The sequence below is a fragment of the Leptospira jelokensis genome, assembly GCF_004769635.1.
Taxonomy (GTDB): Bacteria; Spirochaetota; Leptospiria; order Leptospirales; family Leptospiraceae; genus Leptospira_A; species Leptospira_A jelokensis.
In genome coordinates this window covers 173015-230685 of sequence record NZ_RQGH01000026.1, presented here as the reverse complement: position 1 = coordinate 230685, position 57671 = coordinate 173015, and the positions used below count along the sequence as shown (strand labels likewise).

Annotated in this window: 51 protein-coding genes and 3 tRNA genes (2 of these 54 running past the window's edge); 24 read left to right on the top strand and 30 right to left on the bottom strand. The window is 38.2% G+C overall.

Translation table 11 applies throughout. From position 1 onward, the window contains the following. Both EHQ62_RS11005 and EHQ62_RS11000 read right to left on the bottom strand, forming a co-directional pair. Positions 1-321, bottom strand: partial view of a hypothetical protein gene (locus EHQ62_RS11005; protein ID WP_135642768.1) — the 5' end (the start) only. Its footprint begins 762 nt before the window's first position; 321 of the gene's 1083 nt are visible here — the first part of the coding sequence; its start codon is at positions 319-321; the stop codon falls past the left edge of the window. Next, positions 318-2924: an FAD-binding protein gene (locus EHQ62_RS11000; protein WP_135642766.1), complete on the bottom strand. Its 2607-nt coding sequence runs from the start codon at positions 2922-2924 to the stop codon at positions 318-320. The genes EHQ62_RS11005 and EHQ62_RS11000 overlap by 4 nt, the downstream gene beginning before the upstream one ends. Before the next feature lie 244 nt (positions 2925-3168). Here EHQ62_RS11000 and EHQ62_RS10995 point away from each other — a divergent pair, with 244 nt between their 5' ends. Next, a complete protein-coding gene (locus tag EHQ62_RS10995; RefSeq protein WP_135642764.1) occupies positions 3169-3570 on the top strand; it encodes a hypothetical protein in 402 nt (133 codons plus the stop codon). A 32-nt stretch (positions 3571-3602) separates the two neighbouring features. Here EHQ62_RS10995 and EHQ62_RS10990 read toward each other — a convergent pair whose 3' ends face one another. The 10 genes from EHQ62_RS10990 to EHQ62_RS10945 all read right to left on the bottom strand — a co-directional run bounded on the left by EHQ62_RS10990 (position 3603) and on the right by EHQ62_RS10945 (position 14144). Beyond that, positions 3603-5756, bottom strand: a complete 2154-nt coding sequence (locus EHQ62_RS10990; protein ID WP_135642762.1) for an ATP-binding protein — start codon at positions 5754-5756, stop codon at positions 3603-3605. Positions 5757-5986: 230 nt separating this feature from the next. Then, positions 5987-6445, bottom strand: coding sequence for a PaaI family thioesterase (locus EHQ62_RS10985; protein WP_167482870.1), 459 nt, complete (start codon positions 6443-6445; stop codon positions 5987-5989). Positions 6446-6550: 105 nt separating this feature from the next. Next, positions 6551-7075, bottom strand: coding sequence for a DUF1772 domain-containing protein (locus tag EHQ62_RS10980; RefSeq protein WP_135642758.1), 525 nt, complete (start codon positions 7073-7075; stop codon positions 6551-6553). A gap of 122 nt (positions 7076-7197) precedes the next feature. Then, positions 7198-8289, bottom strand: a complete 1092-nt coding sequence (locus EHQ62_RS10975; RefSeq protein WP_135642756.1) for an AraC family transcriptional regulator — start codon at positions 8287-8289, stop codon at positions 7198-7200. A 137-nt stretch (positions 8290-8426) separates the two neighbouring features. Continuing rightward, on the bottom strand, positions 8427-9281 hold the full coding sequence (locus EHQ62_RS10970) for a sterol desaturase family protein (protein ID WP_135642753.1): 855 nt from the start codon (positions 9279-9281) through the stop codon (positions 8427-8429). Between the two features lie 59 nt (positions 9282-9340). Next, positions 9341-10126, bottom strand: a complete 786-nt coding sequence (locus tag EHQ62_RS10965) for a helix-turn-helix transcriptional regulator (RefSeq protein ID WP_135642751.1) — start codon at positions 10124-10126, stop codon at positions 9341-9343. A gap of 7 nt (positions 10127-10133) precedes the next feature. Beyond that, complete coding sequence (locus EHQ62_RS10960) at positions 10134-10592, bottom strand: DoxX family protein (RefSeq protein WP_208720667.1); 459 nt, start codon at positions 10590-10592, stop codon at positions 10134-10136. A 105-nt stretch (positions 10593-10697) separates the two neighbouring features. Further along, a complete protein-coding gene (locus EHQ62_RS10955; protein ID WP_135642749.1) occupies positions 10698-11582 on the bottom strand; it encodes an alpha/beta hydrolase in 885 nt (294 codons plus the stop codon). A 69-nt stretch (positions 11583-11651) separates the two neighbouring features. After that, positions 11652-13172: an HD domain-containing phosphohydrolase gene (locus EHQ62_RS10950; protein ID WP_135642747.1), complete on the bottom strand. Its 1521-nt coding sequence runs from the start codon at positions 13170-13172 to the stop codon at positions 11652-11654. A 90-nt stretch (positions 13173-13262) separates the two neighbouring features. Continuing rightward, a complete protein-coding gene (locus EHQ62_RS10945; RefSeq protein WP_135642745.1) occupies positions 13263-14144 on the bottom strand; it encodes a hypothetical protein in 882 nt (293 codons plus the stop codon). 354 nt (positions 14145-14498) lie between these two features. Here EHQ62_RS10945 and EHQ62_RS10940 point away from each other — a divergent pair, with 354 nt between their 5' ends. The 4 genes from EHQ62_RS10940 (at position 14499) to EHQ62_RS10925 (ending at position 17024) form a co-directional block, all read left to right on the top strand. Further along, positions 14499-14909, top strand: a complete 411-nt coding sequence (locus EHQ62_RS10940) for a hypothetical protein (protein WP_135642743.1) — start codon at positions 14499-14501, stop codon at positions 14907-14909. A 314-nt stretch (positions 14910-15223) separates the two neighbouring features. Further along, on the top strand, positions 15224-15562 hold the full coding sequence (locus EHQ62_RS10935; RefSeq protein ID WP_208720666.1) for an ArsR/SmtB family transcription factor: 339 nt from the start codon (positions 15224-15226) through the stop codon (positions 15560-15562). Next, positions 15559-16062: an SRPBCC family protein gene (locus EHQ62_RS10930; protein WP_135642741.1), complete on the top strand. Its 504-nt coding sequence runs from the start codon at positions 15559-15561 to the stop codon at positions 16060-16062. The genes EHQ62_RS10935 and EHQ62_RS10930 overlap by 4 nt, the downstream gene beginning before the upstream one ends. 470 nt (positions 16063-16532) lie before the next feature. After that, positions 16533-17024: a DUF6933 domain-containing protein gene (locus EHQ62_RS10925; protein ID WP_135642739.1), complete on the top strand. Its 492-nt coding sequence runs from the start codon at positions 16533-16535 to the stop codon at positions 17022-17024. Between the two features lie 82 nt (positions 17025-17106). Here the strand turns inward: EHQ62_RS10925 and EHQ62_RS10920 are convergent, their stop codons facing one another. Next, positions 17107-17418: a GIY-YIG nuclease family protein gene (locus EHQ62_RS10920; RefSeq protein WP_135642737.1), complete on the bottom strand. Its 312-nt coding sequence runs from the start codon at positions 17416-17418 to the stop codon at positions 17107-17109. A 257-nt stretch (positions 17419-17675) separates the two neighbouring features. Beyond that, on the bottom strand, positions 17676-18698 hold the full coding sequence (locus tag EHQ62_RS10915; protein WP_002972591.1) for a rod shape-determining protein: 1023 nt from the start codon (positions 18696-18698) through the stop codon (positions 17676-17678). Between the two features lie 144 nt (positions 18699-18842). Here EHQ62_RS10915 and EHQ62_RS10910 point away from each other — a divergent pair, with 144 nt between their 5' ends. The 5 genes from EHQ62_RS10910 (at position 18843) to EHQ62_RS10890 (ending at position 27453) form a co-directional block, all read left to right on the top strand. Next, a complete protein-coding gene (locus tag EHQ62_RS10910; protein ID WP_135642735.1) occupies positions 18843-20444 on the top strand; it encodes a Ppx/GppA phosphatase family protein in 1602 nt (533 codons plus the stop codon). After that, on the top strand, positions 20441-23008 hold the full coding sequence (locus tag EHQ62_RS10905; protein WP_135642733.1) for a SpoIIE family protein phosphatase: 2568 nt from the start codon (positions 20441-20443) through the stop codon (positions 23006-23008). Before EHQ62_RS10910 ends, EHQ62_RS10905 begins: the two co-directional genes overlap by 4 nt. A 146-nt stretch (positions 23009-23154) precedes the next feature. Further along, positions 23155-25242 carry a Kelch repeat-containing protein gene (locus tag EHQ62_RS10900; RefSeq protein WP_135642731.1) on the top strand — a complete coding sequence of 696 codons (2088 nt, stop codon included), beginning with the start codon at positions 23155-23157 and terminating at the stop codon, positions 25240-25242. Positions 25243-25494: 252 nt separating this feature from the next. After that, on the top strand, positions 25495-26706 hold the full coding sequence (locus EHQ62_RS10895; RefSeq protein WP_135642729.1) for an MFS transporter: 1212 nt from the start codon (positions 25495-25497) through the stop codon (positions 26704-26706). Between the two features lie 141 nt (positions 26707-26847). Then, on the top strand, positions 26848-27453 hold the full coding sequence (locus EHQ62_RS10890; protein ID WP_244241743.1) for a chemotaxis protein CheD: 606 nt from the start codon (positions 26848-26850) through the stop codon (positions 27451-27453). Here EHQ62_RS10890 and EHQ62_RS10885 read toward each other — a convergent pair. The 8 genes from EHQ62_RS10885 to bcp form a co-directional block, all read right to left on the bottom strand. Then, a complete protein-coding gene (locus EHQ62_RS10885) occupies positions 27443-27811 on the bottom strand; it encodes a response regulator (RefSeq protein ID WP_135642727.1) in 369 nt (122 codons plus the stop codon). The two genes, EHQ62_RS10890 and EHQ62_RS10885, sit on opposite strands and share 11 nt — an antisense overlap. A 12-nt stretch (positions 27812-27823) precedes the next feature. Next, on the bottom strand, positions 27824-28855 hold the full coding sequence (locus tag EHQ62_RS10880; RefSeq protein ID WP_135642725.1) for a protein-glutamate methylesterase/protein-glutamine glutaminase: 1032 nt from the start codon (positions 28853-28855) through the stop codon (positions 27824-27826). Next, the gene (locus EHQ62_RS10875; RefSeq protein ID WP_135642723.1) at positions 28852-30714 is read right to left on the bottom strand and encodes a chemotaxis protein CheA; all 1863 of its coding nucleotides are present in this window, start codon (positions 30712-30714) and stop codon (positions 28852-28854) included. The genes EHQ62_RS10880 and EHQ62_RS10875 overlap by 4 nt, the downstream gene beginning before the upstream one ends. Further along, positions 30714-32249: a HAMP domain-containing methyl-accepting chemotaxis protein gene (locus tag EHQ62_RS18820; protein ID WP_135642721.1), complete on the bottom strand. Its 1536-nt coding sequence runs from the start codon at positions 32247-32249 to the stop codon at positions 30714-30716. Before EHQ62_RS18820 ends, EHQ62_RS10875 begins: the two co-directional genes overlap by 1 nt. A gap of 12 nt (positions 32250-32261) precedes the next feature. Further along, the gene (locus EHQ62_RS10865; RefSeq protein WP_135642719.1) at positions 32262-32792 is read right to left on the bottom strand and encodes a chemotaxis protein CheW; all 531 of its coding nucleotides are present in this window, start codon (positions 32790-32792) and stop codon (positions 32262-32264) included. Positions 32793-32842: 50 nt separating this feature from the next. Beyond that, complete coding sequence (locus EHQ62_RS10860; protein WP_135642717.1) at positions 32843-34084, bottom strand: sensor histidine kinase; 1242 nt, start codon at positions 34082-34084, stop codon at positions 32843-32845. 437 nt (positions 34085-34521) lie between these two features. Continuing rightward, positions 34522-36006 carry a leucyl aminopeptidase gene (locus EHQ62_RS10855; RefSeq protein WP_135642715.1) on the bottom strand — a complete coding sequence of 495 codons (1485 nt, stop codon included), beginning with the start codon at positions 36004-36006 and terminating at the stop codon, positions 34522-34524. Further along, complete coding sequence (gene bcp, locus EHQ62_RS10850) at positions 36003-36476, bottom strand: thioredoxin-dependent thiol peroxidase (RefSeq protein ID WP_135642713.1); 474 nt, start codon at positions 36474-36476, stop codon at positions 36003-36005. The genes EHQ62_RS10855 and bcp overlap by 4 nt, the downstream gene beginning before the upstream one ends. A 78-nt stretch (positions 36477-36554) precedes the next feature. On the opposite strand from bcp, the gene EHQ62_RS10845 reads away from it, so the two are divergent. Both EHQ62_RS10845 and EHQ62_RS10840 read left to right on the top strand, forming a co-directional pair. Beyond that, entirely contained in the window at positions 36555-36959 is a 405-nt protein-coding gene (locus EHQ62_RS10845) for a hypothetical protein (protein WP_135642711.1), read from the top strand. Between the two features lie 28 nt (positions 36960-36987). Further along, the gene (locus EHQ62_RS10840) at positions 36988-38460 is read left to right on the top strand and encodes a potassium/proton antiporter (RefSeq protein WP_135642709.1); all 1473 of its coding nucleotides are present in this window, start codon (positions 36988-36990) and stop codon (positions 38458-38460) included. A 27-nt stretch (positions 38461-38487) separates the two neighbouring features. On the opposite strand, the gene EHQ62_RS10835 is transcribed toward EHQ62_RS10840, so the two are convergent. From EHQ62_RS10835 to EHQ62_RS10825, 3 genes are all read right to left on the bottom strand, one after another. Further along, positions 38488-39303: a hypothetical protein gene (locus EHQ62_RS10835; RefSeq protein ID WP_135642708.1), complete on the bottom strand. Its 816-nt coding sequence runs from the start codon at positions 39301-39303 to the stop codon at positions 38488-38490. A gap of 71 nt (positions 39304-39374) precedes the next feature. Beyond that, entirely contained in the window at positions 39375-40745 is a 1371-nt protein-coding gene (locus EHQ62_RS10830; protein ID WP_135642706.1) for an APC family permease, read from the bottom strand. After that, complete coding sequence (locus tag EHQ62_RS10825; RefSeq protein WP_135642704.1) at positions 40746-41261, bottom strand: LIC10415 family protein; 516 nt, start codon at positions 41259-41261, stop codon at positions 40746-40748. It abuts the gene before it with no gap. Between the two features lie 174 nt (positions 41262-41435). Here EHQ62_RS10825 and sppA point away from each other — a divergent pair, with 174 nt between their 5' ends. The 10 genes from sppA to EHQ62_RS10775 all read left to right on the top strand — a co-directional run bounded on the left by sppA (position 41436) and on the right by EHQ62_RS10775 (position 50291). Beyond that, positions 41436-42401, top strand: a complete 966-nt coding sequence (gene sppA, locus EHQ62_RS10820) for a signal peptide peptidase SppA (protein WP_135642702.1) — start codon at positions 41436-41438, stop codon at positions 42399-42401. Continuing rightward, complete coding sequence (locus tag EHQ62_RS10815; RefSeq protein WP_135642700.1) at positions 42398-43006, top strand: hypothetical protein; 609 nt, start codon at positions 42398-42400, stop codon at positions 43004-43006. The genes sppA and EHQ62_RS10815 overlap by 4 nt, the downstream gene beginning before the upstream one ends. Continuing rightward, positions 43007-43747 carry a 5'/3'-nucleotidase SurE gene (gene surE, locus EHQ62_RS10810; RefSeq protein ID WP_135642698.1) on the top strand — a complete coding sequence of 247 codons (741 nt, stop codon included), beginning with the start codon at positions 43007-43009 and terminating at the stop codon, positions 43745-43747. 5 nt (positions 43748-43752) lie between these two features. After that, positions 43753-44424 (top strand): tetratricopeptide repeat protein, encoded by a 672-nt coding sequence (locus EHQ62_RS10805; protein WP_135642696.1) that lies wholly within the window; start codon positions 43753-43755, stop codon positions 44422-44424. Positions 44425-44483: 59 nt separating this feature from the next. Further along, positions 44484-44555: transfer RNA gene (locus EHQ62_RS10800), tRNA-Pro, on the top strand. Positions 44556-44572: 17 nt separating this feature from the next. Then, positions 44573-44646, top strand: a tRNA-Arg gene (locus EHQ62_RS10795). Between the two features lie 18 nt (positions 44647-44664). Further along, a tRNA-His gene (locus EHQ62_RS10790) sits at positions 44665-44736 on the top strand. Positions 44737-45648: 912 nt separating this feature from the next. Beyond that, positions 45649-47691, top strand: coding sequence for a methyl-accepting chemotaxis protein (locus EHQ62_RS10785; RefSeq protein WP_135642694.1), 2043 nt, complete (start codon positions 45649-45651; stop codon positions 47689-47691). A 121-nt stretch (positions 47692-47812) separates the two neighbouring features. Further along, positions 47813-48448, top strand: coding sequence for a DUF2306 domain-containing protein (locus EHQ62_RS10780; RefSeq protein WP_135642692.1), 636 nt, complete (start codon positions 47813-47815; stop codon positions 48446-48448). A 118-nt stretch (positions 48449-48566) separates the two neighbouring features. Then, entirely contained in the window at positions 48567-50291 is a 1725-nt protein-coding gene (locus EHQ62_RS10775) for an ABC transporter substrate-binding protein (RefSeq protein ID WP_135642690.1), read from the top strand. A gap of 51 nt (positions 50292-50342) precedes the next feature. On the opposite strand, the gene EHQ62_RS10770 is transcribed toward EHQ62_RS10775, so the two are convergent. Both EHQ62_RS10770 and EHQ62_RS10765 read right to left on the bottom strand, forming a co-directional pair. Next, positions 50343-50780: a DUF1801 domain-containing protein gene (locus EHQ62_RS10770; RefSeq protein ID WP_135642688.1), complete on the bottom strand. Its 438-nt coding sequence runs from the start codon at positions 50778-50780 to the stop codon at positions 50343-50345. Positions 50781-51013: 233 nt separating this feature from the next. After that, positions 51014-52120 carry a tyrosine-type recombinase/integrase gene (locus EHQ62_RS10765; RefSeq protein ID WP_135642687.1) on the bottom strand — a complete coding sequence of 369 codons (1107 nt, stop codon included), beginning with the start codon at positions 52118-52120 and terminating at the stop codon, positions 51014-51016. A gap of 148 nt (positions 52121-52268) precedes the next feature. On the opposite strand from EHQ62_RS10765, the gene EHQ62_RS10760 reads away from it, so the two are divergent. Beyond that, positions 52269-52484 carry a hypothetical protein gene (locus EHQ62_RS10760; protein WP_135642685.1) on the top strand — a complete coding sequence of 72 codons (216 nt, stop codon included), beginning with the start codon at positions 52269-52271 and terminating at the stop codon, positions 52482-52484. A 145-nt stretch (positions 52485-52629) separates the two neighbouring features. Here the strand turns inward: EHQ62_RS10760 and nadB are convergent, their stop codons facing one another. Continuing rightward, entirely contained in the window at positions 52630-54231 is a 1602-nt protein-coding gene (nadB, locus tag EHQ62_RS10755; RefSeq protein ID WP_135642683.1) for an L-aspartate oxidase, read from the bottom strand. 49 nt (positions 54232-54280) lie between these two features. Beyond that, positions 54281-56122: a S41 family peptidase gene (locus tag EHQ62_RS10750; RefSeq protein WP_135642681.1), complete on the bottom strand. Its 1842-nt coding sequence runs from the start codon at positions 56120-56122 to the stop codon at positions 54281-54283. Between the two features lie 112 nt (positions 56123-56234). Here EHQ62_RS10750 and EHQ62_RS10745 point away from each other — a divergent pair, with 112 nt between their 5' ends. Further along, entirely contained in the window at positions 56235-57242 is a 1008-nt protein-coding gene (locus tag EHQ62_RS10745) for a hypothetical protein (RefSeq protein WP_135642679.1), read from the top strand. Here the strand turns inward: EHQ62_RS10745 and EHQ62_RS10740 are convergent. Further along, positions 57211-57671, bottom strand: the 3' portion of a protein-coding gene (locus EHQ62_RS10740; RefSeq protein WP_135642677.1) for a pyridoxine 5'-phosphate synthase. It continues 319 nt past the right edge of the window; the window shows 461 of its 780 coding nt (coding positions 320-780); its start codon lies beyond the right edge, outside the window; its stop codon occupies positions 57211-57213. The two genes, EHQ62_RS10745 and EHQ62_RS10740, sit on opposite strands and share 32 nt — an antisense overlap.

The window sequence follows — 57671 nt, the reverse complement described above, 5'->3', positions numbered from 1 at the left end:
GGTTTCTAAAATTTGATCCGAAACAATCATATATGATTTCCAAAGTTGCAATACATGTTCCCAATATGGAAAGGTACTGGATGTTTTGTTTTTAAAATATGTAGCTTGTTCGTTTGGACTATGGACTAAATACCATTCAGGAAAGGTTAAAAAGGTTTGGTCTCCTGGACGGATATGTTCCTTGGGAGTAAAAATATTTGAATCACTTAGCATCCATTCCGTTGGAACTTTTTCTATGTATTCCGTTTTAGATTGTTTGGATGTCCAAATGCCAATGCTAAGCGAAAAAGAAATGATAGTTGTGAAGATCAATCGACTCATTTTGATACCTTTGTAAAAATCATTAAAACATTATCAGATGGGTCATCCTTCTGGAGTAACCTAGCTTGCCCTGCTTCGAAATGAAACTTTTTTAGGATCTCCACCCATTCATCAATCGATCGGAATTTTTTAAATTCAGCAGATTCAAATTCCCAAGTTTCCTTTAAGCCAGCGTTGAATACTGTATGGATAAGAGATACAAATCGAAACATCTCAAGATCTTTTACATCATGATCTCTTAAGATAAATTTGCCACCTACGCGTAGGACACGGTGGATCGATTGGATGAATGAATCCAATTTATCCAATTTAATATGGTGTAGTCCAATCAAACAAGTGACAAGGTCTAAACTTTCTGAGGGAATACTTTCGTTAATCGGATCATAATCATTGAGTGGGATAAATTTTCCTATTTTTTTGATTCCACCTCTTTCTAAAATATCAGCTGGTGTGTATTTCGGACTAACTGAATTGATGAGATAAATTTTTTGATTCATCTTTAGTTTCTTTTTTAATGTCGATACATACCTACCTGTAGTCCCAATTTCCAAATAACCATTAATTGTTGTTTGATTTCCCAAAAGTTCCAATATCTGCGATGACAATTCCTTTTTCTGTTTGAATAGAGCAGGTAAGGCATAGGTCAAATCAGCATGAAAGGGTTTTACTGAACTCAGTTTATCCACTATTTGCAAATAAATATCCTTATCGGTTTTGAATTGTTTTGTGATATCATAAATTAACTGGAAAAACTTTTCTTCTGGATATAGATTGAAGATCACTTGTAAGAATCGATAAAGGGCATCACTCCACTTAACATCAGAAAAAACTCGATGGAATTCAGAATTTGGTATCTCAGGATTTGGTTTTTCTTTGTAGTACGTATCCCAAAAAATATTCCTGAACCTGAATTTGGGATCAAGTTTCTCTTTGAGAGCAAATATTTCTTTATATTTTGGATAGGCTCTCTGAAACATTTCACTAGATGCATGAGTTTGGTATGGTAGGTAATAAGTTCCTCCCGCATCGATACTGGCATTCATCAGTTCTCTAGTCCATACCGCTACTTTTAACTTATCTGTTTCATTCACTTTTTGTTTGTAGTACAAGACAAACGCAAAACATTCCTTAGGTGCCCATGATAAATATGTTTCTTCATCAGCTTTCGCATGACGAACCGAAATGTTTACCATATTGACTTGATGGCGTTTTAAAATATCACACAATCGATCCGAAAAAACATTAAATTTTTCAATGGGAACAAAGTATTCCTGTAATACATAGGTTGATTTTTCACGTGCTGATGGTTCCAATTCTAAAACATCATAACCTGCTTCGTAATTCCGCCAGTGTACCTTTTTGGCCAAAAAGAGAAGGGGATCAACAATGTATTCACGCCTCCATTTTCCAAATGGTGATTCTGTAAAGTCCCAGAAAAAATACCGGTGTATTGGATACGATGCTTGTAAGGGCATAAATCTAGATTTTACCGTTGGTTTGTCTAGGGTAAATTCCCAGCTAACAGATCGTATGTTTTCGTATTTAGGTGGGTAAATATCAGCATTGTGGAAAATTACTTTTTTATCTTCTCGAATGCTATACTTAAAAAACTGGAAGTATTGGTTTTTTTTCATTTTTTTGCTGACTTGTTTGACTTTGACATTGTCATCCAAATCAAACTCAACGGCTGTTATGATACCAACAGAGTTATAACCGCCAATCATTCCTGCGAATATATCTGAATTTTCAGTCCGACTTGCCCTGACAAGGTTACCATCAGCTAACACAACATCAATGGATCGAACTGACAATACAACAGGTCCAAGTCCCATATAACGACCATGGCAATTGACACTGAGAGCTCCCCCAACGGTGAAGTTTGCATAGGTTTGCATGATTTTGACAGAAAGGTCATCTTTATCAATATAATGTTGGATATCACACCAACGAATTCCTGCTTGGACTTTGATTCGTTTTTCTGATGGATTGTATTCCAAAACTTGATTGAGTTTTCTCATATCAATATGGGTAGAACTTGGGCTTGCCGTTTGCCCTCCCATACTAAATCGTCCCCCGCCTACGGAGATTGGTCCTGAAGAATTTTTGACAAAACCAATCAGTTCTTCCACTGACTCAGGCCGAATGACTTCCGACACGATCACTGGATTAAGCCTGGTCACATCATTGATGATCATTTCTTTTGATTTTAGATGGGGGATTGTTGTCCCATCATCGTTTTTATAGTAATCAATCTCTGATCCTGGAACGCTTCCATACTGGTTGTCCTTTGGATCACCCTTTTTGAATGCTAAAAAGTAGATTACGACTAACGGCCCAATAATGGGAACCAACGTAAGTAAGATAGTATTTCCGGATTTTCCTATATCATGGAATCGTTTTGCTGAAACGGCAAGGATTCCCCAAAGCATAAGTGGGTAAATGATCCAAGTTGCACTTTCTCCTAGGAAATAATCTAAAGTTTGGTAGAATACATAAAAATTGGACCACATAAATAATGAGGCAATCCAATATACCTTTCTATCAATTCGGCCTTTATAATTTAAGAGTAAGTATGTGACTGGTAGAAGTTGTTTGATTTTCAAAAAATCTCTCCTAGAGGGTTCATCTCTAAATGGATCGAATTAAATTGCAATAAAAAATGATTCAATTTTTTTCGTGATCCTGGTGTGGGCTTCCATTTGAGACATTAGACTCAAAGGAAAGTCAGATGTTCAAATTGACCGAAGATAGGGGGGGGATTGTCATCATTGTCAGGACAAATATTGCCAGCTAATCGAGAATTGTTCGAATTTCATTTAACATTCATCATTTGATGGGAAGAATGGATTGGAACATTTTTATACCAAGGATGCACCAAATTACTCTCTTCAGATCATGAAATTAAATCATGAAACTGAATTTAGTTCCTTATTTCTTTCCTCTATGGAATCAACTTTGATTTCCAAAGGGTTTCAACTCTTTGAAGTTGACGAATCTAATTCAGGTCAAACAAAAATTGATCGTAGGATCTCGATCGAAAATCTGAGTTATGAAAGGAAAGGCTATGGAAAAAACGAAATCAATGTTATCAACTATGATGCTATTTGTAAGGATATAAAATCCAGTAAGATTTATTGGAAGCAGACAGTTACTTACAAACCTACTCAAAAAGTTTTAATCGATGTGGATACCATACAAAATTCCGTGCAGGAACTTTTTAATCTTTTAAGTCAAAACGGTGATATTTAAATTTTAGAGAAATTTCTGTCTTAACGTATCGATCATTCGTTTAAAGGTTTTTCTGGTAACCATTTGACAAGAGTTTCTCTTAGATTTGCCAATCGAGCAGGTTTGATCAAAAGCTCATCCATCCCAATGGACAAACAATATTCCCTCTCTTCCAACAATGCATTTGCAGTGTAACCAATAATAGGGATCCGTTTCGCATAATTATTTTTTTCGATATTTCGGATCTCTTGGGTTAACATATAACCATCTTTAATCGGCATATGGCAGTCTGTTATTATAAGATGGTAATTATTTTTTAACCACAACTGCAATGCTTTTTCCCCATCATCAGCTACATCAACATGTAGACCAAAAACTTTCAATTGACGTAATATGATTTCCAAATTCACAGAATTGTCATCTACAGCTAAAATGCGTGGAGTAAAGGATTTGGAAAAAAGTATTGGTTCAATTCTATTAAGGATGTTTTCTTTCGAAGTTTCATTCTGCGTATCCATTTTTGCCGTGGGAAGTGACAAGGTAAAGTTAAACGTGGAACCAACGCCTGGTGTACTATCAATCGTAATATTCCCGTCCATCAGATCGGACAACCTCATACAAATTGCTAGCCCAAGGCCAGTGCCACCATATAATCTAGCTGTGTCAGCTGTGGCTTGTGTATAAGACTGGAATAATTTTGAACGATCACTTTTGCTCAGACCTATCCCTGTATCGGTGACGGAAAACTGGATTTGTTGTAGTGTATCAATATTATTAATAAATTTAGCAGAAATGTTAATGCTTCCCTTGGATGTAAATTTAATTGCATTGCTAACAAAATTATTAATAATCTGGGACAAACGTAGGGGATCCATGATATGTGCCTTTGCAATTTTTTCATCCACAGAATAACTCAAAGTTAATCCTTTTGAACTCGCAATTTGTAAATAGGTTGTTACAACTTCGGAAAGTAGTCGACTGATCGATGTTGGTTGTAGTGACAACTCCAATTTACCTTCTTCTATTTTGGAAAAATCAAGAATATCGCTGAGAATACGAATTAAGCTGTTACCTGAAACTAGAGCATTGTTCACTAAATTTTTTTGGTCATCACTGAGCGAAGTTTGGTAAAGTAACTCTAACATACCGATTAGGCCACTTAGTGGCGTCCGGATTTCATGGCTCATGGTCGCGAGGAAAGAATCTTTTGCTTTGTTGGCAAGTTCTGCGTCTTCTTTTGCTTTTTCCAAAAATGTTTTTGCGGCAAATTCTTCCGTTATATCACGAAAAACTAATATTGATCCAATGATCTTTCCGTTTTTATCACGAATGGGTGAGCAAGTATCAGAAATATTTATTTTTCTTCCATAGCGGTGGATTAAAATTCCATCTTGGCTATTTCCTTTGACAGTTCCGTGAGAAATGACTTCGAAAATGGGAATACTTTTGGGTAATCCAGACAGAGCGAAAACCAACTGCAGAACTTCGCTTACGTTTTTACCGATCGCTTCTCTTTCAGTCCAACCTGTTAATAATTCAGCTACCGGATTCAAACGATTGATGATTCCATGCTTATCGGTTGTTAGAACAGCATCTCCGATAGAACTGAGTGTGATGGATAGATTTTGTTCGCTATTCAGTAGAGCTTCATTTTTTTCAATTACTTCTTTTGCACGAGTAATTACTTCCGATTCCATTTTTGAAATGCGATCTGCCATTTCATCGGTTAGTTCCGATTGTTTTACTCGTTGTTGTTTTAAATTAACGAATTCCGTAACATCTTCTGCTGTGTGAACAATACATACTAAATCACCATTGGAATCTAAAACAGGAGAATTTCTAGGACTCCAATATCGAACTTCAAATCCGCTTCCATCTGGTTTTGTGATATCATATTTTTGTAATGCCATTGTACTAGTTTGTTTGAAGTTGATAACTTGTGTGAGGGAAAAACGAAGTTGTTTAACCCCATCCGCCGTTTTATCATCTGGATTGTCAGGAAAGACTTCAAAAAGATTTTTGCCGATGACGTTTTCTCTTTCGATTAGAGTCGCTTTTGCATATGCATCGCTGATATCGATGATGCAAAAATCTAAATCCAAAAGCATGTAGAGTTCTGGAAGAGATCGAAATATATTTTGAAAATCAAAGTTTGGAAATTTATTGTTTTGGGAAGTCGATTCTGGCTTTTGTTTTTTGCGATTCATGGAAGTTTCCCTAACAAAGTTTAAAAAAACAAATTAGAATCTGATAACATACAAAGTCGGAATGATCAATCAATAATTGGTTTTTCACTGATACCAATTGAAAATAATTAGAAACTATAGGATAGTTACTAGTCATTTAAATAAGGTTAGTTCAGTCAAATAGGAACGGGGCTTAGGGATATCATCTTTAAATAAAATTCACTCAAGTGTTAAATATCGCAAAGTGCAGCTTAACTTTTTGTTTCAGTTTTCGTCATCAAGATGCCGTTGGCCGATGCTGCTATTTGGTTGTTTTGCTCAAATACCCAAACATCTGAATCAATTAGATTTTTTTTAGTCTGATTGACTTTTGCATACACAATGATTCCTTTTGTGATCAATGGTTTTTTAAATCTAATTTTTAAACTCGCAGTCACTGATGTTTGTATTTTGGGATCTCGAATGAGATACGCAGTGAGTCCTAAAGCCAAATCGAAAAGATAAGATATCACTGCTCCATTCACTGATTCTACACCCATTCCTCCTTTGTGTAATTCGTTGGGATGAGAAACAGTTACTGTAAGCAAATTATCAGTAACAAACTTAATCTCTGCTCCAAAATTTTGAAGTTGAAGACTACGATTATAATATTCTTCAACTTTTGGAAAAGGATCGTTGAAAGCTGGTCTTTGGAATAAGTGTTTATCCATACACCGAAATTCCATCATCATCATTCATTTGGATTCCATTTTTTATTGATGTACACGAACTTTCCGAACAAAATTCAATCGATTTACTATCATTGAGTTTGAATCTTATTTAGGATTGTTTGAAAGTGCATAAATAGTAGCACAAAATGCTCCCATTTGAAGGGCGATGCGAATCCATTGCCATTGACCCCACGTTTTTATGGCAATCTTTAATTGTTCGGCGTCCATTACTCCCGCAAGGAACGCTGTATTTGCATTTTTGAAATAAATAAAAAATGTACCGAGTACAGCCAAGGAACAAATTGTTGCAACCAACATCATCCAAGGATTACTTTCTCGCTTAACGATAAGTAGTACAAATGCAAATAAAACAATCACTGCACTCCAAATTTGTAACGGACCGTAAAACGCCACGAGTTTTGACTCATGTTCCTCATACCATTTGTAAAAATCGGTAGGACTCATGCTCTCCCAGAATGGCACAAGCAAAACTTCCTCTGCAAGGCTCGCACCAGCAGAAATACCAAGTAAAATCACCGCAAAAAAAATGATCCAACGTGACAAAGAATTCAACACAATATCCATAATTGTTCTCTCCTGTTTTATATAAAAACATATCATGGTTTCCATTGGTGAGCGACCTGATTGATCAATCCGAACTTAAAATATGTTTCGATCCAGATGGAATGGAGATTTATTTATGATGTTTGCAAAACAGGTCCATATGGATGCCTCAGGCGATAGAGATTCTTCTAATGATCATGACTAAATATTCTATTTTGCGTCCGAAAAGCAGATGGTGAGAGCCCTTTTTCTCGTAAGAATGTCGTATTGAATACGCTTTTAGAATTAAATCCTACCTCGTAAGCAATACTGAGAACAGTTTTTTCAGGATATTGTAAAAGTAGATCACACGCTGCTTCAATGCGGTGGTGATTGATATAACGCGAAAAATTTTCGTTCAACTGAACGTTAAAATATTCTGACAACTGGTGTTTGCTCAATTGTAACTTGTTAGCCAAAGCCGCCAGAGTCAGCCCATCATCTCGATACAAATGTTCTCCTTTCATAAGTGTTTCCAATTGTTGTTTGATGGAATCAAAATCTTTCCCTTTTAATTGAGTATTTTTGTATTTCCCCTTATTTATGACAATTTGCAGATCTTCAAAGAATCCAGGAAACCGCCTTACAAAAAGATATAACGCTAACAGAAACAATATACAAAGCACCGCACCAAATGATACTAGAATTGCATTATGAAGAATAAACCCAATGAACAAAAGTAAAGAGATCACACCCAAAGTAAACATTAGGAAAAACAGTATCCGTATCAATACTTCGCTCTGGAATCTCCTTTCTTGCGATGTTCTGATTAAAAACAATATTCCGTAGATCGCATAACCGATTGGATGTAAACTGGTTATGGCTGTGAACCAATCGTATGGATTTGGCAACACACCCTTTTTTAGATTCGAAATCAAAGCAATTTTTTCATGCGTTCCAATATTGAAAACTAGAAGGAGACCAATGATTGAAACGAATGAAGGTGTTAGATGTATTTTCCATTTCCAAGTATCATTGGTCAGATGCATTCTCATTTGAACGTAGCGCAAAAGCACTGGACCAATAAACAACATTCCAGGTAGGTACCAACCGAGAATTTGCGGAATTCTGTAACTAACATCATCAAGTAACAAGAGAGCTGCATGGACCAACATCAAAGCTATCGATAGGAGTAGATACACAATCAGCCTTGATTCAGAGCTGCGCTTTGATACAAGTTCACCGGCTGCATACAAAACTGCAAGCAGACCACCAAACAATAAAATATTGGCTAATATCAAATTTATCCTCTAATCAAAAGCATACATTTATAATTTAATTTCAAAAATTTGTAACCATCGTTTTTCGCTAGATTCTAAATCGATAAATGGGAATTGCATTTTCTTCCAAATCTAAGGTACCTAAAGGTGATTCGAATTTAAATGATTTTTTTTAGACCTCGGAAAAATTGCCCCGAATAAGTTTTTGGGTAATGGGGTTCTTCTGCAATTCCAACACCTCCAAGCGCTTCACGGGAATCGGGTGCATCAAAGGAAGACTTAAAGATTTGGTCCCAAATTCGTAACCAAGCTCCATAATTTACTTGGGCATCTTTGTAGTCTTGTCTATGGTGCCACCGATGAACCTCTGCTGTACAAATCATTCGTTTCCAAAAACTAGAGTTATAATTCCAATTTGTATGTTGGAAGAACATATTGATAGCAAGAATTCCGAATGCTTTCGATATGAGGGATACATCAGCTCCCATAAAATAAACGAGGGTCAATCCAGGCATGCCTTCCAATAATTGGTGAAGGGCATGTCGTTTTTCCCCATTTAAAAAATAAAGACGATTTGAACTATGGTGAATGGAATGTAAATCCCATAAAATTGGATAAACATGACTTAGTCGATGTACCCAATATACAAAAAAATCAATGATAAGTAAAATTAATAAAACTTGAAAGATAATGGGAATTTGGTTCGGAAAAATGTTAAATCGAGGTAGAAAATCTGAAATCAAATGCAATAAATAAAGAGCACCAATCTTAATCGAATAATTGATAAAATAATAGAACCGATCTAATGAATCATCCCCTCCATTCACCCAAAGAGGATCATAGGGATACATAATTTCAAACTGTCGAATTAAAACTCCGTATATGAATAAAATTCCCATGATCGTTAATGATATATAATCATTTGGCAAATTGACAATGATGAGAATAGAACTTAACATCAAAATGGAATAAATAAGAGAAAAATGTTTCTCTACTGTTGGAAATCTTTTCATTCCTTTAGCATATTGTAAAAAATGATTTCTTTCTTGAATGATCTTGCTATACAATCAAATTATAGAATAAAAAAAGTTTCAAATTTGGAAGGATCTTGAAAGATTTCGGAAGGATTGATTCCAAACATTCTTTTGAATGACCGACTGAAATGAGACTGGTCGGAAAAGTAAGCCAGATAACTTGAATCAAGCATTGATTCTTTTGACATCAAAAATGAGATGGCGTTTCTCATTTTACACCACAGAGCATAAGTCCGTATGGGAATCCCAACATTTTCAGAAAATAAATGTACCAATCGAAACATAGACAGATTGCATGATTTTGCCAATTGAGAAGGTTTGATCGGTTCACCCTGGTATGAATATCTTTCGATTAAATCCAAACAAATGGAAACTCTCTCATCCATAATATTTTTATTTGTGCCAAAACAATTTTGTGAATTTGATTCGTTAAGTAAATCTAGTAATACTTCTTCGAGTCGTTTCGGTATATTTTTAGGTGAAATTTGTTTTGAAGAAATATCTTTATAAAACTTTAAAAATTTTGAGAGTTTGAGATTGAAATCAATCCTAGCCGCAGCATAATTTAGGATTTTATTCGCCACTATTGATTTCGGATCCAAATAGATGCTTAAATAAGGATTTTTAATTGAAAACTTATGAATGGAATTATGGGGAATTACAATCAGCTGTTTATGAATTTCAAAAATATGATTTGATGTAATTTTGAATGACTCGTTAGGTGAAAATAAAATTTGAACCGCATGGTGAGAATGTGTGCCATATTGAAGATTGCGCTTCTCATATTGTAAAACAAATGATGGGTGGATCCAAAATATACTCATTCGGTAATCAAGTAGACTTTTGTTTGCGAATTGAAAAATAATAAATCCAGAAGATGAGAACGAATTGAAACGGTAGGCGTAGCCATTGGTAGAGAGAGTGACTCATATATCCACCGAGTTGGATGTTGTGGATTGCTACGTTTACATTTGCTGGAAACACAGCCAGTAACAGAATAATGAGACCCCACGCTGCGATACGTGAGATTGAAGGAAACAACAATCCAATTCCTCCAAAGATTTCAGCTGCACCGGAAATCAGGATCAGTTCATAAGGCCATGGTAACCACACAGGCATCATTTTTAGAAAGATATCTGGTTTTACAAAATGCATTATGCCCGCGAAGGCAAACATGATGGCAGTGGCGATCCTCCCTCTCAGTTGTAAATTCGAGAGAGTGGAGATGCCTAGGTGTGCCATCAGCGTGAGTAGGCCAAAGGTAATGATAAGTAATGCAAAAACAGTCATCAAGTTCCTCCCAAATTGTGTATGTTGACAGAGTAAACACGTATGTTTGCAGTGTCAACATTTTTTGCAAATGAATCCATTTTATCAAAAAAAATTAGGTTTCAGTTAGCGATTTGCCTCGATCCAAGTGAAACAATCATTTGCAATGTTTTCCCATCCTTTTTGCCTGTGGAGAAGGTGGCCTTTCCCTTTGTATTCAATATAATCTGTAAGCCCAGCAGATCCTGAGTAAGCTTTGTGGTTATCTTGCACAAGTGTGTTTGGAATAATGTGATCTTCGTCGGCTGCGATGAGAAGTAAAGGTCCTCGTTCTTTGTCAAAATTTATTTCACCTTGTTCCGTTAAGATGGAACGAGGAAGCCTTCGTGATTCTGGTACAACAAATTGTTGATAAGAATTTTTTGCTTCTATGTATTCCAATCCATTTGCAAATTTTTCAATGAAATGTTCTTCGTCTAAAAAAATAAGGGAATCATCAGAAACAAAAGGATTGATCACAGGCCATGACGAGGCAACAAAAGAAATTCCATGTTTGATTGCTGTCAATTTTGAAACGACTCCTTTCGGAGGAGCAGGACTTAGTGCGATTGCAGAAGATCCAATCCTTTCATTTAACAATGATTGAACGACAAGCCCACCCATTGAATGGCCAATTAAAATTGGTTTTTCATCTAAACTTAGGATAAATTGTTTATAATGCTCTTTGACTTGGGCAAATGTAAGTTTTGATAGTTCTGGATTTGGGTATTTTTTTCTAAGTATTTCTGGATCGAGGTCATGAAGTGGATAAGCAGGAGCATAAACTTTGAATCCTTTCAGCTTAAAAAAAGTAATCCAAGTTTCCCATGATTTAGGTGTCATATACATGCCATGAACAAAAACGATTGTTTTAGATGTTCCGATCGTAATTGATTTGTATGTTGTTAGATTTTCTTTTGCCGGTGAACTGCAAAAAGTGAATAATAAAAGAAAAGTCAGTAAAAATTTCATAAATGCCTCATTTTGAAAGTTTTACTAAAAAATACCAGAAAGGAATCTATATCACAAGGGCCAAATGGCCTATATCTGTAAAATTTTTTCTTTGTATCCAATCATGACTGCGGCCGATCTCGTTTTGACACCCATCTTTTCATAGATATGAATGGTATGGTGTTGAACGGTTCTCGCAGATAATTTCAAAATCAATCCGATTTGTTTATTCGTATTTCCATCAGCAAGGAGTTCTAACACTTGAATTTCTCTTTCCGTTAATGAATATTTGTTTTCCTTCCTTACGATTTTTTTCTTTTTGAAACCAAGATATTCTTCTACAAAGGGAAAGATGTTTTTATCGAGATAACCTTCTCGTACTTCGTTTTTTACGATTGAAAGTATATCTTCATTCGAAAATGCATTTCTATAAGACCTTTCTGAGGCAAGAGCAACCACTTTATCGGCATAAATTAGAATTGATTGAGCGATACTTAATTCCTTTACCCTTCTATGGTAACCAGTACCTTTTGAATTTTCATGATGAGAAATGCAGTATTCGATATAGGGAGTGAGTAATTTGCTCTTCCTTAATATTTGATCAGTGAAAAATGTATGTGTTTCAATTCTTTCTCTTTCTGAGCGATTTAAATTTCCTTTTTTCTCTAAAATTCCGCTGGGTATACAAACCATTCCGATATTCATCAATAATGCAGAAATGTACACTTTGTTCTGTTCAACTTCACTCAGCTTTAACTTTTTGGCTAAGTAAACTGCCAATTCCGAAACTTTTTTGGAATGCAAAGAAGTGTATTTAGATTTAAAATCAGGTAAATAGGAAATCATCTTAGCGACGGACTGCAAATGACTTACATAAATATTTGGGGAAACAAATAAAGCGTCATCATGGATTGAATCTGATTGGATCATAATCAAAAGTTCATCTAAGAATTGAAGCAAAGAATCAACTAAATTTGGATCAAACATTGATGCTTTGCTTTTAACCAAACGTTTGCGAATTGTTTTGGAATCCATAATTTCTGAAAGGCTAACGAAGTAATATGAAAGAGAGAGAATTCGCGAGAGAAAGTGTATCTCATTGGCTTTCTTTTGGTTCGGTGTTCCTTTCCCATCATATCTTTCATAACTATCATTGATGATGGCACTGATTTCAGGATCTAATTGAATCTCTTGGATCAACATTTTAGCTGAATCACAATGAGCTTCTATAATATTTTTATAAATTTTGTTTCCGTCCAAAATCAATCGTAACTTCATTTTCAAATCATCCCATCGTGATTCAGCACGTAATTGATTGATCTGAATTAATGCTTGTACGTGATTCATGGAATCTACTGTTGAAAATAAAGATTTAAAACTGATATCATCACCAGAGAAAATCTCGGCTTCTTCTGAAGAGTAAGAGGTGCAACCAATAGATTTAAACAAAGACGCTAGATATACAAAATGAATCTCCCTTTGGTTACAGTTTGTCAATTTTGCCAAAAATACTGAAACTAAGGCTAGTTTTAAGGTAAATTCTGGTTTCCTACCGTTGGCATAATCGAGAGCGATTGAAATACTAATTAAGATTTCTTTGATATCCAACATATGACGAATTTTGTTTATTTAAATATTATAACGACTTGGCTTTCCGTTTTAGTCTTTTTACTAACATGAATATAAATTTCACATTTTGTTTTAAGGTTTCGGATACAAACTAGGCATGAGCTTGCCAGTCCATTTTGCACGTAGAACTGCAGAACTATTGTTATTATTAATATCGATGTCCCAAAAACTAAATCCAAATTTTTCGCGATGAAACCAAGGTCCAATATGACCGCCCCAAAACCCTTCGGCAGCTAAAGTATTACAAAAAGCACGAGACCATTTGATTGACCAAGGAATGTTGGATTTTGGTCCACTAAAAACTCCTTCTGATCCAGCCGTCGCCTTACAAACTAACTCTGTCCCACTAAAATAAGGAGCTTGGTCTTCTGCACTAGGAATGAAACTTGCTCCACAATGAGCATTGGACGAACCTTGACAAGGACCCGCCGCCGATCCGTTAGTTCCTGGGTATTTTGCATCCCACATAGTTGTGAATTTTCTTTCGTCTCCCCAAAGAGCCCGTTTGAACATACAGTGGTCTTTTTGAATTTGTCTGTCTTCTGTTGTATAACCAACTAACGCACGAATATGATTGATTGCAATTCTGTGCCACTCGTCTAATTCTGCTTTTGAGGGATTTTTATTATCTTTGAATGGATTTGTTTTGTAAAAAACTTCTCTAATGCCACGAACACGATCTACGCTTGGACAAAGTGCTGTGAAAAATTGAGTTTTATTCATTTTTGTTGGATCATAAATTGTTTTACCATCCCACTTTGCTGCATCCCATTGGGCTTTTGTTATCCATTTCACACTATCTGGATCATGCCCTGTGTTGCCAGCGGCTAAGGGCTTAGATAGGAGTGTTTTCCAATTTGCTTGGTTTGGTGTAAATTGTTCATTTGAATTGATGCTTGTTACAGAAACAACTAATATTGATAATGCGATATAATGCAGAGTATTCATTTTCATAGAAGCCTTCTTACAAAATTTAGTTAACACTCAGGAAAATCCTTTGTTTTTTCTACACGATCCAATCTGCAAATTCAAAGCTGAATCCCGATATTCGTGATAGATAGTGATTCAGTTGCCTTGAGTTTATCGAAGTATGAGGCAATTCGGCATAAAGGCGACACTATTTTCTAACATGATGCCAAAAAATTTGAAATAGTTCGCTCATTGCATATATATCCTGAGAGCCGTTGTAATCTGGTATATGTTGCACATGCGTTTGAAAACAAAAACATATTCCGAGCGCTTTCGTAAACCGAAGGATCTGATGGAGTCTAAAAAAAGGCGACTAAAATTTCGTCTAAGTAGGATAGAATGGAAGAGCCAAAATTTTGGATTGCACGTATCTTTGTTACGCTAGCCGTTTTCTTATTACTCCTAGCAATGAACACAATTCGCAAGTGGATTCGATTTCGTATTTTTGGCTTACCTCTTACAGGCAGAGTTGTATCCTTTGTTCCACGGGGGAAAGATCGTTACCAAGTGCCTTTGCTTTCTTTAGAAATTTTGGTAGAGGATGCAGGCAAAGAATATCGATTTCCCAGTAATTTGTATTGGAATCTGCCACCCTATCGTTTAGGGGACTCCGTTCCTGTTCGAATGGTTCGGATTTCAGAGAAAGAGCCAAAGTTTATGTGGGATAACATAGAAGAATACATTACTGATGGGTTCTTCGCACTCGTGATTGGCCTTGTGCTGTTGGTGATGGGAATTGGTTTCTGGTAGTTGTGCGGTGTTGGATTCGGATGTAAACAAAAGAGTTTGTTTTGTTTTGACAATGCGATAAATCTTTTCCATCCAACCACTGAGGAAAGTCCTTTGCTTTTTCCAAAGTCCTAGCCTCAAACTCCAGAGGTGAAGCCCAATATCCAAGACAGATTCCCTATTCCATGTGATGAGTTGGTTGGACCATAGAAATCCATTCGGCTTCCATGCGACTTGATTCAAAACCAAGAATTCTTTTTTACTTCCAATTTCCTGTCACAGAAGTTTCAAAAAAAAATCTGGACATCAATTTAAAGTTTTCAATACTTAGGTAAGTGACTAAGTATTCGGAATCATTAAACCTTGTGTTTCAAAATCTAGCGGACCCGACAAGACGGGCGGTTTTGGAAAAACTGAGTACGGGACCAGCAACTGTAAGCGAGATGTACGCATCTTTTGAGATGGCACTTCCTTCTTTTATGCAACATCTCTCGTTACTTGAGAAAGCAAGACTTGTAAAATCTTATAAGTTCGGTAGAGTTCGAACCTTCGAATTAGAACCAAATACATTAAAAATTGCAGAGACCTGGCTAGATAAACAAAGGTCTATGTGGGAAAAACGATTAGATCAATTGGATAGTTTTTTATATAAAATGAAGGATAAAAAAAAATGAATGATTCGCTTTTGAAAATAAATCCTAATATCGATTTGGTATTAGAAAGAACTGTAGACGTTCCTGTGGAACTGGTTTGGGATGCATGGACTAAGCCAGAACAGTTGATGCAGTGGTTTTGTCCCTTACCTTGGAAGACAATTGAATGCGAAATCGATCTAAGGCCTGGAGGAATCTTTAGAACCGTTATGGAGTCACCAGAAGGAATGAAAGTTCCAGGTATCGGCTGTTATTTGGAAGTGGTTCCCAACAAAAGACTAACATGGACAAGCGCACTACAACCAGGTTATCGACCTTCCCTTGCGGATCCCAATGATCCTTTTGGTTTTTTTACAGCGGTCGTAAACTTAGAAAAAACGGAAAAAGGTACGAAGTATACTGCGATCGCAATCCATACGGACGAAAATCAGAAAAAGAAACATGAAGAAATGGGATTTCATGAAGGTTGGGGAACCGCATTCGATCAACTTGTTGCCATGATAAAAAAAGGAAAAACTTAAACTAAAATTCATGTGACCTACCAAATCCCCTGTTTGATATAATTCATCTCGAAGATGAAAAAAGAATTTAAATCTAACAGGGATTTGATTGGTGAAAAGGATAAAATATTCCAGGCAATGGATCTGCTTTCCTATTGAGTAACTTGTATAAACCAAATGGGCTTTTTTACAAATTTCGATAAGAGTTTTGCCCTTTGTCCAGATTTTCACTTTTTCTGCTTTGGTGGAAGCATAGAGATTGATGTTAACGAAGGAAAGTCCACGCCCTTAACATTTTTCCACTTCAATCAATTCAGAAATCGTTGGAATGTAACTCAGTTTCGCAAAGGAGTCAAAGAATGAGTTTCGGTTCTTTAGAGAACTTGACTGAAGGTTTCCTTCAATCCATGGATGAGTGCAAACTAATTTTTCCAAAAATCCCCTGAATATTACTTTCCCTTTGTTTTCAATTTAGTTTTACTCAAGTAATTATGATCATTCGGTTTACAAAAAAGGTCCAAGATAAATTTAAATGGAAACAATTAAAACCAATTGCAGAATCCAATCTTTCGAACGAATGGTATGTGAATCAATTCACAGCAAATAGACATAAATATTATTTAGCTACACATGCTGAATCATTGTTTTCCGTTATCTTCAGAGGAGTAGGAATCAAAACGGATGGAGAATTCATGGATCGAATGATCGAAGCATGGAAAAATCAGGTAACCAATGAAGGGCTTGAAACAGTAGTCAACAATTTGTTAGTGCCCTTAACAAAAGAGATTTTGATCACATCTACATTAAATCGGCGAATATTAGGATCTATGAGTGATATGATCAAGATGACAGAGTTTATTTTAGCAGATGGGGATAACACCGAAGACTCATCTCCATTTGCTTTAAGTGAATTTCTTAACAAAACACCCTTTTCATACATTGGGATGGATCGGCCAAAAGATAGAATCGCAAAATATTCTTAAATGAAATCAAAGCCCCGCGCCCCGGATCGACTGAGTGCCCTCGCCTTAGGGAGAGCCGGAAATGTGCGCCCAAAAAACTGTTTTACGAATGAAATGTGATACGACTTAGTTTGGTTTTCCATATTTTTTTTGCTTGGAGTTTAAGCTCTTGGAAATCCTGGCTCATTAGTGATTCCTTTTTCTTCCGAGACCATCCTTGTATTTGTTTCTCTCGATAAAACGCATGGTCAATTCGAGAATAAGCTTCAAAGTAAATTAATTTTACAGGCAATCGTTTCTTTGTGTAATTAGCGCCCTCACCCATTTGGTGTTGGTCAAGTCTTCGATTTAAATACTTCGTACTACCTGTATAATACGATCCATCCGAACAAACTAAAATGTACATGTATCCCATACAAAACTAAGCCATGCTCTCCTCGCCTAAGTATGGTAAGGAAGTAATCTTTTGGCCCAGTTAAATCTATGTAAAATGTCTGTTTGAAAAAAAAAGAGGGATCGTTTCGGCGTTTCGATACGCTTCGCTACTCAACGACCGAAACGATCGAAACAATTTTGAATATGAATGACCGAAACAAATCCGACCATCAAATCCGAGCCTTGAGTAGGCCGAAGGCCGTATCGAAAGGCGAAAGGCGAAAGGCGAAAGGCTCTCTACCGAATCCCCGGCTTAATGTACTTCAACTCATCCAAGTAACGTCCTGTTCCAAGTACCACGCAAGTGAGTGGGTTTTCCGCACGAAAGACCGGAACACCAGTTTCTTTGGTGAGGTAGTGTTCGAGGCCACGGAGGAGGCAACCACCACCAGTCAGAACGATCCCTCGTTCTACGATGTCGGCTGCCAGTTCTGGAGGAGTTCTTTCCAATACGGATTTGATTCCGTCTAGGATTTCGTCTGTTGGTTCTTTCAGGGCTTTTCGGATTTCGTTGGAATCTAGTTCGAGGGTGCGTGGCAGACCAGAGATCGCATCACGTCCTTTCACTTCCATTGTGTCGACACGTTTGTCGGCGAATGCATTTCCGATGGTGAGTTTGATGTCCTCAGCAGTTCTTTCCCCGACGACTAGGTTGTATTGGTTACGGAGGTATTTGACAATCGCTTCATCAAATTCGTCACCACCAGTTCGGATGGACTCAGCGATCACCATACCACCAAGAGAGATCACAGCAATTTCTGTGGTTCCCCCGCCGATATCTACAATCATGTTCCCTGCTGGTTCATGGATGGGGATGTTGGCACCGATGGCAGCAGCGAGTGCTTCTTCAATGAGGAAGATTTCGCGAGCACCGGCTTGTTCTGCGGACTCACGAACAGCACGTCTTTCGACTTCGGTGATCCCAGAAGGAACTCCGATGACGATGCGAGGTTTTACAAATGTAGTGCGGTTGTGGACTTTTGCGATGAAGTAACGGATCATCTTTTCCACGGTTTCAAAGTCGGCGATAACCCCGTCTTTCATAGGGCGGATGGCAACAATGTCACCAGGTGTTCTACCGAGCATTCGTTTTGCTTCTTGTCCCACAGCAAGGACTCGGCCCGTCGAGGCTTGGACTGCCACGACTGAAGGTTCTGATAGGACGATCCCTTGTCCTTTCACATGCACGAGGGTGTTCGCGGTTCCCAAATCGATTCCCATATCGTTCGAGAAAAGTCCATAAAGATTATCAAATATCATATCAGATCCTGGTGAAAGAAGTACGAAAGGGGGAATTTACGGTGGGTTTCCACCAAAACTTTACAATTCTACCCGTTCCCCATAATTTTCGGCTGGTTTTTGCTTTCAACCGTAAAAATTTTCGATAGGCTAGTTAGATACAAAATGCTTCCTTTCTCACACATCTTACGAAAACCAAACCAGGCATTTCGCACGGAAAAGATCCTTGCTGCCATTGATTTGGGCACCAATTCCTTCCACATTGTCGTCGTAAAACTAAGACCGGACGGTACACTCGAATACCTGACCAAAGAAAAGGAGTCCGTTCGATTAGGAAGTGGTAGCAGTGATTATGCGGTCATCAGGGAAGATGCAATGGAAAGGGGACTTGCATGTTTGAAACGATTCAAAACCCTCGCAGACAGTTACAATGCCGAAATACGAGCGGTTGCCACAAGCGCCCTTAGAGAAGCAGAAAATCGCCAAGTCTTTCTTGACGAAGCAGAAAAGGAAACGGGAATTCAAATCCAAGTCATTTCTGGAAACGAAGAAGCACGTCTCATTTATTTGGGAATCTTACAAGGCTTACCCGTATTTGACAAACGTATCCTTCTCATTGATATTGGAGGAGGGAGTACGGAACTTCTCATTGGAGAAAAAGGTGAAATCCTTTTTTCCACCAGCATGAAGTTAGGTGCGATTCGTTTGACAGAAAAATACTTAAAAAAAGATCCAATTTCGCCCACCGATTTGCAAAAATGTAGGATTCATATTGAATCTGTTTTATCTGCCTTTTTGCCTCAAATCGAAAAATTAAAACCCTTTATGGTTGTGGGAAGTTCCGGAACCATCACTTCGGTCACTTCGATGGTGCTTGAAAAAAAAGGAGAAAAACGGGAACGATTGAATGGAACAGAGATTCCCATCGATTCCTTTAAAGAAATCCGCAAACAGGTATTAGATGCGGAAAGCCTCAAAAAACGATTAAAAATCCCGGGGTTAGATGCCAAAAGGGGGGATATCATTGTGGGTGGGATTTTGGTTTTGGATGAAGTTTTACAAAGGATCAAAGCACCGGCATTGACAGTGAGTGATTTTGCCCTAAGAGAAGGGATTGTATACGACACCATCGAATCATGGTATCGGCATACTGACACATCACTACCAAGGCTTGATAACATTCGTGACAAGGCGATTAAAACAGTAGCAAACCTTTACCCTCAAGGGAAAAAACATGCGGAAACTGTGACTAAACTCACCTTGCAATTGTTTGATGATTTAAAAGATTTACATGGACTTGGAAATTTAGAAAGAGATTATTTGGAAACCGCATGTTATCTACATCAAGTAGGCCTTTGTATTTCCCATCATAACTACCACAAACATAGTTATTATATCATCCGTAACTCAGAAGCCATGGTTGGTTTTTCCAATGCAGAAATTGAAATCATTGCACTCCTTGCTCGTTACCACAGAAAGGGTGGACCCAAAGGGAAACACGAAGAGTTTAAGGCACTAAGGCCTGAAGACCAACTCCTTGTTAGGAAATTAGCTTCCTTTTTGCGAATTGGAGATGGATTGGATCGTTCTGAAAAATCAATCATTGATCGTTTGGATGCAGTGGTAGAAAAAGGGAAAGTGAATTGTAGGTTGTATTACCAAAAGAATGAAGATCCTAATTTAGAAATTTGGTCCGTGTCTGAAAAAAAGGATTTGTTTGAAGTTACATTTAATACGAATTTAGAGTTTCACTTACACCCGATATGAACAAAATCCTGTTTACCATTTGTTTTTTTATCTCTCTTGTCGATCCAATCTTTTCATTGCCAATTGATTTAAATAAAAATTGGTATGTTACAAAAGGTTTTGAAATTTCCGAGAACCCTGATGGGAAAAAATGGAAACCATTAGAATCCCTTCCTTTGTCAACTGTCCTCAAACAATTTGAGTGGGAAAAGGGAAAACTACGAAAACTGACAATGGCAAAATCATTTTTATTGTCACCAACTGACTTCCAAAAGGTGGAAGATGATGCCTTTAGCCTTCATATCCCTTACATCTCCAACTACTTTGCCATTTACATAAACCAAACACTTGTGACTTCTGGTGGGAATATCAAAGAGGATTCGATTGAAACCAGTGGCTATCGGCGTCATATCATTGTTCGATTGAAACGAAGTGGTTTGAATGTAGGCCAAAACCAAATTAGAATTCTAATCGCGGCAGAAGAGGGAGAAGAGTTAAATGTGTACGATTTTTTTAATGATTTTCCTGCAAATATCCACTTAGCATCAAAACATTCTGAAATTGAAGATGAAACACTAACCTATATGTTATTGTTTTTATATTTTTTTGTTGGGGTCTACCATGGTCTATTTTATTGGAAACGTAGGCAAGAAACGTATAACTTGTATTATGCGTTGTTCTCAGTTTTTTTGGCAATTTATATGGTCTTTCGCACTCAGGGAGTGTATTCACTCGGTTTAGAACCTTTCACGCAAACGAAGATCGAATATTTTGTTGTTTTCCTTACACCAAGTTGGTTATTGTTGTTCACTGATTTATTCTTTCGTTCCAAAATCAGCATTGTATCCAAAGTTTACTTTGTGTTCAGTGTTTTATTAGCAATCTCACAAATTTTTGTCAATCGTGCTATCTCTGTTCTACTGCTTCGAGTTTGGCAAGTTTCTGTTTTGGTATTTGGTGTGATTTTGTTGTATCTTATCATCTCAGCCGTGAGAGCAAAAAACAAAGATGCAAAACGACTCCTAATGGGTGCTTTGTTTCTTTTGGGAACAGGAACTTGGGATGTAATGGGGGCATCCGGGTTGCTTCCGATTCAAAATCTGAACTTGTTACGTTATGGTTATTTGGTATTTGTTTTAGGCATTGCCGTAGTGCTTGCGAATCGATTTTTGCGAGTGCATCGCCAAGTGGAATCTCTGAATTTGAGTTTGGAAAGAAAGGTAGAAGAAAGAACAAATGAATTACAAAATACATTAACTAAAGTCCAAGAGTTAAAAATCCAACAAGATGGTGATTATTTTTTAACTTCCCTTCTGCTTGATCCTCTTAGCCAAACAAAAGTTACATCAACCCAAGTTTTATTACAAGCGTACGTAAAACAAAAAAAGGAATTTGAGTTTCGAGGTAAAAAAAGAGAAATCGGTGGTGATATCATCATCAGTGATACCATTACTTTGAACGGAAAATCCTATTTAGTTTTTATCAACGGAGATGCCATGGGTAAATCCATCCAGGGTGCAGGTGGCGCACTTGTCCTTGGCGTAGTATTTCTATCGTTTATCAAACGAACACAAATGATTTTGGAGAACCAAAACAAATCTCCTGAGCGATGGATCAAAGAATGTTTTTATGAATTGCAAACGATTTTTGAATCATTTGATGGTTCTATGCTCGTATCAGTTGTGTTAGGTCTTGTGGAAGAAGATACGGGAGTGTTGTACTACCTAAATGCGGAACACCCTTGGACCGTTTTGTATCGCGATGGGGTCGCTTCCTTTATTGAAGAGGAATTAGAGTTACGTAAAATTGGAACCAAAGGTATGGAAGGGGATGTTCGCATTCGGATTTTTCCTTTGGAAACAGGTGATGTTTTGTTTATTGGTTCTGACGGACGAGATGATTTGGTATTGGAAGAGAGTGTAGATGGAAACCGCCTCATCAATGAAGACGAAACAAAATTTTTGGAAGTGGTAAAAAAATCAAAAGGTGATTTAAACTCAATTGTTGAGAATTTATTGGATGTAGGTACTTTTTCTGATGATTTAACGTTACTTAGGTTAGAATGGCTTGGGTCTTTCAAACGAGTATCAAAAGAAACCCTAACTCATCTAAATTCCGATGATTATTTATATACAAAGATCAAATCTCTTTTGGATTTAGGAAAAGCGGAAGAAGCGTTCCAAACCATTGAAACCTTATTGGAAAATGAATCCTTACAGGATGATGTTCGGATCAATTTGATTCGAGAAAAATCACGTATCTCCTTGTTACTTAAAAAGTTTGATGTCGCAGTGGATGCGCTTGAATCCATTTTTCCATTTTTTGTTACGGACAACGAGATCCTATTGCAACTGAGTTTTGCCTATCGGAAATCGAAGAACATCAAAAAGGCGATTGAACTTGGGGAAAGATTGCGTGCAAGGGATCCCAAACACATCCGAAATCTCATCAATTTGGTGGAATGTTACCGGTTGGTTGGGAATTTGGAACGGGCAAAAAAGATTTTCACCCGTTTGGCGGCCCTTGCCCCAGAACACCCCCAAGTGATCAAATTACGAGAGGTTCTAGGCTCTCTCCAAAATTAGGTGGGAAATTTTCCATTTGGTTCCCGATTTAAAAATTTTTTTTCAAAAAAACGTTTTTAACGTTCTGAAAACGCGATTTTACCGTTTTTAACGTTCTGAGCCACCGTCCACAACTTCCAAAACCATTGCAAAAATAAGGCATTTTTGTGTTACTTGCTCCAAGCAAAAAAATGGAAGGAATGCGAATGGATGCTACCAAACAAAAACGAAAATTTCCAATTCTCACTTTAGCGTATCTTATCATAATGGCGGCTGGTTTTTTCCAGTGCGGCGTTGTGTCAGGTCTTACAGGGAACCCTGCCTTAGAAAAGGAATTAAAAGATACGCAAACCCTAGCACTACTTGGGCTACTCAAACCTGGTGAGATCCAGTATGTAAATGAGAACACACCACCTATCGATAATCCTTCCAATAACACCGGGACGGAAGCGAACTCGGTTGCACCCCTCACTCCACCACCCGAACCACTGAAAAACATTTGGGCAACATTAAGTAATTTGCCGAGATCGTTTTTTGATGCAACGTCACAGACCATTGGTGATAAGATCTATTTGTTTGGTAATAATGTGTATGGGAATTTAACCGATGGAAACGCCTATTCTTACAATACGGTAACGGCACAGTGGAATAAATTAAAGAATATGCCGGCGCCGCGGTATGCTGCTTCTTCTGCAGTCATCGGAAATAAAATCTATGTGTTAGGTGGAAGAGAGTACTTTTACACAATGTTATATGACGCTGCACCTTATTGTGTCAATCAACTCCTTTGGCATTGTTTTGAATACTATGATCCACCTCCAGTATATGGATACTCAACAAGAGAAACTAATTCAGTTTTTATTTATGATACAACTTCAGATACTTGGACAACTGGAGCGAACATGTTAATCTCTCCAAGTTACCATTCAAGCATAGCTTATAATGGAAAAATTTACCTTTTTAGTGTAGGAATTGTTGATGTTTATGATGCAGCTTCCAATCAATGGAATCGATTACTTACGAATTCTCCGATAAGATACTATTATTCTATCCAAATCTACAATGATAAAATGTATTTTTTCGGAGGATCCTCGACCATAAATGGATACTTTAATAACGTTTTAGAATTTGATCCAACTACTTTGGCTTTCAACCAAAAAACAAATATGCCTACCAATCGTACTTTTGTAGTGACCGCTTTAGTGGGAGATAAAATTTTTGTGATGGGTAGCCATGAAAGTGCAAGTGCTTTGGTAATTGAAGAGTATTCACCAGATACAAATTCATGGACAGTCAAGTCATCCTTGCCTCAAAACGCTTATCTGACTCGAGGAGTTGGTGGTTACTCAAATGGTAGATTTTATGGATTAGGTGGAATAAGCAACGTCGTTGCTTATTACGACCCTGCCAATGATACAACTACTCATTTAAAGGTGTTAATGAATTCTTCTCGTTACTACTTTGCATCCGCAGTTTACAATAACAAGTATTATGTGTTTGGCGGCAATATCAATGGTACACCTATTTCTGGAATCGAAACATTGGATTTAGTCAGTAACTCTTGGTCGAACCAAGGCAGTCTTCCCAATGCAAAATTTGGTCATAAGGCAGCAATCCTGGGGAATAAGATTTACCTTGTAGGAGGTAGTCGAGGTGGCACCACTCGGGCAGAGGTAGAGATTTATGATCCAGAGACAGGTAATATCACCCAAGGCACACCAATGGACACTCCTAGACAGTATCATTCTTTGTGTGTCAATAATGGGAAAATGTATGCGGTAGGTGGTAACAATGGGAGCACAATTCTCAACACCGTTGAAGAATATGACCCTTCTACGGATAAATGGACTTACAAAAGAACTATGACTTCAGCTAGAACAGAAACTTCCTGTCTTTTCCATGACAATAAAATGTATGTTTTTGGAGGAAGAAACGTTTCTTCATATGAGTCAACAGTGGAATCCTATAACCCAGGTTCGGATTCTTGGTCATTGCATAAACCTATGAATACGGCACGTGGTTTGTTTGAAGTTGTAAAATTACGTGGAAGGATCTACGCCATTGGAGGATACAATAGTGGAGCGATGGCGCAAGTGGAAAAATACGACCCTCTGCTCGAACAATGGATCCCTGAATACCCTATGAATTCTGCGAGGTATGGACTTTCAGCGATAGCCCCTGATCCCAATCGGATCATTGTCGTGGGTGGCCATAATGGACATGGATCACTCAATAGTGCTGAAGAATTTTACTAAAGCGCAACGGATTCGCTTAACTAAAAAAAGCGGGATCGAAGATGGTCCCGCTTTTTTAAATTAACATCGATTCAATCTGGGAGTGGATATTGGGCACCAAATTTCCTTGCGTTTTTTAGTTTCGTTTCCATCCAATCATTTCCATTTGATCCTATTCTCGATTCGTCAACTCACACTGCCTCTAAAATCCTGAACCCTATTCCACGTTAAAGATACGACAAAAAATCCAACCAATTGGAATTTGGAATTCGAATGGAATTTCAATTCACACGTTACCACATCTTTGTTGTTGGGCTTCTCGCCTTTTTGCAATTCACCGTTGTTTTGGATTTTATGATTTTGTCACCGTTAGGTGTTCTTGTGATGAGTGAATTACAAATCCCAACGGAAAAATTTGGATATGTGGTTTCGGCATATGCCTTCAGCGCTGGGATATCTGGACTTCTGGCGGCAGGGTTTGCTGATCGGTTTGATCGCAAACGATTGCTGCTTTTCTTTTATATTGGATTTGTCATCGCTACCTTTTTATGTGGCATTGCCGTTCATTATGAATTTTTACTATTTGTGAGAATTTTGACGGGTATGTTTGCGGGAGTTTTGTCTTCCATATCGTTTGCCATCGTTGCCGATCTTTTCCCGTTACAAGTCAGAGGAAGGGTGATGGGGTTTATCATGACGGCCTTTGCCGCAAGCCAAGTTTTTGGCCTTCCCATCGGAATTTATATTTCGAATATTTGGGGTTGGCAATCTCCCTTTCTTATGATTGCCGGTGTGAGTGGCGTAGTTGGGTTTTTTATTGTTCTATTTCTAAAACCCGTGACGTCTCATTTAGACAAAAAAACAGACACACACGCATTCCACCATTTGGTCACCACATTGACCATGCCAAGATACCTTCCAGCCTTCATCGCAACGACACTGATGGCAACTGGTGGTTTTATGCTCATGCCATTTGGTTCCGCATTTTCCGTGCATAACTTAGGAATGAAATTGGAAGATTTGCCATTCATTTATATGGTGACAGGGATAGTGTCTATGTTAGGTGGTCCTGTTATGGGAAGATTGAGTGACTCAATTGGAAAATACAATATGTTTTTTATTGCTTCTACTACTGCGGCAGTGATTATTTTATACTTTACACGACTTAAAACCACTCCGCTTCCCATCGTCCTTGTTCTCAATTCACTTTTGTTTGTCTTCATTGCTGCGCGTATGATTTCTGCCAATGCCATCAATTCAGCCGTCCCCGAACTCCATGATCGTGGTGCTTTTATGGCGATCAGTTCTTCTATCCAACAAATCTCAGGTGGGATTGCAGCATCCGTTGCTGGGCTCATTGTGATCCAAACACCAAGTGGGTATTTGGAACGTTATGAGGTGTTAGGTTATGTAGTTGCGACCGCAATCGTCTGCACGATTTTACTGATGTACAAAGTGAATGAAATGGTGGCATCGAAGAAATAGACTCTATCCTCTTTTCCTTTTGATTGATCATTTAGGAAAACAGGGGTTTTCTTTTTGATTTCGCTCGTCTGAAACAAAAGAAATGCTTTTCATATGCAATTGTCGATTATTCTTGAGTGAAAGAAATCAATCTATTTTAGATTGATTTCTTCTGCAATCATGATGAGTACATTTCCTAACAACATAAAGTCAAATCTGAAACCAGTTGTTTACCTCAATATTGGAGAAACGTTTTTTTCAAACGGTTATCATGAAATTAGGACTATTTTGGGATCTTGTGTCTCTGTTTGTTTGTTCCACGAACAAACAAAATTTTCTGCAATCAATCATATCCTTTTACCCAAAGTATCCGATTTTAAAGAGGAACAAAAAAGTTTACGATATGGTGAGAATTCAATGGAACATTTGATTTCCTATTTCGTGAAACAAAATATTCCAAGATACCAATTGAAGGCCAAAATTTTTGGAGGAACCCAATCTCCACTTCTGCCTAATTTCCAAGCTGGAACTAAAAACATTCAATTTGTAACAGATTTTCTAACCTATGAAAAAATACCGATCGCAAGCCGTGATACAGGAGGAGAGTTGTATCGAAAACTTTCCTTTCACACAGATTCCTTTGATGTGTTTATCACTAAGTTACAACCACAAGCGATCAGTGAAATTTTAATCCAAGAAAAACATTTTGAAACAAAAGTGAAAGAACGAATGTTAAAGAAAACTTCTATCTTTAATTTCAACCAATGATCTTTTTTAAAACTTCAATTAAATCTTCATCTTCAAAGGGTTTGACGATCCATGCTTTTACACCTGCATCCTTTCCTGCTTGTCTAAGATGATCACTTGATTCTGTTGAAACGATTAAAATTTTTCCACCTTGGCCTTTTGGATGGGCTAAGTATTCTTTTGATAATTCGATCCCATTTTTCCCAGGCATATTGATATCAAAAACACATCCATCAAAAGGTCCGTTAGAATCTAATGATAACATTGCCTGTTCCGCATTTTCTGCTTTGTAAATTTCATATCCTTCGCTTGAAAGGATTAATTCCATTAACTTGAGTGCTGTCGGGGCATCGTCACATAATAATATTTTTTTAGCCATTTTTGACTCCTTTTAATTTTCTAAACAATGTATGATTTTTTGTGGAATATCAACTAACGTAACTTGGTGAAGAATACCACCTAACTGGAAGGCTTCTTTTGGCATTCCATACACGATGGAAGATTTTTCATCTTGACCTATGGTGATACCATTGGCAGTGCGAATGTTTTTGATTCCTGATGCCCCGTCCCGACCCATTCCGGTTAAAATGATCGCTATACAATGAGGACCCATTTTTCCTTTTGCAATGGAATCAAACATCACATCAACGGATGGTCTATGGCCAGATACTTTCTCAAAATTTTCTAGTTCGATGTACATTTTTCCAGCAAGTCGCCTAACAAGAAGGTGTTTGTCTCCTGGCGCAAGGTAAACTCCACCATTTTCCAAAATATCCCCATGAGAGGCTTCGATAACATTCAGACCACTAGTGGTTTTCAAACGCATTGCAAATAAACTTGTAAAATATTCAGGCATATGTTGGACAATGACAATTGGGGGTAAGTTTGCGGGGAGCCGACCGAGAAGGTAATCAATTGCTTGGGTTCCACCTGTTGAGGCACCTATTGCAATTAGTTTAATTTTTGTATTTTTATCTTCTTTAAAAGTTAGTTTAGATGTTTTCGCAAATAATGATTGTTTTTGGAGTTTAACTTCCGTGCCATACTTTTTGATTTTTGTTGTTAGCTCGTCTAACATCCGCAAAAAATCAGATTCACTCCCATCAGGTTTTTGTACAAAATCGACAGCTCCATTTGCAAGGGCAGCAAGAGTTGCATCAGCTCCGGATTGTGTGAATGTGCTAAGCATGATAACGGGTGTAGGATACTTTGGCATCAACCAATTTAAAAATTCGATCCCACTCATTCCTGGCATCACCACATCCAAACTGATGACATCTGGTTTTAGCGATTCGACAAGTTTTTGAGCTTCATTTGCATTGGCGGCCGTGCCAACAACTTTGATTGTAGGATCTTCCTTGAATGTATCGGAAAGTACATTCCGTACAATATTTTGATCGTCGACAACCAAAAGTTTGATCATGAAACGCCAACAAATTCCAGTTTGCTAAAGATAGATTTTACATCTAAGATCAAACTCACATTTCCATTTCCTAAAATGGTAAAGCCATTCACACCTTGTGCATTTTCCATAATGCCCATTAGTGGTTTGATCACAACATTTTGGTTGCCAATGATTTCATCGACTCGGATTCCAATGAGTTTACGTTCATATTCAAGAATAATCATGAGAGGATCTTGATTGTCATATAAGATCTGTTCTTTATGATTTAGGATTTGGTTGATATTAAAAATGGGGATAAACGTGCCACGAATGTCTAAAACTTTTTGGCCTTCGTCGAGTTCGATTTCTTTTTTATCACGTAGACTCACAAATTCCCGTAATTCGATGGTTTGGATTGTGAAAAACTTTTGACCAACTCGTACAACAGTTCCTTCCATAATTCCTAATGATAATGGAATGCGAAGGATGAATGTGGTTCCTTTTCCAAACTCGCTATGGATTTCGATTTTTCCACCTAATTTAACAATGTTTTGACGGACAATGTCCATACCAACACCACGTCCTGATATATCCGAAACTTCTTTTGCAGTTGAGAGTCCTGGTAGGAATATCAGATTAAATACTTCTTGGTCGGCAAAGGAAGATGGATCTCCAGAAATTAAACCGTTTTGTTTTGCCTTTGCAAAAATTTTGTTACGGTCAAGACCTCTTCCATCATCACGGATCATTACCCATACTTCGTTCACAGATTGTCTGGCACTTAACGAAATATTTCCTGTATCGGATTTTCCGATTTGTATCCGTTCTTCAGGTGTTTCTAATCCGTGATCAATGGAGTTACGTAAAATATGTACAATAGGGTCTGCAATTAGATCAACGATGGACTTATCAATCTCAGTATCTTCTCCTTTGATATGCAAAAGTACTTTTTTGCCAGATTGTTTTTGAAGGTCACGAACAAGACGAGACATCTTTTGGAAAACTCCCGAAATAGGAATCATGCGGGTTGAAAACGCAACTTCTTGTAAGTCTAAAAGAATTTTATGAAATCGAGTAAGGGCGGAATTTAAACTTTCATTTCGAATGGATTTGATGGTTGGATGTTGTGTGACATTTGATTCTGCAATGACTAGTTCTCCCACCAAATCCAAGAGAGAATCTAACTTATCATTAGCGACTTTTATCTCTTTACGGATGTTTGATATGACAGGTTTGTTTTGCTCAACAATCCGTTCTACTTGCGTTGTATTTGGTTTTACTTCTGCAATCTCTTGTTTGTTGGTCTCTTCAAAAATTTCAAATTTTTGTTTTTTTGGTGTTCCTTCCGTTTTTGTTTCACCAAAAATTTCATAGGCTTTCGATTTTGAATCTTTCTCTACGACAGTTGGTTCTCTTTCTTCACCAAAGATTTCATAAACTTTTTTATCTTGTTTAGGAAGTGTTTCTGGTGTTTTTTCCTCTGGATTTTGTTGGAGTTTTTTGATTTCTGTTTGTAAGGCTTGGATTTGGATTTCTGTAGGAGAATCCATTTCCGGATTTGCTTTTAAGGTTTCAACCGTGGAAAGTAATACTCTCATCCGATCAAATGTATCAATTAAAACTTGTGTTAATTCTTCGGAAGGAAGGAGTTTCTGGTTTCGTAACAAATCCATCAAAGTTTCGGCTTCATGCGTTAACTTTACCAGTGTTTCTAGTTTGAGTAGGCCTGATGAACCTTTGAAGGTATGAACCGAACGGAATAAATTGTTCATCAGAGCTTCATCAAAATTACCATGAGAATTTTGAATTTCTTCGATAGAAAGGATTGCATTTTCACAATCCTCTATCAATTCAAAACCTTCTTGGATGAAGCCGAGTAATAGCTCTTCTCTATTCATTAGAATTTTTCTGTTAGATCGGCATCTTGTTTAAAACTTTGAGATGGTTTTGTTTTCCCTCCATTGGAATTTCCAAATCCAACGTTTGAATTTTTACCAAATTCACTTGCAATGGTCTTTAATTCTGCCGTTTTCATTTTTTTGGTACTAGAAATTTGTTTTGCATTTAACTTCACGAGTGATTCCATGATTTCCATCAAATGTGTGGCTTGTTCTTTTAGTTCATTTGAAGTGGCAGCTAACTCTTCTGAGGCGGATGCAGACACTTGTGTGGTTTGGTCCATTTGGGTCATCGCCATTGAAATTTGTGAGATACCAGCAGATTGTTCTTTTGACGAAACGGCGATGCCTGATACAAGTTCAGCTGTTCGATTGATACTTGGTACAATTTGTTCGATGATCCTTCCTGCTTCTTCAGCAAGGGAAACACTGTTAGTTGACAGTTGGTTGATTTCCTGTGCGGCCACCTGGCTTCTTTCCGCTAGTTTTCGAACTTCATCGGCAACGACAGCAAATCCTTTTCCATGTTTGCCAGCGCGAGCCGCTTCAATGGCAGCATTTAGCGCAAGTAAGTTGGTTTGGTAAGCAATTTCTTCAATGATTTTAATTCTAGAAGAGATATTTTTCATCGCTTCTAGTGTTTTTAAAACGGATTCTTGGCCAACAACAGCCTCACTAGCCGATTTGCCTGCGATGGTATTGGTTTCTAAGGCTGACTCTGCATTTTGTGTGACAGAAGCCGACATTTCTTCGATGGAGGCTGTTGTTTCTTCAACAGAAGCCGCCTGTTCACTGGCACCTTGGCTCAGTGCGAATGCCGTAGAGGAAACTTGTTCAGAAGCGACAGTCACCATACCCACAATTTCCATGGCTGCATTGAGTGATTTTGAAACTCCATAGATGATCCATGTAGCAACTAATACAGCTATCAAAACTGAGCCGGCAAATAGGGATAATAGGAAAAACAAAATGGATTTATAGGTTGCATTTGCCTCCTTCACTGCCTCTCCCATCTTCAGAGTTGCGTCATCCACAATTTCTAATAAAATTTTATCAATTGCATTTGCCGCGGCCCTGCCTAAAGTAGAAGAGTTCAATTGTGCTTCGCTAGTTTTTTTGTTTAAGGCAAAGGATTTTGTGATCTCATATTGTTTTTCAAATTCAACTTCGTTCGTTCGAAAAATTTCAAATTTTTCTTTTTCTTCTTTTGAGTTCAAGAGAACTTCTAATTCTTTGACTCCTTCTAAAAATTCATTTCGGTATTTGATACGGTTGGTTAATCTTTTCTCCGTATCAGCAGCTGTGGCTGCTAATATTAAATTTTTTTCTTCTCGAATCATCCATAAAAACTTAATATTAATTTTGTTTGCTAGTCTTCGTTTTTCAGCATGAACATTCACGAGATTATTCAAACTTTGGTTTAGTTCATCGATGCTGTTGATTCCAAGAAGTGTGTTGCTTCCGATAAGAATCACTAGTATCGTAAATCCTAAAATCAGTTTTGATTTCACTTTCATGTTATTTAGATATTTCATCTTTTTCTTCCTTTATTGATTTTTAGCGATGAGTGCGTTTTCTAACGCAAGTTTGTCTTCGTCTTTTAAGAGATTTTCAATGTTGAGTAAAACTTTTACATCTTCATTGATTTTGGCGATGGATTGGACAAAACGATTGTTATCCGAATCGCCAAATTTGGGTGCTTCTTCGATATTTTGTGCATTGATCCGAATGACTTCCTTCACTGTGTCTACAATGAGACCAACGAGTTGGTTTTTAAAATTGAGGATGATGATACAAGTTTTGTCGTCATACCCAACATTTTCCATTCGGAACCTGTCCCTTACATCAATTAAGGCAATTACCTTTCCCCTGAGATTGATCACTCCCTTGATAAACGTGGGCATGTCGGGGACTTCCGTGATATTTTGCATGCCAACAATTTCAGTGATGTATTTGATCTCGATCCCGTAACTTCTGTCCGCAAGGGAAAAAATCAAAAATCGATTTTCGAGTGTATCTTCCTCGTTTTCAAAATCGTCTTGATCATCGGTGAGTGAATCAAATTCACTTGTATTCATTGGTAAGCCTCATATAGATCTGTTGTGATATTAAATTAGCTTGTTTGTTTTTAGGTACGTTTTGTACTCATCGGGAATTCTAAAGAAACGGAGATTTCTTCGCTGGATTTAGAATACAAATTGGACTTAAGTAGGTTAAAATACACTTTTCCGTTCATATCCTCAACCATTTTTTTAATGATGGGAAGCCCGAGTCCCAACCCAAATTCTTCTTTTGCATAACGTTCATCTACGTATTTATTATGTCGGTAAAATGGTTGGAACAAAATGGTTTCTTGTGATTTTGCAAAATCAATGGAATGGATGGAACTGTCAAAAGGTGGATTTAGTATTTTCACAATTAGATGGTCACCAGCACTTAAAAGTAAGACGTAGATGACACAATGGTCAGAGCCATACTTCATTGCATTGATGAGAAGTTCTCGCATCACTCGTTTGAAATTTTTAGTATCGATACTGACAAAATGGTTTTGTCCCATTTTTGCATTTGAAATTTGAACTTGTTGGAATTTGATCTGTAACATCTCCACAAGTTCTGCCACTTCTTCCAAGATGATCGTATGAAGTTGTGAAAGGTCGATGGATTCAGTTTGTTTGGATGTGTTCTCAAAAATTAATTGGGCTTCAGCCAATGTTTTGACTAGCTTTTTCGTGCTATTAAAATTTTCTTCCAACATATCGAAAATCATGGACGGGATGATGACTTGGTCCCCTTCACGTTTTGCTTTCCGTACCATCGCTCCTACCGTGGTCACAAGGGCACCTAAACCAGAACCTTGCATAAGAGATGTATTCAAATTGGGTAGGGCAGTTTCCATCCATTCACGAGAAATATTCTTTCCCTCGATTTCTTGGCGCCAATCAAAGATACTGATGATTTCGCGGTGTAAAGATTCTTCATAATGGATGACATTTTGTTCTTCCATTTCCAAATTGGGAGAAGAAACGATACCGTCTTCCACTTGAATCAAACTCAATAAAAAGTAGTTTTGGTTGTCGATGGGAATGGGTGCGATTTGGGCTCTGAACTTTTGCCGATTGAATAAAATTTCGGCTTCATCTGGTTGGTTGTCTGTTTTCACTTTCGTTAGTGATTGGCCCCATCGGTTGGAAAACTCTGGGTGCATTTCCATAATGTTTTTGCCAATTTGAGATTCAAACTGAATCCCTTCATTTAAGAAATAGGAACCAGAAACATTTTTTAAATATAACGAATCATCGAAAACAAAGAAAGAAGCTTTGGGTGATGTGGATTCACTTTGTGTATCCTTTGTTATTCGGTCATGGTTCATAACGTCACTATGCATACTTGGGATTATAACAGTAAAGATATGCCAAAGAAATAGGCAATCCTTTTGGTCTTTAAGAGGGAAAAACCACAAAATAAATGTGAGGTGAGTTTTGGGAGAAGTACTGATCAAAGATTTTAAGAACTAGAATCATTCTTAAGTTTTTCCTAGGCAAAAAAAACATCGATTTTGCGTGCAGATTGAACCCTTGTTTGTGTTATGCTAAACGATGTTAGATGGAGATTGGTTATGAGCGAACATCGATCAGGTGACATAAAATCATTTCATTCAAACAAAAAAACAGTCTTCTTGGTTGGATTGGGTTGGGTGAGTCTCGAATGCGAAAGGAGGGTCTTTGGAAGGATGTGAGAAAATTCAATAGAGAATTCAAAACAATTCGAATTCTCTATTTGCCAAATAATGGAACTTTGGTGGTGTATTTACTTCCCTGCTAGTTCCTTTGCAAGGTCAACTAACAACCGTACGCCGTAACCTGTTGGGCCATGGAATTGAGTCCCTGATTTCTTTTTGCGCCAAGCGGCACCTGCAATGTCGATGTGGGCCCATTGGATCGACTCGTCTACAAACTTGGAGAGAAAAATTCCAGCAGAGATCGTGCCTGCACCTTTTCCACCACCTGTGATATTTTTGAGATCGGCAATGTCTGACTTTAGGTCTTCGCCATATTCTTCCCACAGAGGGAGTTCCCAAACTCGGTCATCTGAGGCCTCCGAAGCTTTCAAGAGGGCTTCTCGTAATGGGTCTGAATTCGTGAGGATGGCTGCCGCCTCATGGCCAAGGGCAATGATCACAGCACCCGTGAGAGTTGCCAAATCTACCATATAATCTGGTTTGTAGTTTTTGGAAACATAGGAAAGAACATCACCTAACACGAGTCTACCTTCGGCATCCGTGTTTTGTACTTCCACAGTGGTTCCATTGTATGCAGTGTACACGTCACCAGGTTTGATTGCCTTTCCGTCAGGCATATTTTCTGCAACACCAATGGCTGCAATGATATGGATCGGAATCTCAAGTGCGGCAATGGCACCAATCGCGTGTATGGTGGCAGCAGCCCCACACATATCATACTTCATCTCGTGCATTTCGCCAGGTGGTTTCAATGAAATTCCACCTGTGTCAAAGGTAAGTCCCTTTCCAACGATCGCAAATTTCTTTTTGGCTTTTGCCGGTTTGTATTCCAAAACCACCATTTTCCCTTCGAGTTCTGAACCTCTCGAGACTGCAAGGATTCCACCTAAACCTTCTTTTTTCAATTGGGCCTCATCCCATACTTTAACAGAGAGTTTGTATTCTTTTGCAATTTCCTTTGCTCTGGATACAAAGTCGTTCGGTGTGAAATAGTTGGCTGGAAGGTGGGCAATGTGGCGGGCACCATTTACGTGTTTTGCGACGACCTTACTTTTTGATAGTCCCGATTCTGCAAGTGAGAGAACGGTTTTGTCTTCAAATTTGATATAAACAGCACCCACTTTCTTTTTCTCTTTGTCTTTTTTCTTTGTTTGTAAAACAGAAACAGGGTAGCTGCCGATAAACAATGTATTGGCGATTTGGTAAGCAATACGGTCTGCCGAAAACTTTTTGGAAAGAGTTTTTGGGATATGGATTTCTAATCCCATTCCGTCATAGTTTAGAATTTTTTCGCCATACTTAAAAAAATGAGAAATGAGTTTTCTGAAACTTAATTTTTCTTTTTCACCTAAACCAAGATAGATGGTATGTTCTGATTCGTCTCGGAATTCCTTTCCAAGTTCACCAGAAAACACTTTGGTTTCGATTTGAGTGGGGAATTTTTTTCCAAGTTCTTCTTTTACATCTTCTTGGAAAATAGGAATGAGTTTATAAAAATTACCCGATTTTGCGTTACCGATTTGGATTTGGAGTGGAGAGATTTCGATTTTCATTTCCCTTGGATTTCCTGAATGTCTTTGATGATTTCTTCAACGTGCCCTTTTACCTTCACGCTGTCATAGATTTTTTTTATTTTGAGGGAACTATCGAGTAGGAAGGTGGATCGAACAATTCCCATCCCTTTTCGTCCCATAAATACCTTCTCTCGCCATACTCCGTATGCTTCACAAATCTCACCGGATTCATCGGAGATCAGGTCAAAATTGAGTTCTTGTTTTTCAATAAACTTAGTATGGGACTTAGGATTGTCTTTGGAGATTCCTACCACATTGTATCCTAATTTTTTCAGGCGAGAAAAATTGTCTCGAAAGTCGCAAGCTTCTGTCGTACAGCCTGGTGTCATGTCTCGTGGGTAAAAGTACACAACGATTCCATTTTTTCCGGTTAGGTCTGCGAGTTTGACGGTCTCACCGTTTTGGTTCGCACTTTTAAAATTGGGGGCTTTTTTTCCTACTTCCAACATAGATTTCTCTCCTGGTTAATTCATTCTTTTAGACAATTTTCAGTTGTCAATTTCGGAAAATCGTTCGATACTCTTTGTATGGACTCCAAAGAAAGGGTACAACTCATCCGCGAAGGGAACACTGCTTTCAATGCAGGTGATATTCGCAAAGCCCGTGAGCTCTTTCTTAAGACTGACTACAAAGATGGGCTCATCCGATTGGGTGATCATTTTATGTATGATCGTAAACTGCCCATGCTCGCGTTTGGATACTACAAAAAAGCCGGAAGGCAAGACAAGGTAGATGAAATTTACCAACGTATGGTCTACGCACTTTCTGTTTGGTTAGGGCGTGACAAATGGAAAAATCCAAATTCTGCAAACCAATCCAACGAAGGGCAATCCATTGGTGAATCCTCTCAAGCACCGCTTGATCCTGATGACTTTAGAGTACACCCCATCCTAAAAGCAAAAGCACTCGAAATCCTTGCTTCCAAACGATAAGAGGTTTGGATTCGTCTAAGGTCTATACATGATTGATAGTTTTACCTTACAAGCACTCGTAATCTCCACACTCATCATATTTTCTATTTTATCGAGTAAACTTTTTTTCCGATTTGGTTTCCCAATCTTACTTATTTTTTTAACCTTTGGTATGTTAGCTGGTTCTGATGGTCCTGGTGGGATTGATTTTAGTGACTATGGTTTAGCCCAGTCCATCGGAATTTTTGCTTTGATTTATATTTTGTTTTTGGGTGGTCTTGAAAGTGAGTGGGATAGTTTAAAAAACTTTTTATCAGTAGGAATACGCCTTTCCATTGTCGGGACCGTACTCACCGCACTCATTTTAGGAGTCCTCATCCATCTTTTATTTCCTGTACTTGGGTTTATGGAATCGTTTTTACTAGGTTCCATCGTGAGTGCGACAGATGCCGCTTCTGTATTTAATATCTTTAAAACAGGTTCCTCTGACCTTCCCGTACACTTAAAAAAAATCATCGAGTTTGAATCCGGGTCCAATGATGCTGTAGGAGTTCTCCTCACCACTATTTTTATGAACCTCATCACTGCAGATGCAAGTTTTAGTGGGTTCCAATTTTTTCGTTTTTTTGTTATGCAAGTCCTTGTGGGAATGATGATGGGATACAGTATGGGAATTCTCATCTTGTATCTAATGAACTCCGTCAAACTCGGGTATGACGGTCTTTATTTAGTTTTTATCACGGCATCGGTTCCATTTATTTATGCTGTCACTACTGTATTCCAAGGGAATGGATTTTTGGCAGTCTACATTGCGGGGATCATAGTCGGTCGAAACAAATTCATTCACAAAAAATCAATCTTTCGTTTTTTGAATGGATATGTTTGGATCTTACAAATTGGAATGTTCTTATGTTTTGGACTTCTTGTGTATCCATCAAGGATGGCAGACATTTGGGTGCCAGGGTTACTCATTGGGGTGTTATTGATTTTATTTGCAAGGCCTCTTGCTGTTTTCATTTCTCTATTGAAGGTCAATTTACCCATTAAAGAAAAATTATTTATCTCTTGGGTGGGCCTAAGAGGTGCATCTCCGATCATCCTTGCTACGTTCCCCATTGCCCAGGGACTTGTTTGGGGAGATTTACTCTTTCACATTGTATTTTTTGTTGTCTTAGTTTCTCTTCTCATCCAAGGGTCTCTCATTCCAAGAGTGGCACAGTGGTTAGGAATTTTAAAGAAAGACCCTGACAGAAAAATTTATCGCCCAACAGACTTTGATAACATAGAGTTTCCTGGAATGACCTTACAAGAGTTAATAGTTCCATATAACTCAAGCGTTGTTGATAAAGCTTTGTTTGAAATCAAACTACCAGAACAATCACATATCTTACTCATTGCAAGGGGGGAACAATTTTTGATCCCTTCGGGTAACACACAGGTAAAAGGTGGGGATGTGGTTTGGGTACTCGCAAAAGATGATGTGATGCCAATCATCGGCAAAACATTTATGTCAATCGCTTAATAAGATGATTTAGAATTCGAAATTTTCTTAGCCAAGTGCGGTTTTTCCAAATGGAACCACAAAAATTTGAATCGGAAACGTGATAACATCGAAGAGGATCGCCGGTGGATAAGCCAAATACCATAAAATACTTGGGTATTCGATGTATTTGCCATCAATAGGACGCAAAAGAATCCAAACGGAATGATTGTCAGTCGGTAACAAATAGGTTACTTTATAATATCCATGATCGGATATTTGATTTAAGTAGATAAATGGTTTGATTTTAACTTTTTGCATCGGATGAAGTTTGAATTTAACATTTTTACAATCTGCTTTGAATTCAAACCTGTTGGTTTTGGGATTCAATACTTCATAGTAGCAAACATCATTTAAATCTGCTCTCGGTTTATTGTATGTTATATACCGAGATTCACCATCATCCGAAATTTCAATTGATTTAGGGAATCCGAATTGCCCATTGCTGTCGTCATAAAAATTGTTTTTTAGGTTTGAATGGATGAAAGCATAGTCTTTATCAAAATAAATAAATCCTTTTTTGTTGGATATTTTGAAGTCATTGTCATGGATCAATTGCAGATGTTGGTTTGGATTTTTTTCATTTGGATTGCAGTAAGTAAAACTTCTATAGGAAATGAATAAACAATTTGCATACTCAACATTTGATTTTTGATTTGGGAAATTAAATTTTAGTGTATTTTTGTCTACCTCCTCTACGTGATTGATTGAATTGATTGTATAGGATTCTTGTATTGTTTTTGGGTATAGTTTATAATTCAATTGCATCGTCATACAAGATACAAAATTTGAAATTAGAACTATGGTGATTTTTATTTGTTTCATATACGATTCATTTTGGATAATGCGGGTTATGTGAGAACTAGGTAAGTCATACGTTTGGTTCGTATTGATTGTTACCCTTTTGTTTTGATCATCTTTTTATCCAATCGAAATAGATAGTACACTGGCAATGCAATGAGTGTGATCATGAGTCCCCAACTTGCCGTGATTGGTTTTTCGATGAATAAAATCACCATGACAGCAATATTGGCAAAGATATATAAAAAGATTGGTAACGGATACAATGGAATTTTATAATCTGATTTCATTCCCATCTTTTCAAATCGGAATGGAGTTGCTGCCGTGAGACAGGATAAAATGAGAATGGAACAGGTGATCATATACAGTAAGGCTTCAATTTCTTTTACAAACAAAAAGAGAATCGCCACAAATGCCTGAAAAAAAATCGAAACATATGGGCTATGCCATTTGGGATGGACTTTTGAAAAACTAGGTAAAAACACTCCATCCCTTGCCATCGCAAAATACACCCTACTCCCGCCGATAAGAATGGCAGACATAGATCCAAGAATCACCCAAGCAATAAAACTAGTCGTTAATATGGAATAATTTGAACCAAATAACTTCTGAAAGGCGATCGCACCAATCCCATCTTGTCCTGCCAACTCTTCGATGGGAGCGGAGATTACAAATAACAAATTGATCACAAAATAAAGCCCAGCCACAAGAAAACACGCTGTGATCGCCGATCGAACAATTGTTTTTTCTGGTTGTTTTACTTCTTCTGCAATGTAGGTGATCATATTCCAACCAAGATAGGAAAAAGAAACTGGTACGATTCCAATCAGAACTTTGGAATAAAATGACAATTCAAGTACATTCGGAAATGGTGATTCGAATAAATAACCCCAATGTGTGGAACCAATCGAAAAACCAAGTGCCAAAAACAAAAGTAATCCAGTGATTTTTAACACAGCAAAAACATTTTGCACTCGGACAGCCGATTTGATTCCAAAATAATTCAAAACACTAAAAAAGAGAATGGGTAAAATTCCAATGAGGGTAGTGGAGCTCACCTGTAAATCGAGGCCAAAGAGAGTGTAGGTGGGTGATTCAAAGTAAGGGAGTTCTGGAAATAAAATTTGTACATACTTTCCGAAGGCTAAGGCAAGTACAGAAACACAGGCAGAAAAATTGGTGAGTAGGGAGGACCAACCACTCATAAAGGCAATCGCTGGTGAGTAAGCTACTTTGAGGTACACGTAGTCTCCCCCTGCAAAGGGAAGGAGGCGAGCGGCATATGCGTATGTGATGGAACCAGATAAAGCAAGGAGGCCACCGATGATCCAACAAAAGAGGACGATCCAGAGGTTACCAGTTTCTTTGATTAAATAACCTGAAGTGAAAAAAATCCCCGACCCCACCATGGAGGAGAAAAGAACGGAAATGGAATCAAAAGTATTGAGGCTTCGTTTTAATTCCAATTAACTGCCGAGGAGACGTTTGACCATGGTTTCAGAAATTGGTTTCATGGAAGCAGTAGAAACTGATCCGATTTTTCCTTTAAATTCTTCTGGGCTAAGCATCATACCAAGAGAAAAAATATTTTCCCCTTCCACTTCTTTTTTCTTCAGTTCCGCAAGAAGGTTTGCAATGGTACCTTTGCTTGTTTCTAAGATTTCTGGTTTGGAAACATTTCCTTCACCTAACTCAGGAAAGAGTGGTTCTCCCTCAAACAAAAGTTCTTTGAGTTTGTTTTCTTCTTGAGTGGTATCTTCCAAAAGACCAATACGAGATTGTTCTTTGGAAAGTTGTTTTTGTAATTCTGTGAGCCGAGATTGGATATTGTGGTATTGAACAGGAAGGCTCACCACAAAGTCGGATTTTTCCTCCGCTTTTTGCAAAGTGGTTCCTGTTTTCCCAGAGACATCTTTGGTGTCCTTTTTGTCCTGGATTAATTTTTCGGCTGAGTTGAGGAGACGATTGAGACGAACATCCATGTCCTACCTTCCTTGGTAATGGCCTTATGTCTCGGCGGTGCCTGGACATAAATCCTATGACTACCTGTCTAATTTTCGGCTAACCCGTACACTGAAAATAAACTTTTTCTAAAAAAAAGTAAAGAATTATTAAAGTTGACTGTGGTTTTTGCAAGGTTTTCTTAGTGGGAGTTTATGGAAAGAAACCAATTCCTTCTCTTCCTCTCCTTTTTGTTCTCCACAATTGCCACAATTCTCGGAATTGCCATCTTGGTATCTGGATCAAGCCTTGCCCGTTTTTCGAGTGGGACTGGTGGGAGTCTTTTCCAAGCCAGTGAAATTGGAGCTGTTGTGATACCCATTGTTGGGGAAATCCATTCCGGGGAATCTACTTTCGATTCTACCGGTGCCGATACCGTATTACGCCAATTACGTGAACTGGATGAGGACACAAATGTCAAAGGGATCCTCATTGAGATCAATTCCCCTGGTGGCACTGTGGCTGCATCCCAAGAAATCTTTAACGAACTGCTCCATTTACGAAAGTCGAAAAAGATCGTAGTGAGTATGAAAGACGTCGCCGCTTCCGGTGGGTATTACATTGCCGCTGCCTCTGATTATATCTTTGCGGAAAACGGTACCATCACAGGGTCCATTGGGGTCATTTCCTTTGCACCGAATGTGAAGGGGTTACTCGACCGTTACGGAGTGGGGGTTCGCACTTACAAAGCCGGTAAATACAAAGATATGTATTCACCGTTTCGTGATTCGACAAACGAAGAAGACGATATGATTGGAAAACAACTCCAAGACACCTATCGCAAGTTTGTGGAAGATGTCGCTAAGGGAAGGAACAAAACCGTAAAATCCATCGAAGAATTGGCCGAAGGAAAAATTTACTCTGGTGAAGATGCATTTCGTAACAAACTTGTGGATGACATTGGCGGTAGAAGGGAAGCTCATAAAAAACTTTCGGAACTTTGCCAATACGAAGGCCTTATCCCTTTATTTGAACAAGAGTATTCTCCCTTTGAAAGGATGATCCGTTCCCTCGGTGTGAAGTTTTTAGGGGAAGGTTCGCAAACAGCAAAAATTCGTTCTCTCATGCAAGCACAAGTGCTTGTGATTTTGCCGACTGCACTTGGGAAATTGATGTTATGAGAGATTTTTTCTTCGATTTGGTAGATACTTTGGAGTTGGTGTTTCTTGACCCACTCCGTTATTCCGAAGAAGTAAAAGAGATTCCATTTGCGATGAGCCCCGTTTCGAGTTGGATGTTTTCGATTCTTTCCGCCTTGTCGTTGTCAGTTGGGATGAGCATTCTATCAGCACCATATACCATATCCACTTTGTCCTTTTTGTTTTTTGGATTCATTGCCAATTTGATACTGTTTCGATTTTTCCCTTTTTTTTATTCGTTAGTTGCTGACTATTACGTACAAAAAAAAGGTAGGTCACAAAAACTTTTGTTCCTTGTGATGTTTGCAAGGCATTCAACAATCCTTTTTCTTGTCTTTGCTCCTGTTTGTATTGTATTCCATGCAATTGGTTTATCGGGAGTTGGTTCTGGATTTTTTTTATTACTCACATTCATTATTTTGTATGGCTTAGTCATTGCACGTGGGCTCAAATCCATTTATGAGCTCCGGAATCGTGATTCGATCCGGTTTTCTTTTTATGCCTTGGGACTTACGATTTTGTTTCCTTTTTTAATGAACTTGTACACGGCAACCAGTGTCCTGCAATCGGTATCAGGCGGTTTTTAATTGAATTTACTCATCACAAATGACGACGGGATTTCTTCCGCCGGAATCAAAGCCTTGGAACGTGTCCTTGGCAAATCGTACAATACCTATCTCATAGCACCTTTGAAAGAACGTTCTGTTACCTCCATGGCCCTCACTGTTTTCCAAGGCATGCGAGTGGAACGAATCAATGACAACCATTACATTGCAGATGGATTCCCTGTGGATTGTGTGAACATTGGATTGTATGCTGAGATTTTTCCCAAAATTGACTTTGTGATCTCTGGGATTAACAGAGGTGTCAATATGGGGTATGATGTCCATTATTCGGGAACTGTTGGGGCCGCCAAACATGGTGCCTTACATGGAATCCCTTCGCTTGCTGTCAGTTCTGGTCGCATCGATCCAGAGGACGGGTACGAAAAGGAAGCCAAACTTGTGTTAGATTTTTTAGAAAAATACCAATCACAAATCCAATCGGGGGAGATTTGGAACCTAAATGTGCCACCGGAAGTGTGTGGAACGGGTTCCATTAGCGAACTTGTATTCACAAGGCTTGGGCGCCGCCGTTATTCAGAAAAATATGAAAAAAAACAAATCATAGAAGGTGTCAGCGAATTTCAGTTAAACGGAAGTTTACTCGGGCATGATGAAGAAACGGGAACTGACTTTGAGGCTTACTACCAAGGTAAAATCCCTGTGACACCCATCCAATTGGACCTAACAGAGAAATGTCGACTAAAGGAATTACAATCTAGATAAAACCTATGGCGAATGATAATGATTACCTTTCTTATATGAACAAAGGCAATTATGCCATGGCATTAAACCTTCTGGACCAGGCTTTGTTACAAAATCCAGAAGATCCCATCCTCTTGTACAATTTTGCCTTATGTTGTTTCCAAACCAAAAATTTCAAAAAAACAATCCAAGTTTTGGATCGTATCTTAAGTGAATACCCTGGTTTCATTGAGTTAGACAATGTGTACCGTTTAAAAGTGTTCTCGTTAGTAGAACAAAAAGAATGGGATTTAGCAGAATCCATCATCAAAGAGCGATTGCAAATTGCAGTGGATGATGCCAAACTGCTTTCCTTTCTTGCCCACGTTTATGAATACACACACCGGTTGGAAGATGCGATTTCGATCCACCGTAGGATCCTCAAAGCAAATCCTGATTATAAAAACAGTTTGAATTCACTTGGGTATCTACTTGCTCTCAAAAAAAAGTTAACCGCTGAAGAAAGAGCAGAAGCCATTCGTTCTTTAAAAAAAGCATTGGAGCTGGATCCGAATAATCCTGCCTATTTGGATAGCTTTGGGTACTTTTTGCAAACCAATGGGAAACCAGAGGAAGCATGGAAGGCCTACCGCAAAGCCTTACAAAAGAATCCTAACCACCCCGTCCTACTCGAAAGGCTCAAGAACCTAAAGAAATAAATCTCCCTTTTGTTGACACAGTCCTTCTTCCAAAAACACTGGTGTTTCAAGGACTTTCTCGGGATGTAGCGCAGTGGTAGCGCATCTGTTTTGGGTACAGAGGGTCGCAGGTTCAAATCCTGTCATCCCGAATCAGTTGGTTCTATCTGACCCGGTAGCTCAGCTGGATAGAGCAACTGCCTTCTAAGCAGTTGGTCGGGGGTTCGAATCCCTCTCGGGTCGATGATTGTTCTAGAAACGGTGGATGTAGTTCAGCGGTAGAGCCCCGGTTTGTGGTACCGGTCGTCGCGGGTTCGAATCCCGTCATCCACCCACTTATCAATTTCCCACTTCAACGAAATAGTTTTTCCGAGAAAGCCAAGGGGCGCCTTGCGTTCGCTTGGCCATCCATGGCCAAAGCTCCCGCTCGCATCCATCCGTGGATGCTTTGCGGCGCCCCTTGGCTTTCTCGGAAAAAGATTCGAACTTCATTCGGGAAATTGGGATAAGTGTTGAGGTACTTAGGAATCAATTGGATTGGGATTCGAACGATTTTGCGAAAGAGTTCGAGTAGCCAATTTGGTTAGACACCTTGCCTAATCGGCGTTAAACGAGAACGACCGAGCACATGGAAGTGCGAGGGCTCGCAAAAGACGGCCTGGAACGAGTTCGACCCGGAAGGGAGAACCGTGTAAGGCGAAATCCCGTCATCCAACCACTTGTTAAATTTCCCCTTCAACGAATAAACGTTTTGAAAATTAGTTTGGGCGCCTTGCGTTCGCTTGGCCCTCCCTGGCCAAAGCTCCCGCTCGCATCCATCCATGGATGCTTTGCGGCGCCCGAACCAATTTTCAAAAAGAACTCGAATTCATTGGGAAATTTGGAACAAGTGTTAAGGTACTTAAGACTTTTGTTGTCACATGTAATGAAAAGGAGATAGGTTCTGTATGGAAATTTATTTCCAACTTATGGGTTGGCAAAAACCCATGTAATTCTTTGGAATGATTTTCCTCCAAATCCCCAAAATATTGGAAATTGAATCGAGAGACTGAACTAAAATTGTCATATTTAGTTAGCGTAAGTTAGGTGATCGTATAGGTATTTTAGTACTTTTCCTATTTTCATCTATGAGTTGGTCGTTTGGCCGGCTTTATTCTATTATTTTGGCAAATTTTTATTTTTTTATTTTCTAATTTAAAAGTTTCGAAACACTACATAGTTTTCCATGAAGGAAGTGAAAACTGTATGAATGCCTATTTTTCAAATGTCTCGATTCGTTTCAGGATCATTTTACTTCCAATTCCCATCCTTTTATTTTTACTCATTTTACTTTTTCTTTTCCTTCGGATGCAAAATGCAGATATCGAATTCACATCAAAGGAGTTAAAAGGAATCCAAATTCTTAAGCCAGTTTACTCTGTTTTGAAGGTTGGGCTTACGAAACTAAAAATTGGAAATGAATCTACCGATGAATTGGTTCCCCTTGTGTCGGAAGGAACAAAGCTCATCCTTACGTCAGGCATCATGACGGAAGAGATCAATCAAGTAAAGGATTGGAATCAGGATGTAAAAGTGAAGAGTTTTGATACAAATTCTGCGCATCAGTTTATCCATCATACCCAATCCCTCGCAATCAAAATCGGTGATTTTTCTCATCTGATTTTAGATCCAGAACTTGAATCGTATTACCAAATGGATATTATTTTATTCCAAGTCCCAGAGTTATGGAAACATGTAGCAGTGCTTAAGGAAGTGATACGGGATGAATATTTAGGTGAAAATAGAAACAAAAAACAATTTTTAGATACGAGCAATACAAAAGCGATTTTATCGATTCATGGAATTGAAACAATTTGCCTCAATATAGAGAATTCAAATACGAAATCTTTAGAAAGTGCATTGAAATACCAATCTAAAATCAAAGATAACATCACACAAGTTAAAACCAAGTGTAAATCCTATGTGGAAGAACTAAAAAAAGTATTTTTGAATGAAACCATTAAACCAGAGTCAGCTGATGAATTATTTTCCATCATTCATAAAGGTACATCCCTTGGTTCCGACATTCAAAATGAATCAATTCTGATTCTAGAAAACATACTCCAAGATAGGGTTTCAGAACAAAGATGGCAACGAATGATGAACTTTATCATTGTAATGATCGCATTGAGTTTATCAATCGCATTGATATGGATCATTTTCAAAAGTATCAACCTACCTTTAAGAACCATATTAGTCAAAATTGAAGAACTATCGAGTGGCAATGCAGATTTAACAAAAAAACTACCTTCCTTTGGCGAAAATGAAATTGGTGAAATTTCAGGCTCTATCAATCGTTTCCTAAGTCAATTGCACGATATCATCGTACAACTCAAACATTCTGTTAACCAAGTTGAAAAAAGTTCAGAACAATTGAAACATGATGCCTCTTCTGTATCCGACAATGCCGCAGGACTCGCATCAACTACAGAAGAATCTGCCGCTTCTTTGGAAGAATTATCTTCTTCTTTTGAAGTTATGTTTGGCTCCATTACGGATGAAACCAAAAACATATCTAAAATTGCAGAAGAGATTCGCAATATTGAATATTCCATCGTCAATATTGAAAAAGAATTATCACAGTTATCAATTGAATCCGTCACATCAACACAGTTAGCTGAGAAAGGAAATGGATCCATCCGAAGTACAGACCAATCAATGGAAGAGATTCGAGTGGCAACCAAAGAGATTTCAGGGATTGTGGGATTGATTACCGATATATCGGAACAAACCAATTTACTTGCTTTAAATGCGAGTATTGAAGCGGCAAGGGCTGGTGACGCAGGAAAGGGATTTGCCGTTGTGGCGGAGGAAATATCCAAACTAGCCGACAAAACGAGAACATCTGTGAAAAATATAATGGTCTTAATTACAAAATCTGATACGGCAGTGAATGCAGGAATTGACCATGTGAATGAAACGGTGAATGTACTAAATGAAATTGTTGGACAATCCAATCGAATCCAAATGGGTGTTACCAAGTTAAAAAGTGAAATTTCATCCCAATCCAATAGTTTAACCAATGTATCAAATGAACTAATAGAACTCCAATCACTAGCCGAATCAATTGAAACATCTTGTCAGGAACAAAAAAGGACTTCTGAGGATATGGTTGTGAGCGTGAATTCGTTATCAGGAAATGCGCAGGAGCTTGCACAAAGTTCGGAAGATTTAAACCGAGTCAGTGTGACAATCAGTAGTGTGGCAAAAACGATTTCTACCATTGCAAATTCTTTTGTGACGTCTTGAGAATAAAACTTAAGTATTCGCAAACGTAAGTTTTAATTTTCGAATTGATATGGATTTATTTGCTCTAAGATTTCGATTTCCTTCTTGCTCTTTCTGAAATAAATTTCTCTATTGAATTCTGATGGCAACGAATTCCACTACAAAGAAAGATAAATGGATTATCGGTTCTTTATTATTCCTAAGTTTTGTTCCTAGTCTCGCAGGGCTCATACGCATTTTCCAACTGATAACTGGGTCTGGTTATACGGTTGAAAACCAAAGATTTTTTAATGATCCTATTCCCGTCCTTTTTCATATCGTTTCGGTTCTCATTTATAGTACCTTAGGTGTTTTTCAATTTGCTCCTGGATTTCGAAACAAATATCCCAAATGGCACCGTGTTTCCGGTAGGATACTTGTTTTTTTCGGACTAACATCTGCAATTACAGGAATATGGCTCACATTGGCATATCCCAAAGTCCCAACTGTTGGAGACTGGTTATTCGGAATTCGATTGGTCGTTGGGTTTTGGATGTTGTTCTGTTTGGCTGTGGGATTTGGTTTTGCCTTACGTCGCAAATTCCAATTCCATAGCCATTGGATGATCCGAGGGTATGCGATCGGAATGGGTGCTGGCACTCAAGTCTTCACACATTTACCTTGGTTTGTGATCGTTGGTGGAGAACCTTCAGGTGTCCCAAGAGATTTGATGATGGGAGCTGGTTGGTTTCTCAATTTTTTATTTGCGGAGTGGATCATCCGTAGAAAAGGAAAATGATAGTAATAAAAATTTTAAAATTCTAGAAAATTCGAAATTAGCGGTTGCCAAATTTTTTCCAATCGATATGCCTTAGTCACTTTCGACTAACAAAGCGAAAATTGAGTGAGAACTACGAATGTTGCCGCGCCAGAAACAGTTATTATGTTTCCTATTTTGTTTTGGATTGATTCTATATTCCCAACCAATTCGATCCAGAGATCATGTCGATTTACATTTAAAATGGATCCATCAATTCCAATTCGCAGGATACTATACTGCACTAGAAAAGGGATTTTATAAAGAAGTTGGTTTGGATGTAACCATTCATGAAAGTAAACATGGTATAGAAGGATTACACCAATATGTTTCCGAAAAGGAAGCACGTTATGGCGTTGGTACAAACGAAGTATTGTTACAATGGCATGCTGGAAATCCAATTGTTGTCATTGCGGTCATCTTCCAACATTCACCCACGGTATTATTTACCAAACGAATCCATGAAAATCAAAGTATCCAAGATTTACTTGGAAAAAAGATTATGTTGTCTCCACATGTTTATGAAATTCTTGCATTTTTAAAAAAAGAAAAATTTGATTCGAATCATTTCAAAGCAATTCCACATAGCTTTCGTTTTTTAGATTTAGTAGAAGGAAAAGTTGCCGCCTTAGACGGTTATTCGACAACACAAACTTACGAATTCAAAAAATTAGGTTTTCCAGTTGTCGTATTTTCTCCAAGGACTGCTGGTATTGATTTTTACGGAGATAATCTTTTCACAAGCCAGATCGAAATCCAGACCAATCCCAATCGTGTAAAACGATTTAGGGAAGCAAGCCTACGTGGTTGGAGTTATGCGATGAAAAATAAATCTGAAATTGTTGATCTCATCTACCAAAAGTACTCTAAAAATATTACTAAGGAGCAACTGTTATTTGAAGCTGATGAGATGGAATCACTGGTCCAACCAAATCTTGTAGAGATAGGTTACATGTATGAAGGAAGATGGAAACATATTGCGGATGTGTATTCTGACTTTGGGATGTTACCAAAAAATCTAAATTTAACAGGATTTTTATACAATCCAAATCCAAAGCCAGATTATGGTTTACTCGTATCGATTTTTGTATCGGTAATTGGATTTTTGTTAGTTATTTGGGTTTTTCAGAAGTACCGATGGAATGTAAAGTATGCTGAGAATCTAAAACGAGAGGTTTTCAATCGGACAGAAGAACTAAAAGTATCGAATGATAACCTTCATTCGACAAATAAAATTTTAGAATTAAAATTACGTGAGTTAAAAGACGCACAAAGTAAATTGTTAACTTCTGAAAAATTGGCAACCATCGGAAATGTTACGGCAGAGATGGCACATGAATTGGATCATCCATTTGATTTAATTTCATCAACTAACAGTGACATAGGTGATTTTTTAAAAAAACAACTGAATCCCATCATCGAACAATTGGTTTTATTCTCAAGTGAAGATAGAGAACGTTTTTTCCTTCTCATCAATGGATATCGCAATATGCAAATAGAAGTACTGAGTGAAAAAGAAGAAAGGGAACTCAAAAATGATTCAAAAATAAAACTATTTTCAATTTTGCAAAAAGAAGAAGGTACAATAGAAGAGGATTTTTTAGTCCTTTTGATCGATTCCCTTGCCTATACTTTGGAAGGGAAATTAAAATGGGTTTTGGAGAGTGCCAACCATATTAAAATTTTGGAATTAGGAACCAAAATCGCAAATGTATATCGATCCTATTTTATCATTTCCCATGCCTCAGAAAAATCGACCCAAGTCGTTAAAACGATAAAAAAATATTTACCTTCCGATGGAGGCTCTCCTTCAAAAGGTCCTTAACAAGGGCTCCTGACTTGCCAGACCCAATGAAATCTGATGAAACTGTTCCAATCAATTGGAAACACCTCCTTTGGTTTTTTTTTGTTTATAAATTGTTTGGTCAACGTCCAATGCATTTTTTAAAAGAGGAATGAGGATGGATGATTTGATTTCCTTTGGGGAATGAAACGTAAGGCAATACACTTGTTTGCGATTCCCTTTTTCTAAGATTTGTTTTGGATCTTCCAATAGATAGCCATTACAAAAACCAAATTGTACCCCTGACTTAGGACCAGGTTTGATGGATGCTGGCCAAATAAAACAAACGCGACTATTTTGGAAATAGTACAAAACGGAATAGGAAATTCTTTCTTCCAAGCCAGGGAATGAATTTAGGATTTCTTTTAATTTTGTTACGATTTCCATTTCGGTTTGCGTAATAGAGGAATAAAAAGTATCGAATGCGTGTTTGTTCTTCAGATCATTTTGTTTTAATTGATTTTTTTCCATCTTTGATTCTCAAATCCTTCAAACGGAAACTTAGACGATGAACCATTTCTCTTTTTGAATGAAACGTGATAACATCATTGTCCCTTTCTACCAGTAATCTATTATGATTTTGTTCCTTGCAACTTGAAAACGAATACAGAATTCGGATGCGAGGGAATGTTTAAAAAAATCGTAAACCTGGGTTACCCAATGTTTGTTTGAGATTTGTTTTTTGTTAGGAGGTGATACTTAGGTTAGGTGTTCGATTTCGGATCTTTTTTTTGGATTTGGTCGAGAGGGCTTTTGATATTTTCCAAACGGCTTCTTGCCACTTTTGTATAAATTTGAGTGGTACGGACACTTGCGTGTCCGAGTAGAGTTTGGATCATTCTCAAATCTGTTCCCAGTTCTAATAAATGTGTGGCGAAGGCATGCCGTAAACTATGGAACGTAACTTTCTTTTTGATTTTTGCTTTTGCAACTGCTTGGTTAAAAATAGTTTCTGCAGTGCGAATGTGTAGAGGTCTTTTTTCCATACCAGGGAATAACCATTCAATCGATCGCATTTCGTTAAAACTATATTTAAGCAGTAAATTGTATTCTCTGATTTTTAAGTATTCTTTTAATTCGTTTATCAGAGAAGAAGCAAGAATGGTATACCGATCTTTTTTGCCTTTTCCTTGTGTGACTCGAATCATATTCCTTTCCAAATCAATGTCTTTTGTTTTTAGATGGATGACCTCTCCAACACGTAATCCTGCGGAGTAACTTAATAAAAGTAACATTTTGTGTTTTATATTTGGTAAAGCATTGAAGATGGACCTCGTTTCTTCTGCGGTTAATACTTCGGGAAGTTTTTGTTCCCCACTCATTTTTGGAAAATTTAAATTTAAGATTTGTTTTCGTACAACTTTGAAATAAAAACTAAAGGCTTGCCTCGCACTTCGAACGGTTGCTGATTTCACAGATTTTTCTTTCACTTGGTAATCCAAAAAGTTTTCGATGTCTTTTGATTTGATATTGTTTGGTAATTTTCCTGTAAAAGTAAGGAGAAGGCGTAAGTGTGAGTAATAGGTTTTTGTTGTGCAAAAACTAAAATTTCGTTCCCGAGCCCCTTTAAAAAAATCTTCCAACAAACCACATTGTTTTGGAATTTCTTTGAAAACAATCCGTATGTCTTCATTGGAAAAATCAGCTAATACTCGTTTTATGGTGTTTGGTTCATTCGGGAAAGACCAAGTTTTTTTTTCTGGATGATAATTCCATTTGGGTATGGACTTAATCATTTTTACGAATGATTCCGAATACGGGAAATACAAATGGAATCGTTTGTCTTCTGTCGAAAGTTTGAATTTTATCATAAACCACCTAACCTTTTACGTGTTATTGGCTATACGAGGTGGGATAAACGAATGTTTGTTAACTTTTTACAATGGGATTTGCATTTCAAAAATTTTTTTTCTTGGAAAGTTCACCCTTTTTCTTAAATTGAAACCTTAAGGGAGAATTATGAACATAGTTACAGTTGGACTTGGGATCTTTTTTATCATTTATGGGATCACAACCTTTGTCTTGCGGCTTTACAAACCGAGTTTTTTTTGGAAATTGGAACCAATGAAACAAAAATGGGGCGAAAAAAAAGGATACTACATCCACGTTTTCAGTTATTCAATTTTGCCAGTGGTTTTCGGTATCGTTTACACAATATTAGGTGTGCGCGGTTAATGATCCTTTCGCATGGATTGTGTTAGTGGGGCGCCTCCCATTCCTCTTAAAAATACATTTTTCTTTACAATGGACCGGGCCCTCCGCTACAATCTTTCTCTTTCGAGAAAGGATTTCCGCTAGGGTCCCTGGCGCAGGATTTGGATTATAATTTGTGAGAAAGAATTGTGTCTTGTCTAGAGGGAGTTCTATCTTCTGGATAGTCGGTACTGTAATGGAGCCCCCGGCTTTCTTTTCGGAGCAGTGCTGATCGGACAATGAGTTCCGCCACTTTCACTAAATTGCGAAGTTCTAATAAACCAAGAGATACCGTTGTTCTATTGTAATAGTCCTTCACTTCTTGTGAAATCAATTTCAAACGGCGAAGGGCCCTTTCGAGTCGCATATCCGATCTGACAATTCCCACATAATTACTCATAATCGTTTTGATTTCGATTAAATCATGGGAAATGAGAACCCATTCTTCGGTATTCGTAGTTCCTTCTTTGTTCCAATCTGGTATCAAATCGGTTTCACTCGAATAACTTAGTTTGCCTTGTGATCGTATGTCTTCTGCTATGCGATGTGAAAAAACCAAACATTCTAGTAAACTATTGGATGCCAATCGATTGCCACCATGTACTCCCGTACAAGTAGTTTCACCACATGCATATAAGTCGGCAATATTGGTTCGACCTAAAAGATCAGTGGCAACCCCACCACACATATAATGAGCAGCTGGAACCACAGGGATTGGATCGGTAGTGATATCAATTCCTAGTTTTTTACACCTTTCATAAATGGATGGAAAATGGCTGATGATATCGTTTGCGGGACGATGTGTGATATCGAGTAAAACATGTGGTTCTCCTCTTTTTTTCATCGTGTCGTCAATCGCACGGGCTACAATATCTCTTGGTGCAAGTTCACCTAATGTATGATAGTCCTTCATAAAAGGCCTTCCACCAATTTCGCGAAGGATTCCACCATGACCTCGGACTGCTTCTGAAATTAAAAAACTATTACCTTGTTCATGGAAAAGTGAAGTAGGGTGGAACTGGTAAAATTCCATGTTTTTCACAATGGCACCAGCGCGGTAGGCACTGGCGACTCCATCCCCAGTGGCTATGTTTGGATTGGTTGTATGGAGATACACTTGTCCAGCACCACCTGTTGCCAAAATTGTTTTTTTGGCAAGGACAGGGAATACTTCACCAGTTTCTGTATCAACGATGTAGGCACCGTAACATCGTAAAGGAAGGTTTTCTTTGTCCTTTAAATGGTGTTTGGTGATGAGGTCAACACAGGCATGGTTTTCCAAAATCCGAATGTTCTCGTTGGCATGTACATGGTTGAGAAGGGATTGTTCCACTGCACTTCCCGTCCTGTCGAGGGAATGGATGATGCGGTTTTTGCTATGGCCACCTTCGCGAGCTAAATCCAATTCCCCCGTTTGGTTTCTTGTGAACGGAACACCTAAATCTAAAAGTTCTTTTACCCTTGTTGGACCTTCTTCTACCAATACTCGGACGGCTTCCAGGTCACATAAACCTGCACCTGATTCTAAAGTATCTTTGATGTGTTCTTCAAATTTATCTTTATCATCAAAAACAGATGCAATCCCACCTTGTGCATAATTGGTATTGGATTCATAGTCAGCTTTTTTTGTGACCACAACAACGGATCCGAGCGGCGCTAATTTTAAAGCCGTAAACAGACCACTCACGCCGCTACCAATGATCAGAAAATCTGATTTAATTCGAGTCACATTGTATCCAATCTAATTTATTTAACACTCTAACTTCGAAGTTAAATCCTTATTTTGAATTTAACATTCCTTCGATGTAATCCAAACTACGAATCAACATGTAATCAGGTTTGATGGCATCATTCGAATGTTCTTTTAAATAAAGATCAGCCTTACCATTTTTCTTCGCATATTCTTTGATTGCATTGATGTTAAATTTTGATTTCACAACACCTTCGTGTGGGATGAGAGGTAAGTGGTTCCACATATCTTCTTCACGGTAACGGAACGGAAAGGATCCGTCTGCTTCTTCCGAAACTTCGATGTCTGGAGACACTCCCACCACTTGGATGGTTTTCCCGGAAGGTGAGTAATACCTTGCATTTGTGATTTTTAATAAGTAATTTGGATTGTTGTCCAAATGTTTTAAGGTTTGGACCGTTGCTTTTCCAAACGTACGTTCTCCGAGTAAAATCCCTCTTCCATGGTGTTGGATGGCACTGGCAACAATTTCGGATGCAGAAGCGGATTTCGAATTCATCAGTATTGCTAACGGAAGTTTTGTGATATCCTTAATTTTGGCATACTTTTCATCATCACTTCTACCAGGAGTTTTTGTGGAAACAATCATTCCTTTTTCGATGAACATATCAGCAATATCCACAGCTAAATCCAAAAACCCACCAGAGTTCCCTCTTAGGTCGAGAATCACTGCCTTCAGTGGCTTTCCGCTCTCTTTTGCGGTCCGTTCCATTTCCGCCAATGCTTCGGCAATTTGGGTGTCGATCGGCGCCTCTCCAGGCCCTGGTTTGACAAATCCCGTGAGTTTGATGTAAGCAACTTGTGGATTTTCTTTTACGAGATGGTAGGTAACGTTTTTGATTGTGATTTTATCACGAACCACTTCGATATCAAATTTTCCCGTGTTTCCCTTTCTTGAAATGGTTAACACAACTTTGGTGGACTTTGGACCTTTGATTTTTTTAACCACTTTGTCTAAAGATAAATTTTTGATGAGTTTTCCATCAACGGCAACGATGCTGTCTCCACTGCGAATCCCTGCCCTTAGAGCGGGACTACCTTCCAATGGATTTTCTACGATGACTTCTCGGCTCCCTCCACCAGAAAGAATGGCACCAATCCCTTCAAAGGAACCATCACTGATTTTGGACATGGACTCTTCCCATACTTCTTCCAAAAATACATTGGAGTGAGGGTCTAACGAATTTAAATAACCATTGGCCGCAGCAACAAACACTTGTTCCATGCGAAATTCTTTCTTTTCGTCTTCCTCTTCTTCTGGAAGTTCACCATCTAGTTCCACAAGCCCTTTGAGAACTGGAGTTTTGTATTTATCTAAGTTGTCATTGATGTAAGCAATCACTCGGTCAAAATCTTTTCGTGAGAAATTGATTTCTTCCCATCGAGCAGAGATCACCGATTTTTTTAATTTTTCTTTTTCAATGAGTTTTTTGAGTTCTGCATCAGAGAGTTTTCTGTTTTCGTTTTTTTTGCGTTTTTCTTTCTGGATTTTTTCCACCTGAACATAATCAGGATCAAAAATCACAAATTTATCAGAAGGAGAGATCTTAAACGTGGAACCCGGCCAAAGGTCTTCCTTATCATCGTACTTTTCCCTTTCTTTGAAATAACTTTCTGGGTAAATATAAAGAGGGTGAGGTAAACTTAAAAAAGCAAAACTAGCAGCATCGGTATACGCACGATTGACATTGATGTGTTTGTCGATGTAGAGTTTGTCAACTGTCCGAATGACAGTTTCAAAGTCTTTGTAATCAAATTTCGTTTCGGTTTTTTGAGCTTTTTTTGCTTCTGGTTCACAGGAAATGAACCCTACCGGCAGGGCAAAACTGAGAATGGTGAAAAAGGATAGTAGATAAACAAATCGTTTCAAGGGATCTCTCGTAAAGTGGATAGATTATCCTAAGAATTTCCGAATTTCCGGTGTAGGCAACACAAAAAAAATTGGGACAAAACTAGGACACACGTATATCATAGACGGTGGCATGCGCGCATTCGTTGTCCTGATTTTCACCCTTACTTTTGGGTTTTGTTCCTCGGAACCTGGTAAGAATCCCAATCGCAATCCATACAGCTTGGAGACCCTTCTTTTTTTAGAAGAGGTTTTGCTCGATGTTTGGGAAAATCCATCGGCGAAAGAAGATGCCATGTCTCGTCTAAGGTATGTTTGTCGAACAAAAGATACAGATGATGGCTATCTTTGTTATATGTGGGGCCTTCTCGAATTCCAAAGGGGGAATTACAACGAAAGTTACACAGGCTTTCGAAAGGCTTTGGACAAAAGTCCAAATGACACACTTTACAAAAATATGATGCGAATCTCCGCAGAAAAATCCGGTAACCTTTCCGATCTCAAATCCCATTCTTATGATGGGGAAGTCCTCTCTACCCTCTCAGAATTGGAAATTGGCTGCCGCGAAGGCAAAACCCTACTCTACCCAAAATTTCAATTTTTAATCAGCCGAGGGGTGTTCACAAAGGAATCCTTAAAACGAGGTTCTTTTGTGAATTGTTTTCAGACTTTAGAATCAAACGAACAAATTGCACTCTTAAAAGAAGTGAGAAACGCCAATGTCTCTTACAAAGAACGGTTACTTGCTGACCAAATGAAAACAGACCCCTTTACCAAAATTTGGGACACCTCTGGATACCACCGAGGTGACTCTGGGAAAGAAATGGTGGGAGCCACTGCCAGTGCGGTCACTGCCAATGTCGCTGTGGGTTCTCAGACTGGTGTTTCGTTTGGAACCGGTCCAAACCGTTCCCAAACACCCATCACAGAAGCTTGGAAAAAAGTAAAATTGGCTTCGAATTCTGGAAATGAAGGGCAAGCAAAAGAAGCCTTAAAACAATTTTTATCGGAAGTGCAAGTCACCAAACGTAAGGGAAAGGCAGAAGCGATGATGGCAGAAGCCCTGCAACGAGCAGCAAAGCTCCTCATCGAACAAGACCCTCAGTATGTTAAGATCCGCTCCCTTGCGAAAGAACTCTGAGATAGTCTTTCACTGTTTTTTCCAATCCATCCACAAGGCTTTGTGAGATCAATCTATGGCCAATGGATACTTCTTTTAAAAAAGGCAAATGGGAAAATACTAACAAGTTATTTGTATCCAAGTCGTGGCCCGCATTCACAGCTAATCCGAGTTTGTTTGCTTCGATGGCTGCTTTTTGGTAGGAGTCAAAAATTTTCATTCCTTCCGTTTTGGACAGATCGTATGCATGGGCAAAGGGCCCTGTGTAGAGTTCAATCCGTTCGGCACCGAGGGCAACCACTTGGTCGTAATACCGAAAATCCGTTTCCATAAACAAAGAAACTCGGATCCCTTCCTCTCGTAAGGTTTTGACAATCGGTTGTAAGGTTTTGAAAGTCATAGGATTTCCAAAATCAAATCCATGGTCAGAAGTGATTTCCCCAGGTTTGA

Excerpts from the sequence above, each read along its gene's own strand:
- EHQ62_RS10990 (WP_135642762.1), bottom strand. The coding sequence starts at position 5,756 with ATGAATCGCAAAAAACAAAAGCCAGAATCGACTTCCCAAAACAATAAA.
- EHQ62_RS10985 (WP_167482870.1), bottom strand. The coding sequence starts at position 6,445 with ATGGATAAACACTTATTCCAAAGACCAGCTTTCAACGATCCTTTTCCA.
- EHQ62_RS10980 (WP_135642758.1), bottom strand. The coding sequence starts at position 7,075 with ATGGAAACCATGATATGTTTTTATATAAAACAGGAGAGAACAATTATG.
- EHQ62_RS10970 (WP_135642753.1), bottom strand. The coding sequence starts at position 9,281 with ATGAAAAGATTTCCAACAGTAGAGAAACATTTTTCTCTTATTTATTCC.
- EHQ62_RS10965 (WP_135642751.1), bottom strand. The coding sequence starts at position 10,126 with ATGAGTATATTTTGGATCCACCCATCATTTGTTTTACAATATGAGAAG.
- EHQ62_RS10960 (WP_208720667.1), bottom strand. The coding sequence starts at position 10,592 with ATGACTGTTTTTGCATTACTTATCATTACCTTTGGCCTACTCACGCTG.
- EHQ62_RS10955 (WP_135642749.1), bottom strand. The coding sequence starts at position 11,582 with ATGAAATTTTTACTGACTTTTCTTTTATTATTCACTTTTTGCAGTTCA.
- EHQ62_RS10950 (WP_135642747.1), bottom strand. The coding sequence starts at position 13,172 with ATGTTGGATATCAAAGAAATCTTAATTAGTATTTCAATCGCTCTCGAT.
- EHQ62_RS10945 (WP_135642745.1), bottom strand. The coding sequence starts at position 14,144 with ATGAAAATGAATACTCTGCATTATATCGCATTATCAATATTAGTTGTT.
- EHQ62_RS10940 (WP_135642743.1), top strand. The coding sequence starts at position 14,499 with ATGGAAGAGCCAAAATTTTGGATTGCACGTATCTTTGTTACGCTAGCC.
- EHQ62_RS10930 (WP_135642741.1), top strand. The coding sequence starts at position 15,559 with ATGAATGATTCGCTTTTGAAAATAAATCCTAATATCGATTTGGTATTA.
- EHQ62_RS10925 (WP_135642739.1), top strand. The coding sequence starts at position 16,533 with ATGATCATTCGGTTTACAAAAAAGGTCCAAGATAAATTTAAATGGAAA.
- EHQ62_RS10920 (WP_135642737.1), bottom strand. The coding sequence starts at position 17,418 with ATGGGATACATGTACATTTTAGTTTGTTCGGATGGATCGTATTATACA.
- EHQ62_RS10915 (WP_002972591.1), bottom strand. The coding sequence starts at position 18,698 with ATGATATTTGATAATCTTTATGGACTTTTCTCGAACGATATGGGAATC.
- EHQ62_RS10910 (WP_135642735.1), top strand. The coding sequence starts at position 18,843 with ATGCTTCCTTTCTCACACATCTTACGAAAACCAAACCAGGCATTTCGC.
- EHQ62_RS10905 (WP_135642733.1), top strand. The coding sequence starts at position 20,441 with ATGAACAAAATCCTGTTTACCATTTGTTTTTTTATCTCTCTTGTCGAT.
- EHQ62_RS10895 (WP_135642729.1), top strand. The coding sequence starts at position 25,495 with ATGGAATTTCAATTCACACGTTACCACATCTTTGTTGTTGGGCTTCTC.
- EHQ62_RS10885 (WP_135642727.1), bottom strand. The coding sequence starts at position 27,811 with ATGGCTAAAAAAATATTATTATGTGACGATGCCCCGACAGCACTCAAG.
- EHQ62_RS10880 (WP_135642725.1), bottom strand. The coding sequence starts at position 28,855 with ATGATCAAACTTTTGGTTGTCGACGATCAAAATATTGTACGGAATGTA.
- EHQ62_RS10875 (WP_135642723.1), bottom strand. The coding sequence starts at position 30,714 with ATGAATAGAGAAGAGCTATTACTCGGCTTCATCCAAGAAGGTTTTGAA.
- EHQ62_RS18820 (WP_135642721.1), bottom strand. The coding sequence starts at position 32,249 with ATGAAATATCTAAATAACATGAAAGTGAAATCAAAACTGATTTTAGGA.
- EHQ62_RS10865 (WP_135642719.1), bottom strand. The coding sequence starts at position 32,792 with ATGAATACAAGTGAATTTGATTCACTCACCGATGATCAAGACGATTTT.
- EHQ62_RS10860 (WP_135642717.1), bottom strand. The coding sequence starts at position 34,084 with ATGAACCATGACCGAATAACAAAGGATACACAAAGTGAATCCACATCA.
- EHQ62_RS10855 (WP_135642715.1), bottom strand. The coding sequence starts at position 36,006 with ATGAAAATCGAAATCTCTCCACTCCAAATCCAAATCGGTAACGCAAAA.
- bcp (WP_135642713.1), bottom strand. The coding sequence starts at position 36,476 with ATGTTGGAAGTAGGAAAAAAAGCCCCCAATTTTAAAAGTGCGAACCAA.
- EHQ62_RS10845 (WP_135642711.1), top strand. The coding sequence starts at position 36,555 with ATGGACTCCAAAGAAAGGGTACAACTCATCCGCGAAGGGAACACTGCT.
- EHQ62_RS10840 (WP_135642709.1), top strand. The coding sequence starts at position 36,988 with ATGATTGATAGTTTTACCTTACAAGCACTCGTAATCTCCACACTCATC.
- EHQ62_RS10835 (WP_135642708.1), bottom strand. The coding sequence starts at position 39,303 with ATGAAACAAATAAAAATCACCATAGTTCTAATTTCAAATTTTGTATCT.
- EHQ62_RS10825 (WP_135642704.1), bottom strand. The coding sequence starts at position 41,261 with ATGGATGTTCGTCTCAATCGTCTCCTCAACTCAGCCGAAAAATTAATC.
- sppA (WP_135642702.1), top strand. The coding sequence starts at position 41,436 with ATGGAAAGAAACCAATTCCTTCTCTTCCTCTCCTTTTTGTTCTCCACA.
- EHQ62_RS10815 (WP_135642700.1), top strand. The coding sequence starts at position 42,398 with ATGAGAGATTTTTTCTTCGATTTGGTAGATACTTTGGAGTTGGTGTTT.
- EHQ62_RS10805 (WP_135642696.1), top strand. The coding sequence starts at position 43,753 with ATGGCGAATGATAATGATTACCTTTCTTATATGAACAAAGGCAATTAT.
- EHQ62_RS10785 (WP_135642694.1), top strand. The coding sequence starts at position 45,649 with ATGAATGCCTATTTTTCAAATGTCTCGATTCGTTTCAGGATCATTTTA.
- EHQ62_RS10780 (WP_135642692.1), top strand. The coding sequence starts at position 47,813 with ATGGCAACGAATTCCACTACAAAGAAAGATAAATGGATTATCGGTTCT.
- EHQ62_RS10775 (WP_135642690.1), top strand. The coding sequence starts at position 48,567 with ATGTTGCCGCGCCAGAAACAGTTATTATGTTTCCTATTTTGTTTTGGA.
- EHQ62_RS10770 (WP_135642688.1), bottom strand. The coding sequence starts at position 50,780 with ATGGAAAAAAATCAATTAAAACAAAATGATCTGAAGAACAAACACGCA.
- EHQ62_RS10765 (WP_135642687.1), bottom strand. The coding sequence starts at position 52,120 with ATGATAAAATTCAAACTTTCGACAGAAGACAAACGATTCCATTTGTAT.
- EHQ62_RS10760 (WP_135642685.1), top strand. The coding sequence starts at position 52,269 with ATGAACATAGTTACAGTTGGACTTGGGATCTTTTTTATCATTTATGGG.
- EHQ62_RS10745 (WP_135642679.1), top strand. The coding sequence starts at position 56,235 with ATGCGCGCATTCGTTGTCCTGATTTTCACCCTTACTTTTGGGTTTTGT.